This is a genomic window from Pseudomonas karstica (assembly GCF_009707515.1).
GTDB lineage: Bacteria > Pseudomonadota > Gammaproteobacteria > Pseudomonadales > Pseudomonadaceae > Aquipseudomonas > Aquipseudomonas karstica.
Genome location: NZ_WLYI01000008.1, coordinates 1 through 57,457 on the forward strand (window position 1 = coordinate 1; position 57,457 = coordinate 57,457).

52 protein-coding genes and 1 tRNA gene (1 of these 53 cut by a window edge) are annotated in these 57,457 nt (G+C 59.0%); 27 read left to right on the forward strand and 26 right to left on the reverse strand.

Annotated features, from left to right (window positions below):
• Positions 1-12 precede the first annotated feature (12 nt).
• A complete protein-coding gene (tyrS, locus tag GIR22_RS07595; protein WP_154742742.1) occupies positions 13-1,212 on the reverse strand; it encodes a tyrosine--tRNA ligase in 1,200 nt (399 codons plus the stop codon).
• Between the two features lie 211 nt (positions 1,213-1,423).
• On the opposite strand from tyrS, the gene GIR22_RS07605 reads away from it, so the two are divergent.
• On the forward strand, positions 1,424-2,836 hold the full coding sequence (locus tag GIR22_RS07605; RefSeq protein ID WP_154742743.1) for a peptidoglycan DD-metalloendopeptidase family protein: 1,413 nt from the start codon (positions 1,424-1,426) through the stop codon (positions 2,834-2,836).
• 2 nt (positions 2,837-2,838) lie between these two features.
• The gene (locus GIR22_RS07610; RefSeq protein WP_154742744.1) at positions 2,839-3,930 is read left to right on the forward strand and encodes an anhydro-N-acetylmuramic acid kinase; all 1,092 of its coding nucleotides are present in this window, start codon (positions 2,839-2,841) and stop codon (positions 3,928-3,930) included.
• Between the two features lie 67 nt (positions 3,931-3,997).
• Here the strand turns inward: GIR22_RS07610 and erpA are convergent, their stop codons facing one another.
• Positions 3,998-4,348, reverse strand: coding sequence for an iron-sulfur cluster insertion protein ErpA (gene erpA, locus GIR22_RS07615; protein WP_003176443.1), 351 nt, complete (start codon positions 4,346-4,348; stop codon positions 3,998-4,000).
• 154 nt (positions 4,349-4,502) lie between these two features.
• Positions 4,503-5,537 (reverse strand): N-acetyl-gamma-glutamyl-phosphate reductase, encoded by a 1,035-nt coding sequence (gene argC / locus GIR22_RS07620; RefSeq protein ID WP_154742745.1) that lies wholly within the window; start codon positions 5,535-5,537, stop codon positions 4,503-4,505.
• Between the two features lie 136 nt (positions 5,538-5,673).
• Between argC and hemJ the strand changes: the two genes are divergently transcribed.
• From hemJ to coq7, 6 genes are all read left to right on the forward strand, one after another.
• Positions 5,674-6,102: a protoporphyrinogen oxidase HemJ gene (hemJ, locus tag GIR22_RS07625; RefSeq protein WP_154742746.1), complete on the forward strand. Its 429-nt coding sequence runs from the start codon at positions 5,674-5,676 to the stop codon at positions 6,100-6,102.
• A gap of 24 nt (positions 6,103-6,126) precedes the next feature.
• Positions 6,127-7,095 carry an NAD(P)H-dependent flavin oxidoreductase gene (locus GIR22_RS07630; protein WP_154742747.1) on the forward strand — a complete coding sequence of 323 codons (969 nt, stop codon included), beginning with the start codon at positions 6,127-6,129 and terminating at the stop codon, positions 7,093-7,095.
• Positions 7,096-7,181: 86 nt separating this feature from the next.
• Positions 7,182-8,147 carry a DUF805 domain-containing protein gene (locus tag GIR22_RS07635; RefSeq protein ID WP_154742748.1) on the forward strand — a complete coding sequence of 322 codons (966 nt, stop codon included), beginning with the start codon at positions 7,182-7,184 and terminating at the stop codon, positions 8,145-8,147.
• Positions 8,148-8,210: 63 nt separating this feature from the next.
• Positions 8,211-8,999, forward strand: a complete 789-nt coding sequence (locus GIR22_RS07640) for an SDR family NAD(P)-dependent oxidoreductase (protein ID WP_154742749.1) — start codon at positions 8,211-8,213, stop codon at positions 8,997-8,999.
• A gap of 84 nt (positions 9,000-9,083) precedes the next feature.
• The gene (locus GIR22_RS07645) at positions 9,084-9,422 is read left to right on the forward strand and encodes a histidine triad nucleotide-binding protein (RefSeq protein ID WP_003210943.1); all 339 of its coding nucleotides are present in this window, start codon (positions 9,084-9,086) and stop codon (positions 9,420-9,422) included.
• Between the two features lie 117 nt (positions 9,423-9,539).
• The gene (coq7, locus tag GIR22_RS07650; protein WP_154742751.1) at positions 9,540-10,187 is read left to right on the forward strand and encodes a 2-polyprenyl-3-methyl-6-methoxy-1,4-benzoquinone monooxygenase; all 648 of its coding nucleotides are present in this window, start codon (positions 9,540-9,542) and stop codon (positions 10,185-10,187) included.
• A gap of 64 nt (positions 10,188-10,251) precedes the next feature.
• Here coq7 and GIR22_RS07655 read toward each other — a convergent pair whose 3' ends face one another.
• Complete coding sequence (locus tag GIR22_RS07655) at positions 10,252-10,674, reverse strand: OsmC family protein (RefSeq protein WP_003176451.1); 423 nt, start codon at positions 10,672-10,674, stop codon at positions 10,252-10,254.
• A 253-nt stretch (positions 10,675-10,927) separates the two neighbouring features.
• Between GIR22_RS07655 and crp the strand changes: the two genes are divergently transcribed.
• Positions 10,928-11,572: a cAMP-activated global transcriptional regulator CRP gene (gene crp / locus GIR22_RS07660; RefSeq protein WP_154742752.1), complete on the forward strand. Its 645-nt coding sequence runs from the start codon at positions 10,928-10,930 to the stop codon at positions 11,570-11,572.
• Here crp and GIR22_RS07665 read toward each other — a convergent pair.
• The 4 genes from GIR22_RS07665 to GIR22_RS07680 are packed head-to-tail and all read right to left on the reverse strand — an operon-like array spanning position 11,569 to position 14,752.
• Positions 11,569-12,264 (reverse strand): lipoate--protein ligase family protein, encoded by a 696-nt coding sequence (locus GIR22_RS07665; RefSeq protein ID WP_154742753.1) that lies wholly within the window; start codon positions 12,262-12,264, stop codon positions 11,569-11,571. The genes crp and GIR22_RS07665 overlap by 4 nt on opposite strands.
• 2 nt (positions 12,265-12,266) lie before the next feature.
• Positions 12,267-13,103 carry an indole-3-glycerol phosphate synthase TrpC gene (gene trpC / locus GIR22_RS07670; RefSeq protein ID WP_154742754.1) on the reverse strand — a complete coding sequence of 279 codons (837 nt, stop codon included), beginning with the start codon at positions 13,101-13,103 and terminating at the stop codon, positions 12,267-12,269.
• A complete protein-coding gene (gene trpD / locus GIR22_RS07675; protein WP_154742755.1) occupies positions 13,100-14,149 on the reverse strand; it encodes an anthranilate phosphoribosyltransferase in 1,050 nt (349 codons plus the stop codon). Before trpD ends, trpC begins: the two co-directional genes overlap by 4 nt.
• Before the next feature lie 9 nt (positions 14,150-14,158).
• Positions 14,159-14,752: an aminodeoxychorismate/anthranilate synthase component II gene (locus tag GIR22_RS07680; RefSeq protein WP_154742756.1), complete on the reverse strand. Its 594-nt coding sequence runs from the start codon at positions 14,750-14,752 to the stop codon at positions 14,159-14,161.
• 422 nt (positions 14,753-15,174) lie between these two features.
• Between GIR22_RS07680 and estP the strand changes: the two genes are divergently transcribed.
• Positions 15,175-17,115, forward strand: a complete 1,941-nt coding sequence (estP, locus tag GIR22_RS07685) for an esterase EstP (protein ID WP_154742757.1) — start codon at positions 15,175-15,177, stop codon at positions 17,113-17,115.
• 123 nt (positions 17,116-17,238) lie between these two features.
• Here estP and trpE read toward each other — a convergent pair whose 3' ends face one another.
• From trpE to GIR22_RS07735, 10 genes are all read right to left on the reverse strand, one after another.
• Positions 17,239-18,720: an anthranilate synthase component I gene (gene trpE, locus GIR22_RS07690; protein WP_154742758.1), complete on the reverse strand. Its 1,482-nt coding sequence runs from the start codon at positions 18,718-18,720 to the stop codon at positions 17,239-17,241.
• Between the two features lie 68 nt (positions 18,721-18,788).
• Entirely contained in the window at positions 18,789-19,607 is an 819-nt protein-coding gene (locus GIR22_RS07695; RefSeq protein WP_154742759.1) for a phosphoglycolate phosphatase, read from the reverse strand.
• Entirely contained in the window at positions 19,604-20,278 is a 675-nt protein-coding gene (gene rpe, locus GIR22_RS07700; RefSeq protein WP_154742760.1) for a ribulose-phosphate 3-epimerase, read from the reverse strand. The genes GIR22_RS07695 and rpe overlap by 4 nt, the downstream gene beginning before the upstream one ends.
• Positions 20,279-20,361: 83 nt before the next feature.
• Complete coding sequence (locus GIR22_RS07705) at positions 20,362-21,510, reverse strand: iron-containing alcohol dehydrogenase (RefSeq protein ID WP_154742761.1); 1,149 nt, start codon at positions 21,508-21,510, stop codon at positions 20,362-20,364.
• Between the two features lie 696 nt (positions 21,511-22,206).
• Positions 22,207-23,031 (reverse strand): ABC transporter permease, encoded by an 825-nt coding sequence (locus tag GIR22_RS07710; protein ID WP_154742762.1) that lies wholly within the window; start codon positions 23,029-23,031, stop codon positions 22,207-22,209.
• A 13-nt stretch (positions 23,032-23,044) separates the two neighbouring features.
• Positions 23,045-24,292 carry an ABC transporter permease gene (locus GIR22_RS07715; protein ID WP_154742763.1) on the reverse strand — a complete coding sequence of 416 codons (1,248 nt, stop codon included), beginning with the start codon at positions 24,290-24,292 and terminating at the stop codon, positions 23,045-23,047.
• A gap of 154 nt (positions 24,293-24,446) precedes the next feature.
• Positions 24,447-25,487 (reverse strand): ABC transporter substrate-binding protein, encoded by a 1,041-nt coding sequence (locus GIR22_RS07720; protein WP_154742764.1) that lies wholly within the window; start codon positions 25,485-25,487, stop codon positions 24,447-24,449.
• A 43-nt stretch (positions 25,488-25,530) separates the two neighbouring features.
• On the reverse strand, positions 25,531-26,643 hold the full coding sequence (locus GIR22_RS07725) for an ABC transporter ATP-binding protein (protein WP_154742765.1): 1,113 nt from the start codon (positions 26,641-26,643) through the stop codon (positions 25,531-25,533).
• 227 nt (positions 26,644-26,870) lie between these two features.
• Complete coding sequence (locus tag GIR22_RS07730; protein ID WP_178122151.1) at positions 26,871-27,500, reverse strand: response regulator; 630 nt, start codon at positions 27,498-27,500, stop codon at positions 26,871-26,873.
• Between the two features lie 24 nt (positions 27,501-27,524).
• The gene (locus tag GIR22_RS07735) at positions 27,525-29,912 is read right to left on the reverse strand and encodes a PAS domain-containing sensor histidine kinase (RefSeq protein WP_154742766.1); all 2,388 of its coding nucleotides are present in this window, start codon (positions 29,910-29,912) and stop codon (positions 27,525-27,527) included.
• Positions 29,913-29,989: 77 nt separating this feature from the next.
• Between GIR22_RS07735 and GIR22_RS07740 the strand changes: the two genes are divergently transcribed.
• Positions 29,990-30,979 carry an alpha/beta hydrolase family protein gene (locus tag GIR22_RS07740; RefSeq protein ID WP_154742767.1) on the forward strand — a complete coding sequence of 330 codons (990 nt, stop codon included), beginning with the start codon at positions 29,990-29,992 and terminating at the stop codon, positions 30,977-30,979.
• Positions 30,980-30,983: 4 nt separating this feature from the next.
• Here GIR22_RS07740 and GIR22_RS07745 read toward each other — a convergent pair whose 3' ends face one another.
• Genes GIR22_RS07745 through GIR22_RS07755 form a run of 3 tightly spaced genes read right to left on the reverse strand, consistent with a single transcriptional unit; the run spans position 30,984 to position 33,449 of the window.
• Positions 30,984-31,751, reverse strand: a complete 768-nt coding sequence (locus tag GIR22_RS07745; protein ID WP_154742768.1) for a TerB family tellurite resistance protein — start codon at positions 31,749-31,751, stop codon at positions 30,984-30,986.
• 1 nt (position 31,752) lies between these two features.
• Complete coding sequence (gene murU, locus GIR22_RS07750) at positions 31,753-32,427, reverse strand: N-acetylmuramate alpha-1-phosphate uridylyltransferase MurU (protein WP_154742769.1); 675 nt, start codon at positions 32,425-32,427, stop codon at positions 31,753-31,755.
• Entirely contained in the window at positions 32,424-33,449 is a 1,026-nt protein-coding gene (locus GIR22_RS07755; RefSeq protein WP_154742770.1) for an aminoglycoside phosphotransferase family protein, read from the reverse strand. Before GIR22_RS07755 ends, murU begins: the two co-directional genes overlap by 4 nt.
• A gap of 130 nt (positions 33,450-33,579) precedes the next feature.
• Between GIR22_RS07755 and GIR22_RS07760 the strand changes: the two genes are divergently transcribed.
• The 11 genes from GIR22_RS07760 (at position 33,580) to GIR22_RS07810 (ending at position 47,633) form a co-directional block, all read left to right on the forward strand.
• The gene (locus tag GIR22_RS07760) at positions 33,580-36,351 is read left to right on the forward strand and encodes an LPS-assembly protein LptD (RefSeq protein WP_154742771.1); all 2,772 of its coding nucleotides are present in this window, start codon (positions 33,580-33,582) and stop codon (positions 36,349-36,351) included.
• Positions 36,332-37,666 (forward strand): peptidylprolyl isomerase, encoded by a 1,335-nt coding sequence (locus GIR22_RS07765; protein ID WP_377663177.1) that lies wholly within the window; start codon positions 36,332-36,334, stop codon positions 37,664-37,666. The genes GIR22_RS07760 and GIR22_RS07765 overlap by 20 nt, the downstream gene beginning before the upstream one ends.
• Entirely contained in the window at positions 37,663-38,652 is a 990-nt protein-coding gene (gene pdxA, locus GIR22_RS07770; protein ID WP_178122153.1) for a 4-hydroxythreonine-4-phosphate dehydrogenase PdxA, read from the forward strand. The genes GIR22_RS07765 and pdxA overlap by 4 nt, the downstream gene beginning before the upstream one ends.
• A complete protein-coding gene (rsmA, locus tag GIR22_RS07775) occupies positions 38,649-39,461 on the forward strand; it encodes a 16S rRNA (adenine(1518)-N(6)/adenine(1519)-N(6))-dimethyltransferase RsmA (protein ID WP_154742773.1) in 813 nt (270 codons plus the stop codon). The genes pdxA and rsmA overlap by 4 nt, the downstream gene beginning before the upstream one ends.
• A gap of 120 nt (positions 39,462-39,581) precedes the next feature.
• Complete coding sequence (gene apaG, locus GIR22_RS07780) at positions 39,582-39,962, forward strand: Co2+/Mg2+ efflux protein ApaG (RefSeq protein WP_154742774.1); 381 nt, start codon at positions 39,582-39,584, stop codon at positions 39,960-39,962.
• A complete protein-coding gene (locus tag GIR22_RS07785; RefSeq protein WP_154742775.1) occupies positions 39,962-40,813 on the forward strand; it encodes a symmetrical bis(5'-nucleosyl)-tetraphosphatase in 852 nt (283 codons plus the stop codon). Before apaG ends, GIR22_RS07785 begins: the two co-directional genes overlap by 1 nt.
• 33 nt (positions 40,814-40,846) lie before the next feature.
• The gene (gene glpE / locus GIR22_RS07790; protein WP_154742776.1) at positions 40,847-41,176 is read left to right on the forward strand and encodes a thiosulfate sulfurtransferase GlpE; all 330 of its coding nucleotides are present in this window, start codon (positions 40,847-40,849) and stop codon (positions 41,174-41,176) included.
• 285 nt (positions 41,177-41,461) lie between these two features.
• Positions 41,462-43,384, forward strand: coding sequence for a PrkA family serine protein kinase (locus GIR22_RS07795; protein ID WP_154742777.1), 1,923 nt, complete (start codon positions 41,462-41,464; stop codon positions 43,382-43,384).
• Between the two features lie 125 nt (positions 43,385-43,509).
• Positions 43,510-44,781, forward strand: coding sequence for a YeaH/YhbH family protein (locus GIR22_RS07800; RefSeq protein WP_154742778.1), 1,272 nt, complete (start codon positions 43,510-43,512; stop codon positions 44,779-44,781).
• Positions 44,778-46,340, forward strand: a complete 1,563-nt coding sequence (locus GIR22_RS07805; protein ID WP_154742779.1) for a SpoVR family protein — start codon at positions 44,778-44,780, stop codon at positions 46,338-46,340. The genes GIR22_RS07800 and GIR22_RS07805 overlap by 4 nt, the downstream gene beginning before the upstream one ends.
• A gap of 63 nt (positions 46,341-46,403) precedes the next feature.
• Positions 46,404-47,633: a multifunctional CCA addition/repair protein gene (locus tag GIR22_RS07810; protein ID WP_154742780.1), complete on the forward strand. Its 1,230-nt coding sequence runs from the start codon at positions 46,404-46,406 to the stop codon at positions 47,631-47,633.
• Between the two features lie 21 nt (positions 47,634-47,654).
• Here GIR22_RS07810 and folK read toward each other — a convergent pair whose 3' ends face one another.
• Together folK and folB are read right to left on the reverse strand one after the other, a co-directional pair.
• Positions 47,655-48,173 carry a 2-amino-4-hydroxy-6-hydroxymethyldihydropteridine diphosphokinase gene (gene folK / locus GIR22_RS07815; RefSeq protein WP_154742781.1) on the reverse strand — a complete coding sequence of 173 codons (519 nt, stop codon included), beginning with the start codon at positions 48,171-48,173 and terminating at the stop codon, positions 47,655-47,657.
• On the reverse strand, positions 48,164-48,517 hold the full coding sequence (gene folB, locus GIR22_RS07820; protein WP_154742782.1) for a dihydroneopterin aldolase: 354 nt from the start codon (positions 48,515-48,517) through the stop codon (positions 48,164-48,166). Before folB ends, folK begins: the two co-directional genes overlap by 10 nt.
• A gap of 74 nt (positions 48,518-48,591) precedes the next feature.
• Between folB and plsY the strand changes: the two genes are divergently transcribed.
• Entirely contained in the window at positions 48,592-49,161 is a 570-nt protein-coding gene (plsY, locus tag GIR22_RS07825; RefSeq protein WP_154742783.1) for a glycerol-3-phosphate 1-O-acyltransferase PlsY, read from the forward strand.
• A 35-nt stretch (positions 49,162-49,196) separates the two neighbouring features.
• On the opposite strand, the gene tsaD is transcribed toward plsY, so the two are convergent.
• Complete coding sequence (gene tsaD / locus GIR22_RS07830; protein WP_154742784.1) at positions 49,197-50,222, reverse strand: tRNA (adenosine(37)-N6)-threonylcarbamoyltransferase complex transferase subunit TsaD; 1,026 nt, start codon at positions 50,220-50,222, stop codon at positions 49,197-49,199.
• A 202-nt stretch (positions 50,223-50,424) separates the two neighbouring features.
• On the opposite strand from tsaD, the gene rpsU reads away from it, so the two are divergent.
• From rpsU to GIR22_RS07850, 4 genes are all read left to right on the forward strand, one after another.
• Positions 50,425-50,640, forward strand: a complete 216-nt coding sequence (gene rpsU / locus GIR22_RS07835) for a 30S ribosomal protein S21 (protein WP_002551877.1) — start codon at positions 50,425-50,427, stop codon at positions 50,638-50,640.
• Positions 50,641-51,099: 459 nt separating this feature from the next.
• On the forward strand, positions 51,100-53,070 hold the full coding sequence (gene dnaG, locus GIR22_RS07840; protein ID WP_154742785.1) for a DNA primase: 1,971 nt from the start codon (positions 51,100-51,102) through the stop codon (positions 53,068-53,070).
• A gap of 67 nt (positions 53,071-53,137) precedes the next feature.
• Positions 53,138-54,988 (forward strand): RNA polymerase sigma factor RpoD, encoded by a 1,851-nt coding sequence (gene rpoD / locus GIR22_RS07845; protein ID WP_154742786.1) that lies wholly within the window; start codon positions 53,138-53,140, stop codon positions 54,986-54,988.
• A 185-nt stretch (positions 54,989-55,173) separates the two neighbouring features.
• Positions 55,174-55,250 (forward strand) — tRNA-Ile (locus GIR22_RS07850).
• A gap of 173 nt (positions 55,251-55,423) precedes the next feature.
• Here GIR22_RS07850 and GIR22_RS07855 read toward each other — a convergent pair.
• Both GIR22_RS07855 and GIR22_RS07860 read right to left on the reverse strand, forming a co-directional pair.
• Positions 55,424-56,101, reverse strand: a complete 678-nt coding sequence (locus tag GIR22_RS07855) for a hypothetical protein (protein WP_343039639.1) — start codon at positions 56,099-56,101, stop codon at positions 55,424-55,426.
• A gap of 191 nt (positions 56,102-56,292) precedes the next feature.
• Positions 56,293-57,457 carry the 3' portion of an amidase gene (locus GIR22_RS07860; RefSeq protein WP_154742787.1) on the reverse strand. It continues 89 nt past the right edge of the window, so only the last 1,165 of its 1,254 coding nucleotides appear in the window; the start codon falls outside the window, past its right edge; the stop codon is at positions 56,293-56,295.

Below are 57,457 nucleotides of genomic sequence, written 5' to 3' on the forward strand. Positions count from 1 at the left end.
TTAATTTCAGGTTTATTCAGATTTAAGCGTAATGCGCGCAAAAGCCTTCTTTCCTGCCTGACAAACGTGGGTAGCGCCCAGTTGGTATATAAAGGTGCGATCTACCACCTCACCATCTATACGCACACCACCGGAACCCAGGAGGTCGCGCGCCACTGCCGAGTTCTTCACCAGGCCTGCCTTATTAAGGACGGCGGCTATCGGCATTGCCTCTATAGCGCTTAATTCAATCTCTGGCAGATCATCTGGCAGCTCACCTTCTTTCATCCGGTTCCCGGCAGCACGGTGAGCATTGGCCGCGGCCTCCTCACCATGGAAGCGTGCAACAATCTCTTCAGCCAACTTGATCTTGACGTCCCGCGGATTAGCGCCCGCCGCCACATCGGCGCGCAACGCATTGATCTCATCCATCGAACGAAAGCTCAACAGCTCGAAGTAGCGCCACATCAATGCATCAGGAATGGAAACCAGCTTGCCATACATCACGCCCGGCGCTTCCTGGATACCCACATAGTTACCCAGAGACTTGGACATTTTCTTGACGCCATCCAACCCTTCCAGCAACGGCATCGTCAGAATGCACTGAGCCTCTTGCCCGTACGCGCGCTGCAGTTCGCGCCCCATCAGCAGATTGAACTTCTGGTCAGTACCACCCAGCTCAACGTCAGCACGCAAAGCCACGGAGTCATACCCTTGAACCAATGGGTAAAGGAACTCGTGAATAGCGATTGGTTGATTAGTGGAGTAGCGCTTATCGAAGTCATCGCGCTCGAGCATGCGAGCAACGGTGTACTGGGACGTCAGACGAATGAAATCCGCCGGCCCCATCTGATCCATCCAGGTAGAGTTGAAAGCCACCTCGGTCCTGGCTGGATCAAGAATCTTGAAGACTTGGTTTTTGTAGGTCTCTGCGTTGTCGAGAACCTGCTCCCGCGTCAGCGGTGGACGAGTAGCACTCTTACCGCTCGGATCACCGATCATCCCGGTGAAATCACCTATAAGGAAGATCACCTGATGCCCCAGCTCCTGGAACTGGCGCAGCTTATTAATAAGCACCGTATGCCCCAGGTGTAGATCAGGCGCCGTAGGATCGAAGCCGGCCTTAATACGCAGGGGCTGGCCGCGCTTGAGCTTCTCGATCAGCTCAGCTTCGACCAACAATTCTTCCGCACCACGCTTGATCAGCGCTAGCTGCTCTTCAACCGACTTCATAACAGACCCGTAAGGCTCAGATTCAAAAGGGAACCAACCATACAAGATCAGGGACTAATTACAAGTTTTGCCCTACATACGGACACCGTTCAGCCCGCCTAGCATTCGCAAGCTTGCACCACAGATGATTTGGTTATATTTTATACAGTTATTTCATCTTCATCATGTCATTCATCTTTTCCATTTCATTTTTTCAAAGCCAAAATTACTTATGACTACTGAACCGCCTAAAGCGCCACCGCTTTACCCGAAGACTCACTTGCTCGCCGCAAGTGGTATCGCCGCCCTTCTCAGCCTGGCACTGCTGGTATTCCCTTCCAGCGACGTAGAAGCCAAACGAACAACCCTAAGCCTTGACCTGGACAGCTCATCTGAACAACTGACACAAGATCAAGACGCTTCCGACACACCCCAAGCCACAAATGACGTAACCGAATCACCGTTCGCACAAATAGAAAACAGTGTCGACGACTCCAGGAAGGCCGCCCAGGCTGCCTCCTCAGCAGAAACCGCCAAGGACCCTCAGCACCGGGAAGTGGTTGTTGCCAAGGGTGACACCCTTTCAACTTTGTTCGAGAAGGTCGGCTTACCGGCGTCCACTGTTAATGAAGTGCTGTCCAGCGACAAGCAAGCCAAACAATTTACTCAACTCAAGCGCGACCAGAAGCTTGAGTTCGAACTGACGCCCGATGGCCAGCTAAACAAACTGCACAGCAACATCAGCGACATGGAAAGCATTGCGCTGACCAAAGGCGCCAAGGGCTTTACCTTTAAGCGCATTACCACCAAGCCTGTCATTCGCTCGGCCTATGTTCACGGCGTCATCAATAGCTCGTTGTCGCAGTCCGCCGCCCGTGCCGGCCTGCCCCACAGCATGACCATGGACATGGCCAGCGTGTTTGGCTACGACATCGACTTCGCCCAGGATATTCGCCAGGGTGACGAGTTCGATGTGATCTACGAACAAAAAGTCGCCAACGGCAAAGTCGTAGCTACTGGCAACATTCTCTCGGCGCGCTTCACCAACCGCGGCAAAACCTACACCGCCGTGCGCTACACCAACAAGCAAGGCAACAGCAGCTACTACACCGCCGACGGCAACAGTATGCGCAAGGCCTTCATCCGCACCCCCGTTGACTTCGCCCGTATTAGCTCGCGTTTTTCGATGGGTCGCAAGCATCCAATTCTGAACAAAATTCGCGCCCACAAAGGCGTGGACTATGCAGCCCCGCGTGGTACGCCGATCAAAGCAGCGGGTGACGGCAAGGTATTGCTGGCCGGTCGCCGTGGAGGATACGGCAATACGGTGATCATCCAGCACGGTAATACCTACCGCACGCTTTACGGTCACATGCAGGGCTTTGCCAAAGGCGTCAGGACCGGCGGCAACGTCAAGCAGGGTCAGATAATCGGTTATATCGGTACCACCGGCCTGTCTACCGGTCCACATTTGCATTATGAGTTCCAGGTCAATGGTGTACACGTCGACCCGCTGGGGCGAAAGCTGCCAATGGCCGATCCCATCGCCAAGGCAGAGCGCACACGCTTCCTGCAACAGAGCCAACCACTCATGGCACGCATGGATCAGGAACGAGCCACCATGCTGGCTTCGGCGAAGCGCTAAGTATGTCGCTCTATATAGGTGTGATGTCCGGGACCAGTCTGGATGGATTGGACATTGCGCTGATCGAACTGGATCCAGCGATCAAGCTGATCGCCACCCATTACATCCCCATGCCTGACGCCCTGCGCATCGAGCTTTTGGGCCTTTGCGCCAGCGGGCCGGACGAAATAGCCCGCTCAGCCATTGCCCAGCAGCAGTGGGTAACGCTCGCGGCCCAAGGCATTCACGTATTACTCGATCAGCAGAAGCTCAAGCCCCAAGATATCCGAGCGATTGGCAGCCATGGGCAAACCATTCGCCATGAGCCCGCACGGGGGTTCACGGTACAGATCGGCAATCCGGCGATGCTCACGGAACTGACCGGAATAAGCGTCGTCAGCGACTTTCGCAGCCGTGATGTAGCGGCGGGAGGCCAAGGCGCACCGCTGGTTCCGGCCTTTCATGAAGCCCTGTTCGGCGAACACATTGGTAACCGCGCGGTATTGAATGTCGGAGGGTTCAGCAACCTCAGTCTGATTGAGTCCGATAAACCTGTTGCTGGATTCGACTGCGGCCCGGGTAACGTGCTGCTGGATGCCTGGATTCACCAACAGCGCGGTGAGAGCTTTGATCGAAATGGCCAGTGGGCCGCCAGCGGACAGGTTGAGCCAACATTGCTCAACGCCTTACTCGGCGATCCGTTCTTCCTGACCCAAGGTCCAAAAAGCACCGGCCGCGAAGTCTTCAACCTGGGTTGGCTGGAGCATCACCTGAGCCGGTTGCCAGGATTCCTCGCCCAGAACGTGCAAGCCACGCTGCTGGAGCTGACCGTACACACCATCGTCGAAGCCCTGAAAGCCTCTCAGCCCCGGACCGAAACCCTGCTGGTCTGCGGTGGAGGCGCCCACAACGCCGCCTTGATGAGTCGTCTGAGCGCCCTATTGCCGACTACCCAAGTCAGTACCACCACCCGCCACGGAGTAGACCCGGACTGGGTCGAAGCCATGGCCTTCGCCTGGCTGGCCCACTGCTGCCTTGAAGGTATCGCTGCCAATCGCCCCAGTGTCACAGGCGCCCGCGGGCTTCGAGTACTCGGAGCAATCTACCCCGCGTAAACCTCAGACAGCAAAACGCCGCTTGGCCCTATCAAGGTCAAGCGGCGCTTTGCAAACCTGCCGACAATCAGATCGAGAATGAAGACCCGCAACCACAGGTTGTGGTCGCATTCGGGTTCTTGATCACGAAGCGCGAACCTTCCAGACCTTCCTGGTAATCCACCTCGGCTCCTGCCAGGTACTGGAAACTCATCGGATCCACGACCAAGCTTACGCCCTCGCGCTCCACGATAGTGTCGTCATCGGCCACATCTTCATCGAAGGTGAAACCGTACTGAAACCCTGAACAACCGCCGCCCGTAACAAATACGCGCAGCTTCAAGCGATCATTACCCTCTTCATCGACCAGGCTCTTCACCTTGTGCGCAGCACCATGGGTGAATTGCAAAGCCGTGGGGGTGAAGGATTCAACGCTCATGCTGATAATCTCCCGGCGTAGCGCCGCCATATTGCGTAATGGTCGGCATTATCCGCTTCTCCTAGAAAAGCGGTCAACTATTAAGGGCGCAGCGGCAAGTTTCAAGCTGTCAGCTCCAGGATTGCGGCTGACAACTTGAAGCTCATAGCTACGTTCAGGGCAGCATGCCCGCATGGGACAAGCCCAGTTTTTCATCCAGGCCAAAGAGGATGTTCAGGTTCTGTACCGCTTGGCCAGATGCACCTTTGACCAGGTTATCGATCACCGACAGTACCACCACCAGATCACCATCCTGCGGACGATGCACAGCAATCCGGCACACGTTGGCACCACGCACGCTACGGGTTTCCGGGTGGCTGCCCGCTGGCATCACATCGACAAAGGGCTCGTTGGCATAGCGCTTTTCGAACAGCGCCTGCAGATCCACCGAGCGATCTGCAACGGTGGCGTACAACGTGGAGTGGATCCCGCGGATCATTGGCGTGAGGTGCGGTACGAAGGTCAGCCCAACGTCCTTGCCAGCGGCGCGACGCAGCCCTTGGCGAATTTCTGGCAAATGACGATGCCCCTTGACTGCATAGGCCTTCATGCTTTCCGATGTCTCGGAGTACAAGGAACCAACCGCCGCACCACGACCCGCACCACTGACGCCCGACTTGCAGTCAGCGATCAGACGCGAAGTATCCGCCAGCCCTGCCTCCAGCAGCGGCAGGAAGCCCAACTGCGTCGCCGTCGGATAGCAGCCAGGTACTGCGATCAGGCGCGCTTGCCTGATATGCTCACGATTGACTTCCGGCAAGCCATAAACCGCTTCCTCCAGCAACTCTGGAGCACCGTGAGGTTGCCCGTACCACTTGGCCCACTCATCGGCGTCCTGCAGACGAAAGTCTGCCGACAGGTCGATCACCTTGGTACCGGCGTCCAGCAACTCACCCGCCAAGGCATGGGCAACACCATGAGGCGTGGCGAAGAACACCACGTCGCAAGCGCCCAAGGCCTTGATGTCCGGAACAGAGAAGGCCAGGCCATCGTAGTGGCCGCGCAGGTTCGGGTACATATCGGCAACAGCCAGGCCAGCCTCGGATCGAGAGGTGATGACCACCACCTCAGTTTGCGGATGCTGAGCCAACAGACGCAACAATTCGACACCGGTGTAACCCGTGCCGCCGACGATACCGACCTTGACCATAAACCTGCCCTCAACGAACCCACTGGAAAGCCGTCGATAATAGGGGCCGCGCCGCCCTGCGACAACCATCAAGGTGACGTGCGGGCACCCTGGGCACTACTATCTTCAACTACCGTGAACCTGGGAATAACTAAAAATGCTTTATCTATGGGTCAAAGTCTTTCATATCGTCAGCATCGTCTGCTGGTTTGCCGGCTTGTTCTACCTGCCGCGCCTGTTCGTCTACCACGCACAAAGCGAGGACACCGTCAGCAAAGAACGCTTCAGCATCATGGAGCGCAAGCTGTATCGCGGCATCATGGGGCCGGCCATGATCGCCACGCTGGTCTTTGGGATCTGGCTGATCAGCCTCAACCCCGGCGTGTTCAGTCAGGGAGCCTGGATGCATGCGAAGCTGACCCTCGTGGTCATTCTGATCGGCTACCACCATATGTGCGGCGCTCAGGTGAAACGTTTTGCCCGTGGCGAAAACACCCGCAGCCATGTCTTTTATCGCTGGTTCAATGAAGTACCGGTTCTGATATTGCTGGCAATCGTAATTTTGGTTGTTGTCAAACCGTTCTAACACCTATTACTCGGGGTACTTCCAATGTCGCTGCCCGCTCTGCTTGAACAACGTCTGCGCCTGCCCGTGGTGGCTGCGCCGATGTTTCTGATTTCCAACCCGCAACTGGTCCTGGCGTGCTGCGGCAATGGAATAGTCGGCAGTTTCCCCGCCCTCAACCAGCGGGAAAGCAGCGGTTTCAAAGCCTGGCTGGAAGAAATCGAAGCGGGCCTGGCGCTGCTGGACAACCCCGCGCCCTACGCGGTCAACCTGATCGTGCACAACAGCAACCCACGCCTGGAGGCGGATCTGGCGATTTGCGTCGAGCATAAGGTACCGATTGTCATCACCAGCCTGGGGGCAGTGAAAGAACTGGTCGATGCCGTGCACAGCTACGGCGGCCTGGTCTTTCACGACGTCACCACGAGGCGCCATGCCGAGAAAGCCGCAGAGGCCGGTGTCGATGGATTGATCGCTGTAGCCGCTGGCGCTGGTGGCCATGCCGGCACCTGGAGCCCGTTTTCATTGATTGCCGAAATTCGTCAGTTTTTCGACAAGACCCTGTTGCTGGCCGGTTGCCTGAACCACGGTCACGAAATCCTCGCCGCGCAACTGCTCGGTGCAGACTTGGCGTATTTCGGTACCCGTTTTATCGGCACCACGGAAAGTCACGCCCCCGACGCCTATAAAGAGATGCTGCTCACATCGCGCGCCGCCGACATCGTGCACACTCCCGCCGTTTCGGGCGTACCCGCAAGCTTCATGCGCCAGAGCCTGGAAAATGCCGGTTTCGACCTCCCCACCCTGCAAGGCAAAGGTGAAGTCAATTTCGGCTCCAAGCTCAAGCCCTTGAGTGATGAAGCCAAAGCCTGGAAAACCGTATGGTCGGCCGGCCAAGGCGTCGGTGAGATTAATGATTTACCCAGTGTCGAGGAGCTTGTTGCCCGCCTGGATGCCGAATACCGCAAGGCGCTGGCGCACGCAGCGCAATTGCCCAAACACTGGCCTCGCTGAATAAGCAGTGACGTGTGGCCTGCCAATCAAGGCAGGCCTTACACTCCCTGCAATACCTACCCAATTCAAGTGACAAGGATGCCCGCATGAGCGACAACCGTTTCAAGATTGTATTTGAAGGCGCCTTGCTGCCGGGTGTCGAAGCCTCCACGGCGAAACTAAACCTCGCCGACCTGTTCAAAAGCGACGTCGAGGCGATCGAGAAGCTGTTTACCGGACGCCCCGTTGCCCTCAAGCGTGACCTGACCCACTCCAGCGCCCAAACCTACCTTGAAGCGCTGACCAAGACAGGCATAGATGCCCGTATCGAAGCCGAACAGCCAGTAGCCTTCAGCCTGGCCGAGACACACGAAGCCCCATCCGCCAGCGCCACAGACTACACCCGCCCGACGGCCTCCCCTTACGCGCCACCCCGTGCTGGCGTCGGTGAAAACCTGCCCGAATTTTCCACCCTGAAGGTTTTCACCGTTAATGGGCGAATTGGCCGACTGCGTTTCCTGGCCTGGATGCTGGTACTGACCATGGCAATGCTCGCCGTCACCAGCGTGGTTTTTACCGTCGGGCTGGGCATCGCTGCCGTGTCGCCAACGATTGCAACCATCATTGGAGCTCTGGTCGGTATCGCGGTATTCGTGGCTTTTATCTGGGTCAGCATACTGATCACGGTACAGCGCCTGCATGACCTGGGTTGGTCCGGCTGGCTGTGGTTCCTCAACCTGGTACCGTTCGTGGGCAGCGTTTTCCCGATTCTATTAATGGTGCTGCCGGGCAACACCGGCGCTAACCAGTACGGCCCGCCGCCGCCGTCCAACAGCACATCAGTCAAAGTGCTATCCGTGCTGTGGCTGGCACTGATTCCATTACTACTCAGCGTTTTTTTGGTCTCCGGCCTGACCGGCATGCTGGATAACCTTGAAAGCAACGTGGATAGCAGCTATGAAAGCAGCTCCATGACCTACGATGAGAACGCCGGCCAGGGCGTTATCGCTGGCGAAGAAGAGGTTCAAAGTGCTAGCGATGCGGCCGAACCTGTAGACTCTCCGGAAGAATGAAGAAACGCCGAACGCCTGTGATGCCTCTGTCGCAGGCTCGGTGGTGTTGCGATGGAGAAACGCATGACCCGTTACGCTCTGATCACCGGTGCCTCCAGCGGCATCGGCCTGGCCCTGGCTGAAGCATTGGCCCGTCGCGGCCGCAGCTTGATTCTGGTGGCTCGCCAGCGTGATCAGTTGGAAAGCATTGCCATCGAATTGACCCAGCGCTTTGGCGTCGAGGTACTGTTTCGCGCCTGTGATCTCGGCGAGCCTCTTCGGCTTTCCGGGTTTCTGCTGGAGCTGGAAGAGGGAGAGCGGCACATCGACCTGCTGATCAACTGCGCAGGCATCGGCACCAGCGGCCCTTTTCTCGCACAAGACTGGATGACCGAACAGGACCTGATGGAAGTAAACATCCTGGCACTCACCCGCCTGTGCCATGCCGTTGGCAACTCAATGGCACTGCAGGGCGGCGGGCAGATTCTCAACGTTGCCTCGGTCGCCGCTTTCCAGCCCGGCCCATGGATGAGCACCTACTACGCCAGCAAGGCCTATGTGTTGCATTTCTCCGAAGGGTTGCGCGAAGAACTGAAGAGCTGCGCAATAAAAGTCTCGGTACTCTGTCCTGGCCCGACCCGCACTGCTTTCTTCGGCACCGCACAAATGGACACCGCCAAGCTGGACCGCAGCCAACAGCTGATGAGCCCGCAAGAAGTCGCCCTCTACGCCGTACGCGCCCTGGAAAAGAACAAAGCCATCATCATTCCAGGCCGCCGTAATCGCTGGCTGGCGTTCAGTCCGCGATTGAGCCCACGCTGGTTGACCCGCAAGATCGCTGGCGCCATCAACAAGGCCTACTCCTCGCGCTGACCCCTACAGACATACGCAAAGGGCTAGGCGCACACAGATCGCCTGAGTACACTCAGCCTGCACTTTCACTACGGAGAAACAGCTGTGGATACTCTGTTCACCAAGATCATCAACAGAGAAATACCCGCGAAGATCATCTACGAGGATGACCAGGTCCTGGCATTCCACGATATCGCGCCAATGGCACCCGTGCACTTTCTCGTGATCCCGAAAAAGCCGATCCGCACCCTCAACGACCTCACCGAGGAAGACAAGGCGCTGGCTGGACATATACTGTTCACCGCCCAGCGCCTGGCGGTGGAACAAGGCTGTGAAAAGGGCTTTCGCGTGGTGATGAACTGCAATGAAGATGGCGGCCAGACCGTTTACCACATTCATATGCATGTACTGGGTCAGCGCCAGATGAACTGGCCACCGGGCTGAATGAAGCACCGCACGAGGTCGTAGCCACAAGCTGCGACCTTATGAGCATGCCCCAACGCAAACCTTCCTCCACCGATTGCGGTAAACTGGCCGCTGAGATTCTTCCCGGAGGTCAGCATGACTACCCAACGTCACTACTCGCCAATTGACCGTCTATTGCTGCAAGCCGATACGGCCATACGCACGTTGTTGCCGTTCAGCGGCCAGCCGTATCGCCCATCGCCCGCTATCACGCAACCCGACGTACAGATGAGCGAGACCGACACCCGCCACGTCGCCGGCCTGATGCGCATCAACCATACCGGCGAAGTCTGTGCCCAGGCGCTGTACCAAGGCCAGGCCCTGACGGCCAAGCTGCCGCAAGTACGTGCCGCCATGGAGCACGCCGCCGAGGAAGAAATCGACCACCTTGCCTGGTGTGAGCAACGCATACGCCAGTTGGGCAGCCACCCCAGCGTACTGAATCCGTTATTTTATGGTATGTCGTTTGGCATTGGCGCCGTGGCCGGGTTGGTCAGCGACAAAGTCAGCCTTGGGTTTGTGGCGGCCACCGAACATCAAGTATGTAAACACCTGAATGAGCATTTGGAACAATTGCCGGCCGAAGACGAAAAATCCCGGGCAATTCTTGAGCAGATGCGTATTGATGAAGAACTTCATGCACAAAGCGCGCTGGATGCGGGCGGCTTCCGTTTCCCCGCGCCAGTGAAGCTTGGTATGAGCCTGTTGGCCAAGGTCATGACCAAGAGCACTTACCGCATCTGATCGAGCCTACAGAAAGCCAAAAGGGCGCTATCTAAGCGCCCTTTCTTTTTGCCTGATCTATCGATCAACCCAACTCAATGATCTCGTAATCATGAGTAATGGCTACACCCGCCGCCCCCAACATGATCGAGGCCGAGCAGTACTTCTCTGCCGACAACTCGATGGCACGCTTGACCTGAGCCTCTTTCAGCCCACGCCCCTTGACCACAAAATGCATATGGATCTTGGTAAAAACCTTGGGATCTTCGGTGGCGCGCTCAGCTTCCAGGAAGGCTTCGCAGCTTTCCACCGCCTGGCGGGACTTTTTCAGGATGCTGACCACATCGAAATTGCTGCAACCCCCTACACCAAGCAGAAGCATTTCCATAGGCCGTACACCCAGGTTGCGACCACCGGCTTCGGGCGGTCCGTCCATGACCACAACATGGCCACTGCCCGACTCACCGAGGAACATGGCTTCGCCCGCCCATTGGATGCGTGCCTTCATCGCCCAGACTCCACTGCTAAAAAAGGGTCGCCAGCTTAGCACATGGCCTTGGAGCCCCAGCGCCCCTGCGTGAAAGCGCCCAACCTTAGGGCTTGATAGATAAATTCTCTGATCGAGGCAGAATGTGTCTGTTAAGCTGGCGCCAAATCACTGGCGCTTTTTTTCCATCCATTTGATGACGTCGCGCAGCCGTTGATAGTGCTGCTCACAAAACAAGCTCAACCACACCGTGCAGTCTTTTCGGGATACAACCATGGTTGCTATTACTCCCACATCCAAGATCAAGAACCTCGACAAACTATTGATGCATTGTCAGCGTCGGCGCTACCCGGTCAAACACAACATCATTTGCGCCGGCGAGCGCTCCGAAACCCTGTTTTTCATTATCAAAGGCTCCGTCACCATCTTGATCGAGGATGAAGATGGCCGCGAAATGATCATCGCCTACCTTAATACTGGCGATTTCTTCGGTGAGCTGGGGCTATTTGAGCAATCGGGGAAAGAACAGGAACGCAGCGCTTGGGTACGCGCCAAGATCGAGTGTGAAGTCGCCGAGATCAGCTATACGAAATTTCGTGAACTGGCCCAGGAAGACCCTGACATTCTGTACTCCTTGAGCGGCCAGATCGCCCAGCGTCTGAGAGACACCACTCGCAAGGTGGGGGACCTGGCGTTCTTCGATGTCACCGGACGGGTGGCTCGTTGCTTGCTGGAACTGTGCAAGCAACCGGACGCCATGACCCATCCAGACGGTATGCAAATCAAGGTCACTCGCCAGGAAATCGGGCGCATCGTTGGCTGTTCACGGGAGATGGTCGGTCGGGTCCTCAAGGACCTGGAAGAGCGTAGCCTGGTTCATGTCAAAGGCAAGACCATGGTGGTCTTCGGTACCCGTTAAACCGCAAGGAAGCCAGCAAGCATCTGGCGATACAACACATCAAGCCGGCCTATCGCGTCCGGCGCAGGGAAAGCTTCATGCAGGGCGATATGGCTTTCAGCGCGAACCCGCTGTTCAAGGCCACAGGCCTCATTGAAGCGATTGACCGCCGCGATCAACTCGACCCGTTCGTCATCCAGCAACAATGCGCCATGCACCAACCCTACCGGGCGCCCACCACTCTGGCGCCAACGCTGGGCGGTGCCGACCATTTTTCGGCCATTGAGGTTGACGTTGTAGCGACCGTCGCAGAACGCGCCGTCGATCTCTCCCACGGACGCATCGCCGCCCAATTCCGTGAGCAGGTCACAGATGGGTTGGCACAGACGCCGATAGCCAGTTTCAATCCGCCCCTGATCGCCTTCACTGCGCGGCGGTGCGTAGACCAGCGCAATATTGACGGTGGCCGCGGATTGCGGCACTGGCTCACCGCCGGTTTCCCGCAGTAGCACCGGCCAACCCTGATCAGCCGAAACCTGGCTGGCCACGTCAAAAGCCGGGAGCCGGCTCAGACGACGAGGCATGACCAGCGCTCGATCACTGGGTTGCCAGAACAGCAGGCCGAAAGGTTGCTCGCCCGCGCAAACGGCGGCGAGCAAATCCTGCTCGGCCGAAAGGCCAGCTTCGACCGTCAAGGAAACGGGCTGGGCCATCATCAATCCAGTGTCGATCCAGTCACCGGCACACCACGTTCCGGGAAGAACAGACGCTGCAGTTCAGCCCCTGGGTTCTCCGCACGCATGAACGTTTCGCCCACCAGGAACGAATACACGCCGCTGATTTCCATCAGTTCCACATCAGCCCGGTTAACGATGCCACTTTCAGTGATCACCAGACGGTCGCGGGGAATACGCGGCAACAGGTCGAGGGTGTTTTCCAGGCTGACTTCAAAGGTATGCAGGTTACGGTTGTTAACCCCCACCAATGGTGTGTCGAGGATTTTCAGTGCGCGCTCCAGCTCATCACCGTCATGCACTTCCACCAACACATCAAGACCGACGCTTTTGGCGACGGCGGCCAACTCGGCCATTTTCACGTCATCCAGGGCGGAGACGATCAGCAGCACGCAATCGGCACCCAAGGCACGCGCTTCAACGATCTGGTACGGATCGACCATGAAGTCCTTGCGGATCACCGGCAGTTGGCACGCGGAGCGGGCCTGTTGCAGGTAAAGGTCGGAGCCCTGGAAGTAGTCGATGTCGGTCAGTACCGAAAGGCAGGTCGCTCCGCCCTTCTCATAGCTGACGGCAATCTCTGCCGGCACGAAGTTCTCGCGGATCACACCTTTGCTCGGCGAAGCCTTTTTGACTTCCGCGATGACTGCGGGTTGCTTGAGCTTGGCTTGGGCAATCAAGGCATTGGCAAAGCCGCGTGGTGCATCTGCGTTTTTCGCCAGGCCTTCCAGCTCGCCCAGGCTGATACGGCCACGGCGCTCGGCCACTTCCTCGGCTTTGCGGGCCAGGATTTTTTCCAGAACGGTAGGCACACTCATCCTTCATTCTCCATCTTGAATACAGCGGTGAATGCTCCCAGCTCTTCGAGCTTCTCGCGAGCCAGCCCCGTGTGCAAAGCATCGTGGGCCAAGGCGACACCCTCCTTAAGGCTAGAGGCGTGATCGGCAGCGTAAAGTGCCGCGCCAGCATTCAGAACGATCATCTCTGCAGCCTTTTGGCCGTTCTCGGTTTTACGTCGCCCCAGGGCATCGCGAATCAACTCAAGAGAAGCCGCCGGGCTTTCCACCGCCAAGCCGTGCAAGCTCTGGCTCTTCATTCCCAGGTCTTCCGGCTCGACCCAGTACTCGGTGACCTGATCATTCTTCAACTCCGCCACGAAGGTCGGCGCCGCCAGGCTGAACTCGTCCAGGCCGTCTTTGGAATGCACCACCAATACATGCTTGCTGCCCATGCGCTGTAGGACTTCGACCAATGGCCGGCACAAAGCCTGGCTGAACACACCCACTACCTGATGCTTCACACCGGCCGGATTCGTAAGCGGGCCGAGCATGTTGAACAGGGTACGCAGGCCCAGGTCCTTGCGCGGGCCCGCGGCGTACTTCATTGCACCATGATGGGATTGGGCAAACATGAAACCGATGCCGACGTTATCGATACAGCGGGCCACCTGCACTGGAGTCAGGTTCAGGTAGATACCCGCCGCCTCCAGCAAGTCGGCACTGCCGCTGTTGCCAGACACCGCGCGGTTGCCATGCTTGGCCACCGTGCAGCCAGCAGCGGCCACAACAAACGATGAAGCCGTCGACACGTTGAAAATATTCGCCCCATCGCCGCCAGTACCGACCACATCGACCACACCGTCGAGGGTCTTGAGTTCAACCTTGTCCGCCAACTCGCGCATCACCGAGACTGCGCCGACGATTTCGTCGATGCTCTCACTTTTCATACGCATGGCCATCATGAACGCACCAATCTGCGCATCCGTGCATTGACCGGTCATGATTTCGCGCATCACATCGCTCATCTCATCGGTGCTCAGGTCGAGATGGCCGACGATACGGCTCAGGGCAGTCTTGATATCCATGGAGAGTCCTTAGCGCGTGCCGCCGCTCTGTTTAAGAAAGTTGGCGAACAGCTCGTAACCCTGCTCGGTCAGAATCGATTCAGGGTGGAACTGCACCCCTTCGACATTCAATGTCTTGTGTCGCAAGCCCATGATTTCGTCAACGGAGCCGTCTTCGAACTGGGTCCAGGCCGTCAGCTCCAGGCATTCGGGCAGGGTTTCACGCTTGACCACCAGCGAGTGATAACGGGTGACCGTCACCGGCAGGTTCAAGCCATGGAACACGCCTTGATCATTATGGAACACCGGGCTGGTCTTGCCGTGCATCACCTGGCGGGCGCGAACCACGTCGCCGCCAAACGCTTGGCCGATGGACTGATGGCCCAGGCACACGCCGAGAATCGGCAGTTTGCCGGCAAAGTACTGGATGGCTTCCAGCGACACGCCCGCTTCGGTCGGAGTGCAGGGCCCCGGGGAGACGACGATGCGTTCCGGGTTCAACGCGGCGATTTGCGCCACGGTCAATTCGTCGTTGCGCACGACCTTGACCTCGGCACCGAGTTCGCCCAGGTATTGCACAACGTTGTAGGTAAAGGAGTCATAGTTATCGATCATCAGCAACATGCGGATTACAACCTCTTGAATTCACTGACTTCAAATGACGGCCTTCCAAGGGATTACCCGCTGCCAGACGCACGTTCCGGTTGCCGGAGTGAACCGGCAAGGGGCGTCAAACAGAAGGTGAAGAAGGCAAATCGGTACAAGTCCGGCCAGGCCGGCAAAGAAAAGTTAGGCGCGCCAACGCCAACGGGCGTGTGCCTTGACTACTCGCATCAAGAGTTTGCTGATGATCAACACAGGGAGGGTCTCATTTATACGTTTAGGCACAGTAACGTAGCCTCGCCAGCGGTGCAATATGGAGCAGCAAATACGGGAAAACGCCCCACAGGGTATTTGCCGTCAAAAGCTATTTCCTTTGAAGAAAACCAGAAATACTTTGCTAAGGTTTTCCTGCCAATACAAAAAATAATTAAATGGACAACCTTATGCCCAGACCACCGCTTCTTGCACCGCTTGCCGGCTGTCTATTGTCACTGGCGTGCAGCCAGGCCTTTGCGGCGCCGTCACCCTATTCAACCATGGTGGTTTTCGGCGACAGCCTGGCCGATGCCGGCCAATTCCCTGACCCCGGTGGTCCCGCCGGCGCCTCGTTGCGTTTTACCAACCGCAGCGGGCCAACTTACCTGGGCAACGGGACAGAAAATTTCGCCCTGGTCTCATCCACATTATTGGGGTCAAAACTGGGTGTTGCCGCCAACGACTTGAACGCCTCCACGTCTCCTGTCCGTGCCGCCCAAGGCTTGCCGGACGGCAACAACTGGGCAGTGGGTGGCTACCGCACCGATAACATCCTCGACTCCATCACCTCGGTCTCCAACACCGCTATCCCGCCCGGCAACCCCGGCGGTGGCACCGTGCTGCGCAGTCGCCAGGGTTATCTGCCCGCGAACGCCGGACGGGCCGATCCTAATGCGCTGTACTTCCTTTCCGGTGGCGGCAATGACTTCCTCCAGGGCGTCGTCCAAAGCCCGGCCCAAGCCGTCGCTGCCGGCGGGCGCCTGGCCGATAGCGCCCAAGTCCTGCAACAAGCCGGCGCACGCTACATCATGGTCTGGATGCTGCCCGACCTGGGGCTGACCCCGGCCATCAATGGCACCCCGGCGCAAGCGGCGAGCAGCGCCCTGAGCAACATCTTCAATCAAGCTCTGGTGCAACGCTTATCGCAGATCGACGCTCAGGTGATCCCGCTAAACATACCGTTGCTGCTCAACGAAACCTTCGCCGACCCTGGCCGCTTTGGCCTGGCCACCGGACAGAACCTCACCGGGACGTGTTTCAGCGGCAACGGCTGCACCGCAAACCCCATCTACGGCATCGGCGGCACCCAGCCCGACCCCACCAAGCTGATCTACAACGATTCAGTCCACCCCACCGAAGCCGGGCAACGGTTGATTGCCGACTATGCCTATTCGCTGTTGGCCGCTCCCTGGGAAGTGACCCTGCTACCAGAAATGGCCCAGGGCACCTTGCGCGCCCATCAGGATGAACTGCGCAACCAATGGCAAGCCGACGCGGGTAACTGGCAGGCCGTGGGTCAATGGCGGGCGATTGTCGCCGGAGGCGGTCAGCGTCTGGATTTTGACGATCAAAGCAGCTCAGCCAAGGGCGATGGCAACGGCTACAACTTGAACATCGGTGGCAGCTATCGACTGAACGAAGCGTGGCGCGTCGGCGTCGCGGTGGGCTTCTACCGTCAAACCCTTGAAGCAGGCGCCAGCGATTCGGACTACAAGCTCAACAACTATATGGGCACCGCATTCACCCAATATCAGCAAAACCACTGGTGGGCCGACGCAGCGTTGACCGGCGGTAAGCTGGACTTCGACAACCTCAAGCGCAAGTTCGCCCTGGGCGTCAGCGAAGGCTCGGAAAAAGGCGATACCGATGGCTGGCTGTGGGCCTTGAGCGGCCGCGTGGGGTACGACATTGCTCAGCCAGGCAGCGAGTGGCACTTGTCGCCATTCATCAGTGCCGATTACTCGCGGATTGAGGTCAATGGTTACTCAGAGAAAAACAGCCGCTCCACCTCGCTGACGTTTGACGACCAGCAGCGCGACTCCAAGCGTCTTGGCCTGGGCCTCCAAGGCAGCTACCGCGTGGCTCCACACACCCAGGTGTTTGGCGAAGTGGCCCACGAACATGAATTTGAAAACGATACGCAGCGGGTGAACATCGCCCTCAACAGCGTACCCGGGATTGATTTCAAACTGGATGGGTACACCCCGCGCAGTAACTCAGACCGCCTGAGCCTGGGGGTCAGCCACAAGTTGACGAAGGAGTTGGCGCTGAACGCCGCCTACAACATAAGGAAGGATGACAGCTTGACCCAACAAGGGGTCAGTGTAGGCGTGAGCCTGGACTTCTAAGTCAAACCTGTAGGAGCGAGCTTGCTCGCGAAGAACATCAACGATAACGCGCTCATTCAGGATGAGCGCATCGTCCATGAGTTTTTCGCGAGCAAACTCGCTCCTACAGGTGGGTAATGGTTTTTAGTCCTGGGGCGTTTGCTCGGCCAGTGCAACAGCGCGGAACATGGCGCGGCGCTTGTTCAGGGTTTCCTCCCACTCCAGGACCGGCACCGAGTCAGCCACAATCCCGCCACCCGCCTGCACGTGCAACTCGCCGTCCTTGATCACTGCGGTGCGGATCGCAATCGCCGTGTCCATATTGCCGTTCCAGGCGAAATAACCCACGGCGCCGCCGTAGACACCGCGCTTGACCGGCTCCAGTTCGTCGATGATTTCCATCGCACGAATCTTCGGCGCCCCCGACAACGTGCCCGCCGGCAAGATGGCCCGCAACGCATCCATTGATGTCAGCCCAGCCTTCAGTTCACCGGTGACGTTGGAGACGATATGCATCACGTTGGAATAACGCTCGATGACCATCTTCTCGGTGAGTTTCACCGAACCGATTTCCGATACACGCCCGGTGTCATTACGCCCCAGGTCGATCAGCATCAAGTGCTCGGCGATTTCCTTGTCATCGGACAGCAGGTCTTGCTCCAGCGCCAGGTCGGCCTCTTCGGTCGCGCCACGAGGCCGGGTACCGGCAATCGGGCGCACGGTGATCAGGTTGTCTTCGACCCGCACCAGCACTTCCGGCGAACTGCCCACGACGTGGAAGTCGCCAAAGTTGAAGAAGTACATGTACGGCGTCGGGTTGAAGCAACGCAGCGCCCGGTACAGGTCGATGGGTGCAGCCTTGAAGTCGATGGACATGCGTTGCGACGGCACCACCTGCATACAGTCACCGGCGAGGATGTATTCCTTGATGCTGTCCACGGCGCGCTCGTAGTCATCCTGGGTAAAGCTGGAACGGAACACCGGGTCGGCGGCCGGCGGCCGGCTGAGATCCAGGCCACGGCGCGGGGTGATCGGCTGGCGCAGTTTTTCCAGCAAGGCTTCCAGGCTGGCCTGGCCTTGCTCGAACGCGCCTTCCTGGGAAGGATCGGCCAGGACAATCGCGTGCATCTTGCCCGCGAGGTTGTCGAACACCACCACCGCGTCGGAAACCATCAGCAGAATATCCGGCACGCCCAGTGGGTCCGGGTTCGGGCATTTACCCAGGCGTTTTTCCACATAACGCACGCAGTCGTAACCGAAGTAACCCACCAGGCCGCCGTTGAAGCGCGGCAAACCAGTGATGGTTGGCACGTTGTAGCGCGCCTTGAATGCCTCGACGAACGCCAGCGGGTCTTCCACATCGTGGCTTTCGATCTCGACGCCGTCACAGGTGATACTGATGTGATGGTCGTGAACACGCAGTACCGTACGGCACGGCAGGCCGATGATCGAGTAGCGGCCCCACTTCTCACCGCCCTGCACCGACTCCAGCAGATAGGAGTTGGGCTCGTCGGCCAGTTTCAGGTAGATCGACAGCGGCGTGTCGAAGTCGGCCAGGGTTTCGCAGGCCATGGGGATACGGTTGTAGCCGGCAGCGGCCAAACGCAGGAATTCTTCGCGGATCATGAGGTGCCTCGTGGTGTGAGGGTCTAACGGTCAGGTGTGCAAACGTGCCGCAGCGCGGCCAGGATCAGTCAGGCGCGCCAACGCCAGCGGGCCAGGGCCTTGATGACTTTCATCCAGAGTTTGCGAGTGACTACCACGATGGAGTTTCCAGAAGGGGGAGGAACAGCGTCGGCCAACGTTATCTCAGCGCCCGCTCCCAAGCAACCGGGGATTAGCCGGCGCAGGTCATCAATCACCAGCTCCGGGGACTCCTCGGCAATCGGCCGGCCATGGTTGTAGCCGTAACTCAGGGCCACGCACTTGACCCCCGCCGCTTTAGCCGCCAGTACATCACTGCGCGAGTCGCCGACAAACAGCGACTGGGAAGCCGGGATATTGGCCATTTTCATCACAAAAAACAGAGCGGCCGGGTCGGGCTTCTTCTGCGGCAAAGTATCGCCACCAATGATCCAGCGAAAATAACGACCCATTTTCATTTGATCCAGCAGTGGCGCGACGAAACGCTCCGGCTTGTTAGTGATCAAGGCCATTTCCACGCCCTGCTTGTGCAGCCACTTCAGGGTATCGCGCACGCCGGGGTAGACCACCGTCAGCTCGTGGCCATGCTCATAGGCGGCATTGAACAACGCCAGCCCATGCTCGGCCTCGACCTCATCCACGCCTTCAGCGTCGATATGGTTGGCCAAGGCCCGGCGCACCAACATTTGCACACCGTTGCCGACCCACTCGCGCACCGACTCGATACCCGCCGGCGGGCGCCCGAGCTTGAGCAGCATCTGGTCCACAGCAGCGGCCAGGTCCGGGACAGAATCGATCAAGGTACCGTCCAGATCGAACATCACCAACCGTGGCAATTTGCCGGGGAACAACTGCTCAAAACCGCTCATGGCCGCGCCAGCGCCAGTTCTGCATGCATCCTGGCGATCACTTCCCGGTAGTCCGGCGCATTGAAAATCGCCGAACCGGCAACGAATGTGTCAGCCCCGGCGGCAGCGATTTCACGGATGTTGTTGACGTTGACGCCGCCGTCGATCTCCAGGCGAATATCACGACCCGAAGCATCAATCAGCGCACGGGCCTCACGCAGCTTGTCGAGAGTACCTGGAATGAACTTCTGCCCGCCAAAACCCGGGTTGACGCTCATCAACAGGATCATGTCGACCTTGTCCATCACGTACTTGAGCACATCCAGCGGAGTGGCCGGGTTGAACACCAGGCCGGCCTTGCAGCCGCCTTCGCGGATCAGTTGCAGGGAACGATCGACGTGCAGCGTGGCTTCCGGGTGGAAGGTGATGTAGGTCGCACCGGCTTCGATAAAGTCGCCAACGATGCGGTCCACCGGGCTGACCATCAGGTGCGCGTCGATGGGTGCGGTCACGCCGTACTTGCGCAACGCGGCACAGACCATCGGACCAATGGTCAGGTTCGGCACGTAGTGATTGTCCATGACATCGAAGTGAACAAAGTCGGCACCGGCGGCCAGCACGTTGTCCACTTCCTCGCCCAGGCGGGCGAAGTCGGCGGAGAGAATCGATGGAGCAATGACGAAGGGCTGCATGACGCACCTTTTTGAGCTAAATCACGATGGCGCGCATTGTATACCTCATGCTTTGTCGCGCGCACCGTGACCTCGCTCAATGGTTAGTAGGCGGCTCGGTAGATTTTCTCGATATCCATGGCACTGAGCGCACGCGGGTTGTTGCGCATCAGACGCTCGATCCCCGCAGCTTCTATGGCCATGGCCGCAATGGCGTCTTCGGGAACCCCGAAACTGCGCAGGCCTGACGGGATCTCCACCGCGGCACACAGTCGCGTCATGGCCTCGACCGCCTGGTCGGCAGCATCCACGGCGCTCAGCCCCGTGATATTGACGCCCATGGCCTGGGCAATATCCTGCATACGCTCGACACAGGCCAGCTTGTTCCAGTGCATCACATAAGGCAGCAGCAAGGCATTGCTGACCCCATGGGCAATCCCGAACCGCCCGCCCAGCGGATACGCCAGGGCATGCACCGCCCCCACGCCGGCATTCCCAAAAGCCATGCCGGCCATCAGGCTGGCGGTGGCCATGTCATCACGGGCCTGCAAGTTGGCCGGGTTGGCATAGGCCTTGGGCAGCGCCTTGGCAATCAACTTGATGGCGCCGATGGCCAGGGCGTCGGTGATCGGTGAGGCATTGAGGGATAGGTAGGATTCGATGGCGTGCACCAGGGCATCGACGCCACTGGCGGCAGTGACGCCGCGGGGGCAGGTCAAGGTCATCTGTGGACTGATCAATGCCACGTCCGGCAGCAGGTAATCGCTGACGATGCCTTTTTTCAATTGCGCGGTCTTATCCGAAAGGATCGCCACATTGGTTACCTCCGAACCAGTGCCGGCGGTGGTGGGGATGGCAATCAGCGGCGGCCCTTTGCGCGGCACCTGGTCGACGCCGAACAGGTCCGCCAGGGCGCCATGGTAGCCGGCGTAGGCGGCAACGCTTTTGGCGATGTCGATGGCACTGCCGCCGCCCACGCCGATCAAGCCGTCATGCCCACCTTCGCGGTAAACCCGCATGCAATCTTCGACGATCGAGATTTCCGGGTCGGGCAGCACGCGATCGAAGATCTCGTAGGGCCGCTCGCCCAACTGCGCCAGCGCCAGCGCCACCGTGCCGGACTTGACCAGTGCCGCGTCGGTAACAATCAGCGGGTTGTCGACATCCAGCCGCGTCAGCTCGGCAGCCAATTGCTCGATGGCACCAAAGCCTGTGAGCAGTTTGTGGGCGATCTTGAATGAGGAAGTACTCATGTGCGCGGCCTCTTATGGGGGTTGTGGGCTGGCACAAGAATAGCTGGAGATTGAGGGTTGCCTGCCATTCAGGAACTGAATGGTAGGGCGGTGCAATAACCGCTGGCGCAGCCTGCGATCGGCTGCGCAGCAGTCGCCTGGGCCTTGAAATGGCTGAAGGTCCTTCGGCCCTTATCGCAGCCTCGTGCCTCGACAGCGGCTACAAAGACCGCGCCGACCTCCTGTAGCCGCTGGCGCAGCCTGCGATCGGCTGCGCAGCAGTCGTTTGGGCCTTGAAATTGTTGAAGGTCCTTCGGCCCTTATCGCAGCCTCGTGCCTCGACAGCGGCTACAAAGACCGCGCCGATCTCCTGTAGCCGCTGGCGCAGCCTGCGATCGGCTGCGCAGCAGTCGCCTGGGCCTTGAAATGGCTGAAGGTCCTTCGGCCCTTATCGCAGCCTCGTACCTCGACAGCGGCTACAAAGACCGCGCCGATCTCCTGTAGCCGCTAGCGCAGCCTGCGATCGGCTGCGCAGCAGTCGTTTGGGCCTTGAAATGGCTGAAGGTCCTTCGGCCCTTATCGCAGCCTCGTGCCTCGACAGCGGCTACAAAGACCACGCCGATCTCCTGTAGCCGCTGGCGCAGCCTGCGATCGGCTGCGCAGCAGTCGTCTGGGCCTTGAAATGGCTAACCTCCATGGTTGACTGGGTCACCGTCGTTAGACTTGAGCGGTGCGCAACTTCTCGCTGCGCCCGCGTAACCACTCCAGGGTCAACAACAGCACCACCGAGAATGCAATCAACAAGGTCGCCGCCGCCGCAATCGTCGGGCTGAGGTTCTCGCGGATGCCGCTGAACATCTGCCGGGGCAAGGTCGCCTGTTCGGGACCTGCAAGAAACAGCGTTACCACCACCTCATCGAACGAAGTGGCGAAGGCAAACAACGCGCCAGAGATCACTCCCGGCGCAATCAACGGCAAGGTCACCCGCCGAAACGCCGTCAATGGCGATGCCCCGAGGCTGGCCGCCGCCCGCACCAGGTTATGGTTGAAGCCCTGTAGCGTGGCCGACACGGTAATGATTACGAAGGGCACGCCCAGCACCGCGTGTACCACGATCAACGAGAAGAAACTGTTGCCCAGGCCCAGCGGTGCGAAAAACAGGTAGCTGGCCACGCCGATAATCACCACCGGTACCACCATCGGCGAAATCACCAGGGCCATCACCAGCGCCTTGCCGGGGAAATGCCCGCGGGTCAGGCCGATCGCCGCCAGCGTGCCGAAGATCATGGCGAGCACGGTTGCTGCCGGGGCGACGATGATGCTGTTACGCAGTGCTCGCATCCACTCCGCCGAAGCGAAGAAGTCCTGATACCAGTGCAACGAGAACCCTTGCAAGGGGTACACCAGGAAGCTGCCGGAGTTGAACGACAGCGGAATGATCACCAGCACCGGCAGGATCAGGAACAACAGGACCAAGCCGCAGAAAATCCGCAGGCTGTAGAACCAGATCCGCTCAATGGGGGACATGTAAGGGCTCAGCATCGCAAAGTGCTCCTCAGCTCAAACGCAGGCGGCTGGCGCCCACCAGCCAGTTGTAGATCAGGTACAGCACCACGGTCGCCAGCAGCAGCAAGCCGCCCAATGCCGTGGCCATTCCCCAGTTGATGCTGGTGTTGGTATAGAACGCGACGAAGTAGCTGACCATCTGATCGCTCGGGCTGCCCAGCAACGCTGGCGTGATGTAGTAACCAATTGCCAGAATGAACACCAGCAGGCAGCCGGCGCCTACGCCCGCATAGGTTTGCGGGAAGTACACTCGCCAGAAACTGGCAAACGGGTGACACCCCAGGGAAATCGCCGCCCGCATGTAGGTCGGTGAAATGCCTTTCATCACGCTGTAGATCGGCAGAATCATGAATGGCAGCAGGATATGCACCATGGAGATGTAGACCCCAAGCCGGTTGAACACCAACTCCACGGGTTTATCGATCAAACCCATGCCCATCAGCGCACTGTTGATCAGCCCTCCGGACTGCAGCAACACAATCCACGCCGCAACGCGCACCAGCACCGACGTCCAGAACGGCAATAACACCAAGATCATCAACAGGTTGCTTTGCCGGGCCGGCAAGTTCGCCAGCAGGTAGGCCAAGGGATAGGCCAGCAGCAAGCAACACACGGTGATCACCAGGCCCATCCAGAATGTGCGAGCAAAGATATCCAGGTAGATCGCCTGGTCTGGGGTCGTCGGTGCCAGTTCGCCGAGGTCGTCGATACGGTGGTCGACGGCCGCCAGCAAGTAATAAGACGTCAGGCTGCTGGTATTGCGGCGAATCACCTGCCAGTACGCCGGGTCGCCCCAACGCTCGTCGAGGTTTTCCAGCGCTTCTTTATAAGAGGCGGGCGTTTCATTGAACGGTAGCGCCCGCGCGGTTTTGGTCAGCAGGCTGCGATAGCCGGCCAGTTCCATGTTCAAGCGTTTGGACAAATCACCCAGGGTCTGGTTTTTTCGCGCTTCACCCAGGTCCTCGCTGAGTGCCTGATAGACAGGCTCACCGGGCAACCCGCGCCCGTCCCAGGCGGTCACCGCCACTACCGTGCGCGGCAGGCCACCCACCACTTCCGGATTACCGACGCTCTTGTAAAGCAGCGCGACGATGGGCACCACAAACACCAGCACCAAGAACAGCACCAGCGGCGCGATCAAGGCCTGGGCCTTCCAGCGATTGAGCCGCTCGGCACGGGCCAGGCGCTGTTTCAAGGTGAGGCTGGTGACCTCGTTCGAGGGAACGGCGATGGCCATGGTTAACTCCGCAGTTAAAAGGTAACACCTCCCCTGTAGGAGCGAGCTTGCTCGCGAAAAACCTGAGAGCGCCGCGTCAAACCAGACAAGCTGCGTTTTCGTTAACGCTCTTCGCGAGCAAGCTCGCTCCTACAAGGGCAAGCGGCGTGACGGCTTACTTGGCCGCCCAGGAATTGAAGCGCTGCTCCAGTTGCTCGCCGTTATCCGCCCAGAAGCTGACATTGATCTGCACCTGGTTGGCGATATTTTCCGGCGTGGTGGGCATGTCCTTGAGCACATCCTTGGCCAGTAACGGCACGGCGTGGGTATTGGCCGGGCCATAGGCGATGTTTTCCGAATAGATCTTCTGCTGCTGCGGTGCGACCGAGAAGGCGATGAACTTCTTCGCCGCTTCAGCACGACCCTTGGCCAGGCCTTTCGGAATCGCCCAGGCGTCAAAATCGTAGATGCCGCCGTTCCACACTACTTTCAGGTTGCTCTCTTTCTGCACCGCAGCAATCCGGCCGTTATAGGCAGAGCTCATGACCACATCGCCAGAGGCCAGGTATTGCGGCGGTTGGGCTCCAGCTTCCCACCACTGAATCGATGGCTTGAGCTCATCGAGTTTTTTGAAGGCGCGGTCCTGGCCGTCTTTGCTCGCCAGCACCTTGTACACATCCTTGGGCGCAACACCGTCCGCCATCAAGGCGAACTCCAGGGTGTACTTCGCGCCTTTGCGCAAACCGCGCTTGCCCGGGAATTTTTTGGTGTCCCAGAAATCCGTCCAACTGGTGGGTGCGGTTTTCAGCTTGTCGGCGTTGTACGCCAGAACGGTCGACCAGACGAAAAAGCCTACACCGCAAGGCTGGATTGCGCCCTCCACATAGTCGTCAGTCTTGCCGAACAGTGTCGGGTCCAGGGGCTCGAACATGCCTTCGTCACAACCACGGGACAGTTCCGGCGACTCCACTTCCACCAAGTCCCAGGACACGCTCTTGGTGTCGACCATGGCTTTGACCTTGGCCATCTCACCGTTGTATTCACCCGCGATGATCTTGCCGTTGCCCGCGCTTTCCCACGGAGCGTAGAAGGCCTTGGTCTGCGCCGCCTTGTTCGCGCCGCCAAAGGACACGACCGTCAGGTCCGGGCCTGCCATGGCCTGCGAGGCGCCCATCAAGCCAATGGCCAGGACGGAATACTTCAGGGATTTCAACATTATTGTTCTCTCCACGTGCAGGGTTGGTGAAGCCAGGGGGCGATCAATTCGCCTCTAGAAGTGGGTCGAGCGCGCGAACGTGCTCGACTTGCCAGCCAATCGGTACCACGTCGCCGACCGTCAATGCCGGGTCCAGTTCGGCGATCGGTTGTTTCACGAAAAAATCGGGTTTGCCGCAGACTTCCAAGCGCACACGAACGTGGTCGCCCAGGTAGATAAATTCCGCAACCCGTCCGGAGAAGCGGTTGACGCAGCGTTCGCTGGAGCCATTGAGACTGACCCGCTCCGGGCGCACCGACAGGGTCACCGGGCCACCGACCTGGCCGACATTCACCGCCAGCGCCTCGACCTTCTCGCCTCGCGCCAGCTCCACCACACAACGCTCGCCGGTGTGGCTGTGCAGTCGGCCGTTGAGGCGATTGTTCTCGCCGATGAAATTGGCGACGAAGGTGTTTTTCGGCTCTTCATACAAAGTGCGCGGGGAGGCAATCTGCTGGATTTCACCCTGGTGAAATACCGCCACCCGGTCGGACATGGTCAGCGCTTCACCCTGGTCATGGGTCACGTAGACCACGGTCACGCCCAGGCGCTGGTGCAGGTGCTTGATCTCCATCTGCATGTGTTCGCGCAACTGTTTGTCCAGGGCGCCAAGGGGCTCGTCCATCAGCACCAGTTGCGGCTCGAACACCAAAGCCCGGGACAGGGCTACGCGCTGTTGCTGGCCGCCAGAGAGTTGCGCCGGATAGCGCTGGGCGAAGGCGTCGAGCTGGACCATGCTCAGCACGCGCTTGACCCGTTCGCTGATATCGGTCTTGCTCAACCCGCGTACCGACAGCGGAAATGCCAGGTTCTCGGCCACGGTCATGTGGGGGAACAAAGCGTAGTTCTGGAACACCATGCCAATGTCCCGCTTGTGGGGCGGCACGTTGTTGATGGAGCGACCGGCCAGTTGGATTTCGCCAGCAGTCGGGTTTTCGAAGCCTGCAAGCATCATCAGGCTGGTGGTCTTGCCGGAACCGGATGGCCCGAGCAGGGTGAGGAACTCGCCTTTGCGGATCTCCAGGTTGAGGTCTTTGACGATCAGGTTCTCGCCGTCGTAGCTCTTCTGCACGCCACGAAAGCTGACCAGCACATCATTTGAATCCACCTCGCTCATACCCGCACCTTTTTGTTTTTGGACTGCTGTGGAGCAAGCGTAGTCCAGGTACAAGGCCCCGGAAATCGGGGCCGGGGAGAGATTGGCATCAGCGTAATGGAAGGTTCGGGGTAGGGATTGCCCTACACGGATGGCGGGCACTGGACAGTGCAGTTGCAAGCAGCACGCTACAAGCGGCAAGAACGGGCATCGCGGCGCTCAGGCGGTAGTCGCAAACAGGTATGAGGCTATAGGAGCTTGTGCTCCATCGCGTATTTCACCAGTTCCGCCAGAGAGGTGATATTGAGCTTCTGCATCAACCGCGCCTTGTGGGTGCTGATGGTCTTGCTGCTCAGGGCCAGTTGCTGGGCGATGTCATTGACGTTGGCGCCCTGGGCCAGGCGCTCGAACACCGAAAACTCCCGCTCCGACAGCAGCGCGTGTAACGGCCGGCTATCGGTAAGGCCGACTTCGAAGACCATGCGGTCGGCCAGGTCCGGGTCGATGTAACGCCCACCCGCCGCCACCTTGCGGATCGCCGTCAACAGCAGTGCCGGGTCGCTATCTTTGGTGGCGTAGCCGGCCGCGCCGACTTTCAAGGCACGGGCAGCCATTTGTGCTTCGTCGTGCATCGACAGCACCAGGATCGCCGGAGGGTTGTTCAGTGCGCGAATGCGCGGGATGGCCTCCAGGCCGTTGACACCCGGCATGGAGATATCCAGCAGCACCACCTCGCACGGTACCTGGCGCAGTGTTTCCAACAACTGTTCACCATTGCTCGCCTCCCCAACAACCACCAGGTCTTTGGCCAAGCCGATCAACTGCTTGATGCCTTCACGAACGATGGTGTGGTCTTCAGCTACCAGTACGCGAATCACGGGGGTTTCCTCTTCTTGTGGTTATCAGTCCAACGGCACCGTCACACTCAAGGTGGTGCCCTCCCCCAGCGTGCTGTCCAGGCTCAACTGCCCGCCCATGATCAGCACCCGCTCGCGCATGCCCACCAGGCCGAATGACACCGGACGTCCTTGCGCCGGCACAAACCCTGCGCCGTCATCGCTGATGGTCAGCCGCAGGTTCGAGCCTTCCACCGCCAAGGTCAATTCGACAGTATGCGCCTGGGCATGGCGCATCACATTGGTCAGCGCCTCCTGCAGTATCCGAAACAACCCGATCGCCTTGACATCGCTGATTGCCGGCAGGTTGTCAGGTACCTGTACCAGGCAGGGAATCTGCGTGCGCGCCTCGAAGCGCCGGGCCTGCCATTCGATGGCCGAGGCAATTCCCGCGTCGAGAATCGGCGGGCGTAGCGCAGTGGCCACGTCGCGCACCAGTTGGAACAATTGGGCGATCAACCGCTTCATGCTATTCAACCGGTCATGCAAGCCTGGGTCCAACTGCGCATAGGCCAGCTCGCACATGGAGGTCTCCAGCTTGAGCACCGTGAGCATCTGTCCCAGCTCATCGTGCACTTCCCGGGCGATTCGCGCTTTCTCTTCCTCGCGCACGTTTTCCAGGTGAGCCGACAACTCGCGCAGTTGTGCGCGAGAAGCATCCAGCTCCAGCTCGACTCGCTTGCTCTCGGTGATGTCCCAGACAATCCCGTCCCATACCACTACGCCGTCTTCCAGGCGCCGGGTAACCGCCTTGATCTCGGCCCAGCGTTGCTCGCCCTGGCGCGTAAGGATTCGACCTTGCCACGACCAGTTGCTTTCGGTGTCGATGGCCTGGTCCTGGGTGCGGTGATAGCTGGCCCGGTCGTCCGGGTACACCAGGCTGCGAATACCCACATCCCGATGACTGAGCACCGCCGGGGAATACCCCACCAGGCGTTCGCTGCCTTCGCTGATATAGGCAAAATCGAGCTCGTCGCTCAGCGGCAAGCGCTCCAGGCGAAACACCAGCCCCGGGACGTTGGCGGCAATGCCCTGCAGGCGTGCTTCACTTTCCTGCAACGCGGCCAGGGCCCGACGTCGCTCGGTGACGTCATTGAGATAGACCACCAGGTATTCGCCGCCGGCAAAACGCAAGAAACTCAGGGAGACATCCGCGGGCAACACGCTGCCGTCCGCCCGCACACACTCGGTGGCGAAGCTTTGCGGCCCGTCCTCGCTGGCCCGGGCGCGTTTCCACAGGTTAAGCCAACGGTCCATGGTCAAGGTTGGATCGAAGGTGATCAGCGGTCGCTCGATCAGCGCGCCCTCGGTGTAACCGAGCAGGGTGTGCGCCGCCACATTGGCGTAACGCACATGGCTGTCCCAATTGACCCAAAGGATGCCGACGGTACTTTGGTCGATGGAAAATTGCGTCAGCCGCAACGCTTGCGCACCTGCGGCGCGGACGGCGCTCTCTTCCCGGTCGGCCAGTAACGCCTGCTCCAACCCGCGATGCTGGCGCCGCTGCCAAAACACCATGGCGAGGCTGGCCAGCAGCAAAACCCCCAGCAGCACACTCAGGTTCTGCCAGAAGCCAAGGGATGTTGCACGCTGTGGGTATTTGGGTTGCAGCCAGCGCGCATGCAACTGGTCCAGATCTCGAGCCGGTATCGCCCGCAAAGCACTTTCCATGATGTCGGCCAACAACGGCCAGTCACGCCGGGTGGCCACTCGCAACAGCTGCGGCAGCCCAATATCCCCCACCACCGCTAACCCGGCGAATTCCGCTTCCCCCGACAAACGGCTCAACTGCGCCTCGCCAATGACCGCATAACGGGCCTGTTGGCTCACCAGCAGTTGCAAAGCCTGACGCTCCAGAGGCACACCTTGCAGGTTGAGGTTGGGATAGTTGCTGTGCAGGTAGTCGGCCACTACGCCGGGCATGCGCACGGCTACCCGGGATTTCTCGTCGATTTTTTCCAGGTCCACCGTCCCGCTGCCATCGGGAATGCCAACGATGAGCTGCGGCACCCGCATATAAGGGTCGGAGTACAGCCACAGGCGCAATCCGGCCGGAGTTTGTACCAAGCCAGGTGCAAGGTCGACTTCACCGTCGCGCACAGCGGCGTCCAGTTGCTCCTGATTGGGAAAGTTGCGCCAGGTCAGCTCAATGCCCAGCGCCTTGGCCAGCCATTGCATCAACTCGACATTGGCCCCGGACAAGCGCTGCAAGCGTCGGTCGTATTGCGCATAAGGCGCCTGCAACACCAGGCCGACGCGCAAGTCCGGGTGCCTGGCCAACCACTCACGCTGCTCTGCATTGAGCTGCGCCAGGGGCGTAACCGGCGCGGGCGCAGCACCCGCCGCCAAGGGAATGCACAAACAGCCGATTACCAGCAGATAGCGAAAACCCATGATCCACGTCTCACGTCACTGACAAATACTGATCAACCCATTACGCTGCCAGAACCACTTCTGGCCGGAAATAAACGATGCCCCTTCCCCACCGCTCAACACTGCCAGCATTGTGCCTGTCGCTGCTGTTTACCAGCACCTTTTGCGTCGAGGCCGCCGATACCGCACCTGCGGCCCAACCACCTGCCGAGGCAAAACCGCTCGAGCGTCAGCCCTTGCCCGAGCGCAGCCAGGAAGAATCCCGCGCCCTTGAGCGGCAAATCCCGCCACAGGAACAGCAACAACTGCAGGCCGGTAGCGATACATTCCTGGCCTTGTGGAAACAGGCCAACAGCGCCGAGCCCGAAGGTGTGGTGATTATCGTCCCCGGCATAGGAGAAACCGCTGACTGGCCTCAAGCAATCGGTCCTTTGCGCCAGAAATTGCCGGACGCGGCATGGGCCAGCCTGAGCCTGACGCTGCCGGACCAGACCCTCGACACCCCCCCTCCGCGCCTGATCGAAGCCCCCACGTCTGTCGTGGACACCAGCAGTAAAGATGCGAGCACTGTCGCCCCCGCGCCGATCGAGCAGGCCGCCAGCGCCGAAGCCGAAGGCACCGACCCGGCCGTGGCACCCGCCGCCGATGAGCGAGACCAGACTGACGCTGCACGGATCTTTGCCCGCATTGATGCCGCCGTCGCGTTTGCCCAGAGCCAAAATGCCCGCAGCGTCGTGTTGCTCGGCCACGGCACCGGTGCCTGGTGGGCAGCGCGCTACCTGAATGAAAAACAACCGTCCCAGGTACAAAAACTCATCCTGGTAGCGGGCCAAACACCGCCCGGCAGCCAACCGGACCTGCAACAGCTGGCTCCCACGTTGAAACTGGCGACCGCCGACATCGTCTATCAGGATACCCCTCAGGCACGCAAAACTGCCCTGGAGCGTGCCCAGGCAGCCAAACGCCTGAAGAATGACAACTACCAACAGATTTCACTGAAAGCCTTGCCCGGCAGTAGCCCAGCCGGACAAGAGCAGCTGTATCGACGGATTCGTGGCTGGTTGAGTCCGCAGAACGTCGGGAACTGATGGCCTAGCGCAAATCCTGACGCTCACGAATCAATGCGTATGCGTTATGCAGTTCTCGCGTCCTTTCAGTCGCCTCACGCACCTGGGTGGGGTCGGCACCACTGCCGGCAATCTTGTCCGGGTGATGGCGACTGAGCAGCCGTCGGTAGGCTCGCTTGATCGCCGTCGGGTCAGTGGTGGCCGTTACCCCGAGGATTCGTAGCGCCTCCTGATAGGCACCGCTGCGGTTGGCCAGCGGCTTGCGTTCCTGCGTGTAGTCCGCCGCCAGCGCGCGGACTTGCTGCGGCGTCCACCCCAACCACTTGCCCCACAACTCAATCAGCTCCCGCTCGGCCATGCTGGCTTTGCCATCGGCCCAGACCATCCGCCAGCAGGCACGCAGCACGCCTTCCGCCGCATGCGGCTGGGCCTTGAGTACCCGCAGGTAGCTACGCACCCGGTCCGAGCCCGATTTACCCCGATTAAAGGCGGTAATCGCCCGGCGCCGGGCCGACTCGGTCATGTCCAGCGAACGCATCTCCTGGCGCGCCTGCTGGATATGCCCATCCACCACCTGGCCATTACTTTTAGCCAGGCGGCCGAGCAAGACGAACAGCAACTCGTCATTGCGCAGTGCCGACCGACCACCCAGGCGCTCACGCACCTGCGCCCAACTGTGCAATTGCAGGTGCCGATCCAGCGCCTGGCCCAACAGCGCGCCCAACATGGCCCCCGGAATGCTGGCAATGGCAAAGCCCGCCCCGGCTCCAATCAGAGTCCCTGGCCACAACATCTTACTGCCCCGCTGTCAGCAGGTTTTCGACCTGCGCCAAGCGCTCCAGCGTACCGACATCAATCCAGCGCCCGTGCATGTGCTCCCCCGTTACCAACCTTTTGGCCATCGCCGTGCGTAGCAGCGGCGCCAGCTTGAAGGCACCGGCACTGCACCCCTCGAACAACATGGGGTGCAGCACTGAAATGCCACTGAAGGTCAGGTTATCGGCATCGGGAGCGGCATCATGAAGCACGCCGCCTTTAATATAGAAGTCGCCACCTGAAGGGTGATGAGGCGGATTATCGACCATCACCAGATGGGCCAGGCCGTTCAGCGGCTGCTTGAGACTGGCGAAGTCATAGTCGGTCCAGATATCACCGTTGACCACCAGGAACGGCTCATCCCCCAGCAGCGGCAAAGCCTGGAAAATCCCGCCGCCGGTTTCCAATGGCTCACCTTCGGCCGAATATTGGATACGTACGCCGTACTGCGAACCGTTCCCCAGATAGCCCTCGATCTGCTGGCCAAGCCAGGCGTGGTTGATGACGATATCGGTGAAGCCCGCCTTGGCAAGCGCCTCCAGGTGATATTCGATCAAGCGCTTGCCTCCCGCCGGGATCAGCGGCTTGGGCGTGTGCAAGGTCAGCGGGCGCATCCGCTCGCCTTTGCCGGCGGCCAGGATCATCGCCTTCATACGACGCCCCCAGCCGCTGGGCGCAGGCTGGCCAGCAACTCACCCAGTTCGGCCAACTCCGAACGTTCGGCGAGCACCGCCTCTATATAGGCAAAGAAGCGCGGCACATCGGCGAGGTAGCGTGGCTTGCCGTCGCGGTGGCAGATACGGGCGAAGATGCCGATCACCTTGAGGTGACGCTGCACGCCCATCAGGTCGCTGGCCCGCAGGAAGTCGTCAAAGTCTGCCTGCACCGGTATGCCCAACTGGCCAGCACGCTCCCAATAGCCGCGCTGCCATTCCCGCACCCGGGCCTGGGGCCAACTGAGGAAGGCGTCCTTGAACAGGCAGGTGATGTCATAGGTCACTGGGCCGTAGACCGCGTCCTGAAAGTCCAGCACACCGGGGTTCGGCTTGCTGATCATCAGGTTGCGCGGCATGTAGTCGCGGTGCACCAGCACTTTGGGCTGGGCCAGGGCACTGTCGATCAAGCGTTCGCTGACGCATTGCCACAAGGCCGCCTGTCGGGCATCGAACTCAATCCCCAGGTGCCGACGCACGTACCACTCGGGAAACAGCTCCAGTTCACGACGTAACAACGCCACGTCATAGCTGGGCAAACCCGCATCCATCGGCAATTGTTGGAAGGCCAGCAGCGCGTCGATGGCATCGGCGAACAATTGATCGGCATTTTCGTCGTCAATCACGTCCAGGTAGGTTTTTTGGCCCAGGTCATTGAGCAAAAGAAAGCCCCGAGGAAGATCTTCGGCATAAATTTGTGGAACATTGATGCCTGATTTTGCCAATAAATGCGCGATATCGACGAAAGGTTTGCAGTTTTCCTGGGGGGGAGGCGCGTCCATGACGACAAAACTGCGACCCTCGCCTTCCCAGCGAAAGTAACGCCTGAAACTCGCGTCACTGCTGGCTGCGGTCAATGTGGCCGGGGGCACGGCACCCCAGCCCTGGGCATTGAAAAGGATCGGTAACTGCTCATCGAGCCAGACTTTCAGGTGTTGCAAGCGTAGATCTTGGTGGGGCATTACAAGGGTCTCCGACGGCGCTAGCCGTCAAGCGGGTCATGCTTTATTATCACGCATCTTTTTCAGACCATCGAGAGGCGTGCGGCCCACACCGCGGGCAGATGGCACGCAGGAAGCCCGGACTAATAAGATGGCATTGAAATCCCCCGCGTTTCGTAGAAAATTTCCGTTGCTGGTAACCGGCAGTCTGCTGGCCATGCAACCCTTCGCCACCTCATTCGTGGTCGCCGCGGAACAGTATGACTGCTCAGTCTCTGCTTCGGGTGCCTGGGATTGCGCGCCGAAAACCGCCGCGGCCCCATTACCACCGCGCCCGGTGCATGATGGCAGTGCCATCGTCTCGGCCAACGGCACGCCGCAAGGCGAGGCTGCCGGCACCGAGGCCGTGCCTCAGACCAAGCTGGTCACCGAAGCCAAGGGCCGCGGCCTGCGTTCGCGCAGCGCCGACTACAGCCACCTGGACTGGGTCCCTCGCGACAAGCTCACCGCCGCGCAACTGGCCGAAACCGGTCCGTATTGCTCCGGCGGTTATGTCGAGCCGATTCGTCCGGGCATGAACGACAAGACAAACAAGAGCGACGCACCGACCTTCATCGGCGCCAAGGCCTCTCGTTACGAGCAGGAACAACAGATTGCATCCCTGGCCGGTGACGTGGTCATGCGCCAGGGCAGCATGCAGGTCGAGGCCGACGAGGCCAACCTGTACCAGGCCGAGAACCGTGGCGAGCTGAGCGGCAACGTTCGCCTGCGCGACAACGGTGCACTGTTGGTCGGCGATCACGCGGATGTCCAACTGGACACCGGCGCGGCCAAAGTCGACAACGTCGAATATGTGATGCACAAGTCGCGCATTCGCGGCAACGCGCTGTACGCCAAGCGTGCCGAGAACGCGATCATCCGTCTCAAGGACGGTACGTACACCACCTGCGAGCCAAACAGCAACGCCTGGCAGCTCAAGGGCAACAACATCACGCTCAACCCGGCTACCGGTTTCGGTACGGCGACCAACGTGACGTTGCGGGTCAAGGACATTCCGATCCTTTACACCCCGTATATCTATTTCCCGATCGATGATCGTCGTCAGTCCGGCTTCCTGCCACCGAGCTTCAGCTCGGGTGGCGAGAGCGGCTTTACCCTGACCACCCCGTACTACTTCAACCTGGCACCCAACTACGATGCCACGTTGTACCCGCAATACATGACCAAGCGTGGCATGTTGGTGGAAGGCGAATTCCGTTACCTCACCAAGTCCAGCGAAGGTCAGTTCGGCGGTGCATACCTGAACGACGACAACGACGAGCGCAGCAAGCAGAGCGATTACGACAAAACCCGCTACATGCTTAACTGGCAGCACAAAGGTGGGCTGGATTCGCGGGTACTGACCGAAGTCGATTACACCGACATCAGCGACCCGTACTACTTCCAGGACCTGAAAAGCAACCAGATCGGTGTTGAGTCCCGGGACTTCATCAACCAGCAAGGTGTTGTCAGCTATCGTGGCGACAGCTATACCGCGCGGTTGAACGTACAAGCCTATAAATTGGCGACGGTCTCCCAGATCACCCCGTACAACCGCCTGCCGCAGATCACCTTTAACGGTGCGCTGCCGTATCACCCGGGCGGACTGGACTTTGCCTATGAGACGGAAGCAGTAAGGTTTGAGCGTGATCTTAGGACCGGCGACTACGTTGACGAGGATGGTGTAAGCGAACTTCGCCTGGATGAACGGGTTCGAGGGCTGACCCGTGCCAACGGCACACGCCTGAACGTCGCACCTAGCGTTTCCCTGCCGATGAACTGGACTTATGGCTTCATCACTCCGAAGCTCAAGTATGTCTACACCAAGTACGACCTAGACCTGGACAACAAGGGCATGACGTCGCTCGCTGAAGGAGACGAGTTCAAAAGCTCCCAGGATCGTGCGGTTCCAATTGCCAGCGTAGACAGCGGCCTCTACTTCGACCGCGACACTCAATGGTTCGGCGACAACTACCGTCAAACCCTGGAACCACGCCTGTTCTATCTCTATGTGCCCGAGAAGGACCAGTCTGACATCCCAGTGTTCGACACCAGCGAAAGCACCTTCAACTATGCGTCGCTGTTTCGCGATAACCGCTTTACCGGTAAAGACCGTATCGGCGACGAAAACAAACTGTCCCTGGGCGTAACCAGCCGCTGGATCCAGGAAAACGGTTTCGAACGCCAGCGCGTCAGCATCGGCCAGGCCTTGTACTTCAAGGACCGCGAAGTCCAGTTGCCAGGCATCCTGGCGGCCGACCGCGCAGACGCGCAATCGAATGTTTCACCCATCGCCCTGGACTACGAGTTCCGCTTCAACCGCGACTGGCGTGCCACGGCCGACTACAACTGGGACACCGACAGCCACAGCGCACGCTCCGGCAGCGCGATGTTCCACTACCAGCCGGAAGACGACAAAAACAAGGTTATCAACGTTGGTTATCGCTATCGCAATGACCAGGTTGTCTACAACCAGTTGACCGGCAAATGGCAGTTTGGTGGTAACTACGGCCAGGAAGGCGACCCGAACTTCGTGAAGGATTACTACAAAATCCAGCAGCACGACTTCTCGATGATGTGGCCGATCATTCCACAGTGGAACCTGATCACCCGCTGGCAGTATGACTACGCACGCAACCGTACCCTGGAAGCCTTCGGTGGTTTCGAGTACGACAACTGCTGCTGGAAACTGCGCGTGATCAACCGTTATTGGGTTTCCAACGACGAATATACCCAGATCGCCCCGTTGAACGAAAAGGGTGACCATGGGCTCTTCTTCCAGATAGTCCTCAAAGGACTCGGCGGCCTGACCGGCGCCAAGGTAGAGAGCTTCCTCGACAAAGGCATTGAAGGTTATCGTGAACGTGAAGACCAAGCTTTCTGATTGTCTGCGCCCGCTAGTGCTGGGCGCGCTGTTCCTGGGTGCCGCAACGGCACACGCTGCGGTTCAACCGCTGGACAAGGTAGTGGCCATCGTCGATAACGACGTGATCATGCAGAGCCAACTGGACCAACGGGTCAAGGAAGTTCAGCAAACCATCGCCAAGCGTGGCGGCGGTGTACCGCCTACCAGCGTCCTGGACCAGCAGGTCCTCGAACGCCTGATCGTCGAAAACCTGCAACTGCAGATCGGCGACCGTTCCGGCATCCGCATCTCCGACGAAGAGCTGAACCAGGCCGTCGGCACCATCGCTCAGCGCAACAACATGAGCATTGATCAGTTCCGCGCCGCCCTGGCCCATGACGGTCTTTCGTATGAAGACGCCCGTGACCAGATCCGCCGTGAAATGATCATCAGCCGTGTGCGTCAGCGTCGTGTCGCCGAGCGGGTCCAGGTGTCCGAGCAGGAAGTGAAAAACTTCCTGGCCTCGGACCTGGGCAAGATGCAGCTGTCCGAAGAGCTGCACCTGGCCAACATCCTGATCCCGACGCCAGACAGCGCCAACGCTGAACAGCTCAATGCAGCCGCGGCGAAAACCCAGGCTGTGTATGACCGACTCAAGCAAGGTGCTGACTTTGCCCAGATGGCGATTGCCCAGTCCGGCAGCGACAACGCTCTCGAAGGCGGTGACATGGGCTGGCGTAAAGCGGCTCAACTGCCACCACCGTTCGATCGCGAGCTGAGCGCCATGGAAGTCGGTGGCATCACCCAGCCAGCCCGCACCCCTGGCGGCTTCATCATCCTCAAGTTGCTGGAAAAACGCGGCGGCGAAACCCAGATGCGCGACGAAGTTCACGTTCGTCACATCCTGATCAAGCCAAGTGAAATCCGCACCGAGGCGCAAACCCAGGAACTGGCACAGAAGATCTACGACCGCATCGAAGCCGGTGAAGACTTCGCCACCTTGGCCAAAAGCTTTTCGGAAGACCCAGGCTCCGCCCTCAACGGTGGCGACCTGAACTGGATCGACCCCAAGGCACTGGTGCCCGAGTTCCAGCAAGTGATGGCCGATACGCCTCAAGGCGTACTGTCCAAGCCATTCAAGTCTCAATATGGCTGGCACGTCCTGGAAGTCCTCGGCCGCCGCGCCACCGACAGCACCAACCAGGCTCGCGAGCAACAAGCCCTGACCGTGCTGCGTAACCGCAAATACGACGAAGAGCTGCAAACCTGGCTGCGTCAGATTCGTGATGAAGCCTACGTTGAAAACAAACTTCCTGGCGCCGATCAAACAGGCACCGACCAGGCAGAGCAGTGAAACCCCAGCGTTTCGCGTTGACACCCGGCGAGCCGGCCGGCATTGGTCCTGACCTGTGCCTGCTGCTCGCCTCGCAACCTCAGCCACACCCCCTGATTGCCATTACCAGCCGCGACCTGCTCCTTGAGCGGGCCGCGCAACTGGGCGTGGCTGTCAACCTGCTGCCTGTGGCGCCTGGCTGCTGGCCAGACCTTCCCGCCCCGGCCAACAGCCTGTATGTGTGGGACACCCCGCTGCACGCCAAGGTCGTGGCCGGAACACTGGATAAAGCCAACGCGGCTTTTGTCCTGGAAACCCTGACCCGCGCCGGGCAAGGCTGTATCGACGGTGACTTCGCCGGCATGATCACCGCCCCGGTGCACAAAGGCGTGATCAACGAATCAGGTATCGCCTTTTCCGGCCATACTGAGTTTCTCGCCGAACTGACCCGCACCTCACAAGTGGTCATGATGCTGGCAACCCGCGGCCTGCGTGTGGCCCTGGTGACCACTCACCTGCCCCTGCGCGAGATTGCCGACGCGATCACCCCCGAGCGCCTGGAGCGCGTCACCCGCATCCTGCACGCCGATCTGCAACAGAAGTTCGGCATCGCCCACCCGCGCATCCTCGTTTGTGGCCTCAACCCCCACGCAGGTGAAGGCGGCCACCTGGGCCATGAAGAAATCGACATCATCGAACCGACACTGGAGCGTCTGCGCCAAGAAGGCATGGACCTACGCGGCCCACTGCCTGCCGACACTCTGTTTACCCCCAAATATCTGGAGCACTGCGATGCAGTGCTGGCGATGTACCATGACCAAGGGCTGCCCGTGCTGAAATACAAAGGCTTCGGCGCCGCAGTCAACGTGACCCTGGGCCTGCCGATCATCCGCACCTCCGTCGACCATGGCACCGCCCTGGACTTGGCAGGCAGCGGCAAAATCGATACCGGCAGCCTGCACGTAGCCTTGGAAACCGCCTATCAGATGGCCGAGACCCGTATATGACCGAGCATTACCAACACCGGGCGCGTAAGCGCTTCGGGCAAAACTTCCTGCACGATGCCGGCGTAATCGACCGCATCCTGCGCTCCATCCACGCCAAGCCTGAAGACCGCCTGCTGGAAATCGGCCCGGGCCAGGGTGCGCTGACCCAAGGCCTGCTCAACAGCGGCGGCCAACTGGATGTGGTTGAGCTGGACAAGGACCTGATCCCGATCCTCAACCAGCAGTTCGCCGGCAAGCCCAATTTCAACCTGCACCAGGGCGATGCGCTGAAGTTCGACTTCACCAGCCTGAATGCCGCGCCCAACAGCCTGCGAGTGGTTGGCAACCTGCCGTACAACATCTCGACGCCGCTGATTTTCCATCTGCTGAACAACTCGGGCCTGATCCGCGACATGCACTTCATGCTGCAAAAAGAAGTGGTCGAGCGTCTGGCGGCTGGTCCTGGCGGCGGTGACTGGGGGCGCCTGTCGATCATGGTTCAGTACCATTGCCGGGTTGAGCACCTGTTCAACGTAGGTCCTGGCGCCTTCAATCCAGCGCCGAAAGTCGACTCGGCCATCGTGCGCCTGGTACCTCACGCCGTGCTGCCGCACCCAGCCAAAGATCACCGCCTGCTGGAGCGGGTGGTGCGTGAAGCGTTCAACCAGCGCCGCAAAACCTTGCGCAATACCCTCAAGGCCTTGCTCAGCAACGCTGAAATCGAAGCCGCTGGCGTCGATGGCAGCCTGAGACCCGAGCAACTTGACCTGGCAGCGTTCGTGCGCCTGGCCGATCAGCTCGCCATCCAGCCTGCGCCTGCCGCCGACTGAACCCGCGCCGGGCACAGCCAGACAGCATGTCTGGCCTAGTGCCCGCCACTTGGCCTAGACTGACCGGCATCCGTTATCCCCGCGTTGGGTATCTCCGCTTTTGCTTTTAAGGCCTCTTGTATGTCCGATCCTCGCTACCAGATCGACGTCAGCGTCGTCACTCGCTTCCTGGCGGAACAATCGCAACCCGAACAAAATCGCTTTGCCTTTGCCTACACGGTAACCGTGAAAAATAGCGGCTCGGTGCCGGCCAAATTGCTATCACGCCATTGGGTCATCACCGACGGTGATGGCCATGTGGAAGAAGTGCGCGGCGCAGGAGTCGTTGGCCAACAGCCACTGATCGATAGCGGCGCAAGCCACACCTACAGCAGCGGCACGGTGATGTCGTCCAAGGTCGGCATCATGCAAGGCTCTTATCAAATGAAAGCCACCGACGGCGAACTCTTCGATGCCATCATCGCCCCGTTCCGCCTCGCGGTGCCCGGAGCCCTGCACTGATGGCGACTTATGCTGTCGGCGACCTGCAAGGTTGCCTGGAGCCGCTCAAACGTGTGCTTGAGCGGGCAGCCTTCGATCCGGCCAAGGATCGCCTGTGGCTGGTGGGAGACCTGGTCAACCGTGGCCCGCAATCCCTCGAAACCCTGCGCTTCCTTTATAGCCTGCGCGATTCCCTGGTATGCGTGCTGGGTAATCATGACCTGCACTTGCTGGCGGCCGGTCATAACATCGAGCGTCTGAAAAAAGGCGATACCCTGCGGGAAATCCTCGAGGCGCCGGACCGCGCCGAGCTGCTGGAGTGGCTGCGCCGGCAAAAAATCATGCATTACGACGAAGCCCGCAACACCGCGCTGGTGCATGCCGGCATTGCGCCCCAATGGACACTGAAGAAAGCCCTCAAGTGCGCCGCCGAAGTTGAAAGCGCCTTGGCCGATGACAACCTGTTCACCACCTACCTCGACGGCATGTATGGCAATGAGCCGGTGAAGTGGGACAACGACCTTACCGGCATCGCCCGCCTGCGAGTGATCACCAACTACTTCACCCGCATGCGTTTTTGCACCGCCGAAGGCAAGCTTGACCTCAAGAGCAAGGAAGGCGCTGACACCGCGCTGCCCGGCTACAAGCCCTGGTTCGCGCATAAAGAACGCAAGACCCGTGATACGAAGATCATCTTCGGCCACTGGGCAGCCCTTGAAGGCAAATGCGAGGAGCCCGGCGTGTTCGCCCTCGACACCGGCTGCGTCTGGGGCGGCACCATGACCCTGATGAACATCGACACCGGCGAGCGCCTGAGCTGCCAGTGCGACTCCCCCGATTCCGAACAACTGCAGGCCACCGCAAAGCGCTAAACGGCGCTTTCATCCAGGCCAAAGGAGCCCGTCATGAGCGAATTCAAACGCATCCCACCCGAACAAGCCCAAGCCCTGCGCGAGCAAGGCGCTGTCGTTGTCGACATCCGCGACCAGCCCACCTATGCCGCCAGCCACATCAAGGGCGCCCAACACCTGGACAACCACAACATTGCCGATTTCATCCGCGCCGCAGACCTCGACGCGCCGGTGATCGTGGCCTGCTACCACGGCAACTCCAGCCAGAGTGCGGCAGCCTATCTGGTCAGCCAGGGCTTCTGCGACGTCTATAGCCTGGATGGCGGCTTCGAGCTGTGGCGTGCGACTTATCCTGGGGAAATTGCCCAAGGCGATTCGCAATAATTTTTTTCAAACCCCGCGACCCCGCGTGACGCTTGGGCTCGCGCCGTTTCTGACAAACGGCGCAGCTAAACTAATTGCGTATCGCGCCTTGACCTCCCAAATTCCGAACTATCCTTAAGCGCAGGCCATCCAAAACAGGGGAGAGCCGGTACACCGGCGTGCGGGTCATCGGTAGCATTTCAAGGTGTTCTGGGGGGAAAACGGCCATTGGTGATCACCAATGACCACCAGCATCGACTGATCGACCCAGCGTCGGCTCCACGTATCGAGCGAGGTGACGACGTCATGAGTATTTTTAGCCACTTCCAACAACGTTTCGAGTCCACACGCCAGGAAGAACTCACGCTTCAAGAGTACCTCGACCTTTGCAAGGAGGATCGTGGCGCCTACGCCTCGGCCGCCGAAAGGTTGCTATTGGCGATTGGTGAACCCGAGCTCTTGGACACCTCCACCACGTCGAGGCTGTCGCGAATCTTCTCCAACAAAGTGATCCGCCGTTATCCGGCCTTTGAAGACTTCCATGGCATGGAAGAATGCATCGATCAGATCGTCTCTTACTTCCGCCACGCCGCGCAGGGCCTGGAAGAGAAGAAACAGATCCTTTACCTGCTCGGCCCCGTCGGCGGCGGTAAATCGTCCCTGGCCGAAAAGCTCAAGCAACTGATCGAAAAGGTGCCCTTCTACGCCATCAAGGGCTCACCGGTCTTCGAATCGCCTTTGGGACTGTTCAACGCCACCGAAGATGGCGCGATCCTCGAAGAGGATTTCGGCATCCCCAGGCGTTACCTCAACACCATCATGTCGCCTTGGGCCACCAAGCGCCTGGCCGAGTTTGGCGGGGACATCAGCCAGTTCCGCGTAGTAAAGCTCTACCCATCGATCCTCAATCAGATTGCGGTGGCCAAGACCGAGCCTGGCGACGAGAACAACCAGGACATCTCGGCGCTGGTGGGCAAGGTCGATATTCGCAAGCTGGAAGAGTTCCCGCAGAACGACGCCGACGCCTACAGCTATTCGGGCGCGCTGTGCCGGGCCAACCAGGGCCTGATGGAGTTCGTGGAGATGTTCAAGGCACCGATCAAGGTGCTGCACCCGTTGCTGACAGCCACCCAGGAAGGCAACTACAACAGCACCGAAGGTCTTGGTGCGATTCCCTACACTGGGATTCTGCTGGCTCACTCCAACGAATCGGAATGGCACACCTTCCGTAACAACAAGAACAACGAAGCCTTCATCGATCGGATCTACATCGTCAAAGTGCCGTACTGCCTGCGGGTCAGTGATGAAATCAAAATCTATGACAAGTTGCTGTTCAACAGCTCCCTGGCCAAGGCCCATTGCGCGCCCGACACCCTGAAGATGCTCGCGCAGTTCACCGTGCTGTCGCGGCTCAAGGAGCCGGAAAACTCCAACATCTATTCAAAAATGCGTGTGTATGACGGGGAGAACCTCAAGGACACAGATCCCAAGGCCAAGTCGATCCAGGAATATCGCGACACGGCGGGTGTCGATGAGGGCATGAATGGCCTGTCGACCCGCTTTGCGTTCAAGATCCTTTCCAAAGTCTTCAACTTCGACCCGCACGAGATCGCCGCCAACCCGGTGCATTTGCTCTACGTATTGGAACAGCAGATCGAACAAGAACAGTTCCAGGCCGAAATCCGCGAGCGCTACCTACGCTTCCTCAAGGAATACCTGGCGCCGCGCTACATCGAGTTCATCGGCAAGGAAATCCAGACCGCCTACCTGGAGTCCTACAGCGAATACGGCCAGAACATCTTCGACCGCTACGTGCTGTACGCAGACTTCTGGATCCAGGACCAGGAATACCGCGATCCGGAAACCGGCGAAATACTCAACCGCGTAGCCCTCAATGAGGAACTGGAGAAAATCGAAAAACCGGCTGGCATCAGCAATCCGAAGGATTTCCGCAACGAAATCGTCAACTTCGTACTGCGCGCCCGGGCCAACAACAACGGCAAAAACCCTACCTGGCTCAGCTACGAGAAGCTGCGGGTGGTCATTGAGAAGAAAATGTTCTCCAACACCGAGGATCTGCTGCCGGTCATCAGCTTCAACGCCAAGGCCAGCAAGGAGGATCAGCAAAAACATAACGACTTCGTCACACGAATGGTCGAGCGTGGCTACACCGACAAACAGGTACGACTTCTTTCGGAATGGTACCTGCGGGTCCGGAAATCGCAGTGAGAGAAGCAGCTGCAAGCTTCTAGCTACAAGCTGCAAGGGAAAAGCCGCTGAACCGGTCGTTTCAGAGTTAGGGGCTTTTACTTGCTGCTTGCAGCTTACGACTTGAAGCTCCCCGGAGGGGCCCCATGAGCTATGTGATCGACCGACGTCTCAATGGCAAGAACAAGAGCACGGTAAACCGCCAGCGTTTCCTGCGGCGTTACCGTGACCACATCAAAAAGGCTGTCGAAGAGGCTGTCAGCCGCCGTTCCATTACTGACATGGAACACGGCGAACAGATCAGCATTCCCGGACGGGACATCGATGAGCCGGTGCTGCACCATGGCCAGGGCGGCAAACAGACTGTCGTTCACCCAGGAAACAAGGAATTCACCAGCGGCGAACATATCCAGCGCCCCCAGGGCGGTGCTGGCGGCAAAGGGCCTGGCAAGGCCGGCAACTCCGGCGAAGGCATGGACGAGTTCGTCTTCCAGATCACGCAGGAAGAATTCCTCGAGTTCATGTTCGAGGACCTGGAACTGCCCAACCTGGTCAAACGCAACCTGACCGGCACCGATACCTTCAAGACTGTACGCGCCGGGATCAGCAACGAGGGCAATCCGTCACGGATCAACATCATCCGCACCTTGCGCTCGGCCCATGCCCGGCGCATCGCCTTGTCCGGCAGCAGCCGTGCCAAATTGAGGGAAGCCAAGGCTGAACTGGAGCGCCTTAAGCGTGAAGAACCGGATAATTTCGGCGATATTCAAGAACTCGAGGCGCAAATAACCAAGCTCAGTGCGAGGATTCATCGGGTGCCGTTCCTCGATACCTTCGATTTGAAGTACAACCTGCTGGTCAAGCAACCCAATCCCAGCTCCAAAGCGGTGATGTTCTGCCTGATGGATGTGTCCGGCTCAATGACCCAGGCCACCAAGGACATCGCCAAGCGCTTCTTCATCCTGCTGTACCTGTTTCTCAAGCGTAACTACGACAAGATTGACGTGGTATTTATTCGCCACCACACCAGCGCCCGGGAAGTCGACGAAGAAGAGTTCTTCTACTCACGGGAGACCGGCGGCACCATTGTTTCCAGCGCCTTGAAACTGATGCAGGAGATCATGGCCGAACGCTATCCAGCCAACGAATGGAATATCTACGCCGCCCAGGCCTCCGACGGTGACAACTGGAACGACGACTCACCGATCTGCCGCGACATCCTGATCAACCAGATCATGCCATTCGTGCAGTACTACACTTATGTGGAAATCACCCCCCGCGAGCACCAAGCCCTGTGGTTCGAATACGAGCAGATCGGCGAAACCTTCGCTGACACCTTCGCCCAGCAGCAACTGGTCTCGGCCGGCGATATTTACCCGGTCTTCCGTGAACTCTTCCAGCGCAGGTTAGTGACATGACCGCCAAAGAGCATAAGCGCCAACCCATTTCCACGGGGTCCGAATGGACCTTCGAATTGATCCAGGCCTATGACCGGGAAATAAGCCGCATCGCGGCCGGATATGCCCTGGATACCTACCCCAACCAGATCGAGGTGATCACCGCCGAACAAATGATGGACGCCTACGCCTCGGTAGGTATGCCCCTGGGTTACCACCACTGGTCCTACGGCAAACATTTCCTGAGCACTGAAAAGTCCTATAGCCGGGGCCAGATGGGCCTGGCCTACGAAATCGTCATCAATTCCGACCCGTGCATTGCCTACCTGATGGAGGAAAACACCATCTGCATGCAGGCGCTGGTGGTGGCTCATGCCTGCTACGGACATAACAGTTTTTTCAAGGGCAACTACCTGTTCCGCACCTGGACCGACGCCAGTTCAATCATCGACTACCTGGTGTTTGCCAAGCAGTACATCATGCAATGCGAGGAACGCCATGGCATCGATGCAGTGGAAGACCTGCTGGACTCCTGCCATGCCCTGATGAATTACGGGGTCGACCGTTACAAGCGTCCTTATCCGATTTCGGCTGAAGAAGAACGGCTGCGCCAGACAGAGCGTGAAGAACATCTGCAAAAGCAGATCAACGACCTGTGGCGCACGATCCCCAAACGCGCCGATAAAAACAGCGACAAGGACAATGCACGCTTCCCCGTCGAACCCCAGGAAAACATCCTGTACTTCATCGAAAAACACGCGCCGTTGCTAGAGCCGTGGCAGCGGGAAATCGTGCGGATCGTGCGCAAGATCGCCCAGTACTTTTATCCACAACGCCAGACCCAGGTGATGAACGAAGGTTGGGCGACGTTCTGGCACTACACGCTGATGAACGACCTTTACGACGAAGGGCTGGTCACCGACGGCTTCATGATGGAGTTCCTCACCTCCCATACCAGCGTGGTCTTTCAACCCGGTTTCGACAGCCCCTATTACAACGGCATCAACCCCTACGCCCTGGGATTTGCCATGTACAGGGACATTCGCCGCATGTGCGAACACCCCACCGATGAGGACCGCCGCTGGTTTCCGGACATCGCCGGCAGCGACTGGCTGTCGACCATCAAGTTCGCCATGAGCAGCTTCAAGGACGAGAGTTTCATCCTGCAGTACCTGTCACCCCAGGTGATTCGCGACCTCAAGCTGTTCAGCATCATGGATGACGACCTCAAGGACGACCTGCTGGTGCCGGCCATTCATGATGAACCTGGCTACCGCACCATCCGCGAAACCCTCGCCGCGCAGTACAACCTGGGTAATCGCGAGCCCAACGTGCAGATCTATAGCATTGATGTACGCGGGGATCGCTCGCTGACCTTGCGCCACCAGCAACACGACCGCAAACCCCTGGGAGACTCCACGGACGAGGTCCTCAAACACTTGCACAGGCTGTGGGGCTTCGACATCCACCTGGAAACGCTGCAAGGCGACCAGATCATGAAAACCCAGCATGTGCCGCCCCGTGGCGAACACAACGACAACGATTACGGCCGCCTGGACCTGTCCGTGGTTCATCTCTGAAACGGCAAAGCCTCCATTGGCGAGGCGCAGGCGTTATCCTGTGCCGCTATTGGAGGCTTTTTCATGCAAATCTATAAAGTCGGCGGCGCGGTGCGTGACCGCCTGCTGGGTATTCCCGTTACCGATATCGATCGCGTCGTCGTCGGCGCGACCACCGAAGAAATGCTCGCCCAGGGCTTTCGCCCGGTAGGTGCTGACTTTCCGGTATTCCTGCATCCCAAGACAGGCGAGGAATACGCCCTCGCCCGTACCGAGCGCAAAAGCGGTCGTGGTTATGGTGGCTTTGTCTTTCATGCCAGCCCGGATGTCACGCTCGAAGAAGACCTGATCCGCCGCGACCTGACCATCAACGCCATGGCCGAGGATGACGATGGCAACTTGACCGACCCCTATCACGGCCAGCGCGACCTGGAAGCCCGCCTTCTGCGTCATGTTTCCCTCGCATTCGCCGAAGATCCCCTCCGAGTTTTGCGTGTTGCCCGCTTCGCCGCCCGTTACGCGAGCCTTGGCTTTAGCGTGGCGCCCGAGACACTGGAATTGATGCGCCAACTCAGTGAATCCGGCGAGCTGGAAGCTTTGACGCCGGAACGCAGTTGGAAGGAAATTTCCCGAGCATTAATGGAAGATCAGCCTCAGGTATTTATCCAGGTGCTGCGAGACTGTGGCGCACTGAACACCCTGATGCCAGAAGTTGATGCCCTGTTTGGTGTGCCGCAACCCGCAGCCCATCACCCCGAGATCGATACCGGCGTGCACACCTTGAGCGTATTGGAGCAGGCCGCTCGGCACGCCCAACCCTTGACGGTACGCTGGGCCTGCCTGCTGCACGATCTGGGCAAAGGCCTGACACCTGTGGATAAGTTACCGCAGCATATTGCCCACGAACACAGAGGTTTACGGCTGATCAAGGCGGTCAATGAGCGCTTCAAGGTGCCAAGGGATTGCCAGGAACTGGCACTGCTGGTGGGTGAATATCATACCCATGGCCACCGGGCCCTGGAGCTGAAACCCTCGACTTTGCTGGAGTTGCTGCAAAGTTTTGACATCTACCGGCGCCCGCAACGTTTTGAAGAATTTGTGGTGGCCTGCGAAATGGACGCCCGGGGCCGCAAAGGGCTTGAGCAAAGAAGTTATCCACAAGCAGATTATTTACGCGGGGCGGCACTGGCGGCACGAGGCGTGGCGGTCGCGCCGTTGCTGGAGCAGGGATTCAAGGGCCCCGAGCTGGGAGAGGCACTCAAGCGCGAGCGGCTCAAGGCGCTGAAAGCCTACAAGGAACAACACGCCCTGTAGGAGCCAAGGGCCGCCTCGCCCTTACGAGAGCATATCCGGTGTCAATTGTTGGTCACGCCATTCAAACGCGACTGGGGCCAATACCTGGTCGATTTGCGCGTCCCGCCACAACGCGGCGAACGTCTTGCCCGCTTCAGGGTGTGTCCGATCCGGTGCCATCAACGACAACGGCCAGAGCACAAAGGCATTTTTCAGGATCTCGGCCCGAGGCAATACCAGGCCATCGAAGTTACCCACCAGTTCGCCATACAACAGCACGTCGATATCCAGCGGCAAACCCTTGCGATCCGGTGCATAACGGCCATTGTCGGCCTCGATGAATTTAAGCCGGCGGTCCAACTCCATCAGCGGCAAATCGGTATACGCCGACACAACCAGGTTGAAGAACGGTCCGCTCTTGATCCCCACCGGCTGGCTCTCGAACACCGCCGAACAACGCACATCCGTCAAAAAGCCCGCCAGCGCATCAAGGCCGGCGCACAAATGGGTCTCGCGCTCGATGTTGCTGCCAAGACCGAGATAAACCTGAGTCAGCGACATCCGCGCTCAATCTCCACGCCCACGCCTTTGGCGGCCGGGACCGCACCAGGCTTGGTCAGCTTGAGGTGCAGCCAGGGAACCTGGAATTCACTCATCAGCACTTCGGCCAGGCGCTCGGCAAAGGTCTCCACCAGTTGGAACTGTGCCTGCTCGGCAAATGCCTGGATGCGCGCGCAAACACAGGCGTAGTCCAACGCCAGGGTCAGATCGTCACCGGCCGCGGCCGGACGGTTGTCCCAGGCGAAGCTCAGGTCCAGGCGCAGGCATTGCCGGATCCCGCGCTCCCAGTCGTAGGCCCCGATCACGGTGTCGACTTCCAGGCCTTCGATAAACACTCTGTCCAAGCACTCTTCTCCGCAGCACGACAAGGGCGCAATGCCCCGTTAGAATCAGGGCGTCCTCGCCCGGAATAGTTAGCATGTTTTGGTTACTGGCGACTCTCGCCTACCTGCTCGGCTCTCTGTCCTTCGCCATTTTGCTCAGCCGCCTGACGGGAAACCCCGATCCGCGAATGAGTGGCTCAGGCAATGCCGGTGCCACCAACATGTTGCGCCTGGCTGGCAAGAAGCTTGCCGTACTCACGCTGTTCGGCGATGCCTGCAAAGGCCTGTTGCCGGTACTGATCGCCAGTCTCGCGGGCCTTTCCCTGCAACAACAGGCCTGGATCGGTGTCTGCGCAGTCCTCGGCCATCTGTTTCCGCTTTACTTTCGTTTTCGCGGCGGCAAGGGCGTCGCCACGGCCGCTGGCATGCTGTTGGGAATCTACCCCCCCGCAGCACTGCTGGCCATCATCGCCTGGCTGCTGACGTTCTCCCTGACCCGCACCAGTTCCCTGGCCGCCTTGATCGCCACGCCACTGACCCTGCCATTACTGGCTTGGCAGGAACCGGCGGCGCTGGTGCCGATGAGCGTGCTGACACTGCTGATCGTCTGGCGACACCGCGGCAATTTACGCGACCTGTTTGCCGGGCGCGAACGACATTTTTAAATGCGCCCGCTGAAACCGGGGCATATTCACCCCCACTACAATGGCGGCAACTGCTCCATCGGCCAGCGTGCCTGCACACTGATTGCCAGGCCTTCCTGCTGCCCGGCCTGCAAACGCTGGCAACCGGCAAAGGCGATCATCGCGCCGTTATCGGTGCAGAACTCAGGGCGCGCATAAAATACATCGCCCTGCATATCACCCAGCATTTTCTCCAACGAAGTGCGCAACGCCTTGTTGGCGCTGACCCCCCCGGCAATTACCAGACGCTTCATGCCCGCCTGTTTCAGGGCTCGCTTGCATTTGATGGTCAAAGTCTCCACCACGGCCTGCTGGAACGCCAGCGAGATGTCGCAACGGGCTTGCTCACTGTCGTCCCCGGCATTGACGCTCTGCTGCCAGGTATTGAGGGCGAAGGTTTTCAAGCCACTGAAACTGAACATCAGGCCCGGCCGATCACACATAGGACGCGGGAACACGAAACGCCCTGCAACCCCTTTCTCCGCCAGGCGCGCGATTTCCGGACCTCCCGGATAATTGAGGCCCATCATCTTCGCGGTCTTGTCGAATGCTTCACCTGCGGCATCGTCCAGGGTTTCACCCAGAAGGGTGTACTGACCGATTCCGTCGACCTGAACCAACTGCGTATGCCCCCCCGACACCAACAAAGCGACGAACGGGAACCCTGGCGGGTTTTCTTCCAACATCGGCGCCAGTAAATGGCCCTCCATATGGTGCACACCCAGGGCCGGAATGCCCCAGGCAAAAGCCAGCGCCTGGGCGCAGGAAGCCCCAACCAGCAGGGCTCCGACCAACCCAGGGCCAGCGGTGTAGGCAATGGCGTCAATCTCGGTCGGCACACAGCCGGCCTCGTCCAATACCTGGCGAATCAATGGCAACATCCGTTTGACGTGATCACGGCTGGCCAGCTCAGGCACCACGCCGCCATAGGCACGGTGCAGGTCGATCTGGCTGAACAGTGCATCGGCCAACAGCCCGCGTTCACTGTCGTAAAGTGCGACACCGGTTTCGTCGCAAGAGGTTTCTAATCCCAGTACTAGCATGGGTTTGCGCCTTGTAGAGGCTGAATTCGAAGGCGCGCATAATAGTCGCCACTCCCGCCCCCTACCAGCGGTTTTCGATCAGAGGCTTTGCATTCCGGACGATGAGGGGTTAACATCCGCAACCCTTAAAAACCGACGACCTCAGCCGTGAATTGTTTGCGACGAGAACGTTGATCCCGGTAATGAAAGAAGGTAGCTCTGGATGCCAGCCGTCAAAGTAAAAGAGAACGAACCCTTCGACGTAGCTCTGCGTCGTTTCAAGCGCTCCTGCGAAAAAGCCGGTGTTCTGGCTGAAGTTCGTAGCCGCGAATTTTACGAGAAGCCAACTTCTGAGCGTAAGCGTAAAGCAGCAGCCGCTGTTAAGCGTCACGCCAAGAAAGTTCAGCGCGAGCAGCGCCGCGCCGTTCGTCTGTACTAATACACAGACGTTCGTAGCAAGCTTCTGCCAAGCCCGGCCCTCAGCCGGGCTGTTGGCATTTGCGGATATCGCTTGATGCTTCAACTGTCAAAGCCGCACACGCGACCCAGACAAACCGCTTCACACGTCAGACCTGGCTCTTTTGCCAGCGGTGCACGTCTCTTCTGACGAGCCTAACAAGGCTACTGACGAGCACACTTATTCTTTGAACAGGCGATCACAAGGTCGACTGTGCCCACAAATGAGCGTCCGAGGCCCGTATTGGCCGAAACCGGACGCCAGGGCGATACTTTCAAATACGTCGAAGACTGATTGGAACTAACGTCAGTGAATGCTCGACAGATACACTTCCCGACAGCCCAAGCAGACGATTGATGATCGAGCCGCCCGATAAGCGCGCCTTGCGCACTTCGACCGCCGCGCCGGGCCCAATTTACGCGCAGTGATGACGAGAACGCCATGGCCGGGCTAATTCCCCAGAGCTTTATTGACGACCTTCTGAACCGCACCGACATCGTCGATGTCGTCAGCTCGCGCCTGCAAATGAAAAAGGCCGGCAAGAACTACACCGCCTGCTGCCCGTTCCATAAAGAAAAGACTCCGTCGTTCAGTGTCAGCCCCGACAAGCAGTTCTATTACTGCTTCGGCTGCGGCGCTGGCGGCAATGCCCTCGGCTTCATCATGGACCACGACAACCTGGACTTCCCCCAGGCCATCGAGGAACTGGCGAAAGCCGCCGGCATGGAAATTCCTCGCGAAGAAAGTGGCCGACCGCACAAACCTCGGCAACCCACCGATTCGCCGCTGTACCCATTGCTTACCGCTGCCGCCGACTTCTATCGCCAGGCACTGAAAAGCCATCCGCAGCGCAAGGCGGCCGTCAATTACCTCAAGGGGCGCGGCCTGACCGGCGAAATCGCCCGCGACTTCGGCCTTGGGTTCGCGCCACCGGGCTGGGACAACCTCTACAAGCACCTGAGCAGCGACACCCTGCAGCAAAAAGCCATGATCGACGCCGGCCTGCTGGTGGAAAATGCCGAGACCGGCAAACGCTATGACCGCTTCCGTGATCGGGTAATGTTCCCAATCCGTGACAGTCGCGGCCGAATCATTGCCTTCGGCGGTCGAGTGCTGGGGGATGACAAACCCAAATACCTGAACTCACCGGAAACCCCGGTGTTTCATAAGGGCCAGGAACTCTACGGCTTATTTGAAGCGCGCAAAAACAATCGCAATCTCGATGAAATAATCGTGGTTGAAGGCTATATGGACGTTATCGCCCTCGCCCAGCAAGGTTTGCGCAACGCAGTAGCCACCCTCGGCACCGCTACCAGCGAAGAGCATTTGAAGCGGCTGTTTCGGGTTGTACCCAGCGTCTTGTTCTGTTTCGACGGCGACCAGGCTGGACGTAATGCCGCCTGGCGCGCCCTTGAGGCTACGCTGTCGAGCCTGCAGGATGGTCGTCGCGCACGCTTCCTGTTTCTGCCCGAAGGCGAGGACCCGGACACCTTGGTCCGCTCCGAAGGTACTGATGCATTTCGCGCGCGCATCCATCAGCACGCACAACCGCTGGCTGATTATTTTTTCCAGCAATTGACCGAGGAAGCCGATCCGCGCTCGCTGGAGGGCAAGGCCCACATGGCCACCCTGGCGGCACCGCTGATCGACAAGGTTCCAGGGGCCAACCTGCGTACCCTGATGCGCAAGCGTCTACTGGAAATCACCGGATTGAGTGGTGAAGCGGTCAGCCAGCTGGTGCACAGCTCTCCCCAGGAAGCGCCGCCGGCCTACGACCCAGGCATCGATTATGACGCCATGCCGGACTACTCCGACTACCACCAGCCCCAGGATGCGTACGCACCCCAGCAGGATTGGACGCCAAAGAAACCGGGCGCTGGCGGCAAGAAATGGGACAAGAAGCCGTGGAGCAAAAACGCCAAACGCGGTGATCGCGATGAAGCCTACGCCCCACGCACACCGGTTGCAGTAGAGGCTCCGACGCTTATTGCCCTGCGCACCCTCATCCACCACCCGCAATTGGCGGGCAAGGTTGAGAGCGCGGATCATTTTGCCAACGAAAGCAATACCTACGCACAGGTGCTAATCGCCCTGATTGGGGCCGTACAGAAAAATCCTAAGCTAAACTCTATCCAGCTGATGGCCCGCTGGCACGGAACGGAGCAAGGACGCCTTTTGAAAGCACTGGCAGAAAAGGAGTGGCTAATTGACGGTGATAACCTTGAACAACAGTTTTTAGACACCATTACTAGGTTATCTGCGGGTCAACATACGCAGACCCTCGACGAACTTATCAAGAAAGCAAAGCAGCCAGGATTGACGGCTGAAGAGCAAATTCAGATAGCAAAACAGATGCGCGACCTCTTAAAACAGAATGTTTCCGCATCAAACCCGACCTCAGCTGGCGCGTGAGGTCATAGCTCGGGTATAATCCTCGGCTTGTTTTTTGCCCGCCAAGACCTTCAGTGGATAGGGTGTTATGTCCGGAAAAGCGCAACAGCAGTCTCGTATCAAAGAGTTGATCACCCTTGGTCGTGAGCAGAAGTATCTGACTTACGCAGAGGTCAACGATCACCTGCCTGAGGATATTTCAGATCCAGAGCAGGTGGAAGACATCATCCGCATGATTAATGACATGGGGATCCCCGTACACGAGAGTGCTCCGGATGCGGACGCCCTTATGTTGGCCGACGCCGATACCGACGAGGCAGCCGCTGAAGAAGCCGCTGCCGCGTTGGCAGCGGTGGAAACCGACATCGGCCGCACAACTGACCCTGTGCGCATGTATATGCGCGAAATGGGTACGGTAGAGCTGCTGACACGGGAAGGCGAAATCGAAATCGCCAAACGTATCGAAGAAGGCATCCGTGAAGTGATGGGCGCAATTGCGCACTTCCCAGGCACGGTTGACCATATTCTGTCCGAGTACACTCGCGTCACCACCGAAGGTGGTCGCCTGTCCGACGTCCTGAGCGGTTATATCGACCCGGACGACGGTATTGCGCCGCCTGCCGCTGAAGTTCCGCCACCTGTCGATCCGAAAGCCGCAAAAGCGGACGACGATACCGACGATGACGATGCTGAAGCCAGCAGCGATGACGAAGATGAAGTCGAAAGCGGTCCAGATCCAGTCATCGCGGCACAGCGTTTTGGCGCTGTTTCCGATCAGATGGAAGTGGCTCGCAAGATCCTGAAGAAGCATGGTCGCGGCAGCAAGCAGGCAATCGCCGAACTGCTGGCCCTGGCTGAACTCTTCATGCCGATCAAGCTGGTGCCGAAGCAATTCGAAGGCCTGGTTGAGCGGGTTCGTAGCGCTCTTGAGCGTCTGCGTGCACAAGAGCGTGCCATCATGCAGCTCTGTGTTCGTGATGCGCGCATGCCGCGTACCGATTTCCTGCGCCAGTTCCCAGGCAATGAAGTTGATGAAAGCTGGACCGATGCACTGGCCAAAGGCAAAAGCAAATATGCTGAAGCCATTGGTCGCCTGCAGCCGGATATCATTCGTTGCCAGCAGAAGCTGACTGCACTGCAGGCCGAAACCGGTCTGACGATTGCCGAAATCAAGGACATCAACCGTCGCATGTCGATCGGTGAGGCCAAGGCCCGCCGCGCGAAGAAAGAGATGGTTGAAGCGAACTTGCGTCTGGTGATCTCCATCGCCAAGAAGTACACCAACCGTGGCCTGCAATTCCTCGATCTGATCCAGGAAGGCAACATCGGCTTGATGAAAGCGGTGGACAAGTTCGAATACCGTCGCGGCTACAAGTTCTCGACTTATGCCACCTGGTGGATTCGTCAGGCGATTACCCGCTCGATCGCCGACCAGGCCCGCACCATCCGTATTCCGGTGCACATGATCGAGACGATCAACAAGCTCAACCGTATTTCCCGGCAGATGTTGCAGGAAATGGGTCGCGAACCGACCCCGGAAGAGCTGGGCGAACGCATGGAAATGCCTGAGGATAAAATCCGCAAGGTATTGAAGATCGCTAAAGAGCCGATCTCCATGGAAACCCCGATCGGTGATGACGAAGACTCCCACTTGGGTGACTTCATCGAAGACTCGACCATGCAGTCGCCAATCGATGTCGCTACCGTTGAGAGCCTGAAAGAAGCGACTCGCGACGTACTCTCCGGCCTCACTGCACGTGAAGCCAAGGTACTGCGCATGCGCTTCGGCATCGACATGAATACCGACCACACCCTTGAGGAAGTCGGTAAACAGTTTGACGTGACCCGTGAGCGGATCCGCCAGATCGAAGCCAAGGCGCTACGCAAGCTGCGCCACCCGACGAGAAGCGAGCATTTGCGCTCCTTCCTCGACGAGTAATCACAAAACCCCCAGGCCAAGGCCTGGGGGTTTTGCTTTGTGCAGATTAAAACCGCCCCGCCTCACCGCCCTCGAAATACCTCTACCCTCCTGACCTCTGCGCCGCCACCGTTCTTCACATGGCCCTTTCGGATTTTTCGGATAGCACAGCGGAGCAACCATCGCTATAATCCGCGACCTACTGAGGGCCTATAGCTCAGTTGGTTAGAGCAGGGGACTCATAATCCCTTGGTCGTAGGTTCGAGTCCTACTGGGCCCACCATACTCAAAGCCGCGCACTGCGCGGCTTTCGTGTATCTGGCGGTTAAGTTTTTGAGGGCCCTGACTCTTTCAAAACCTCAGAAGTGTCCAGCCCGCATTACCAGAGGGTTCAAATTGATACCTCGGCCAGGTGTTCAGGGCTGAAGATGAAGCTGATCACTCCCTGACAAAGTGTTAGAAATTCAGCCTGAACAACGTCCGCCAGAAGTTTTTGATCGGCGAAATACGGTGCTTATCCCAGTTCCGCTGCCACCAGTCATCCTCATTCTTCACCACTGTTTCGATATCGCTGCCGGTTTCCGAGGCGGCGTGTTGTCGGAACATCATGGGGAAAACACAGTGCTGGCGTATCTTCTTTTTGAACACCACATCCACCGGCGTGCTGTCGTAAGGGGTTTCGATCAGTCGCCGGCAACCTTCCTGGGAAAGAATGTAGGCATGCAGTGCCACAACTCGTCCTCGGGCAATATGAGGGAACCATGTAAGCCAGGTCCGGCCCATGCTGTATCCCAGGTGCAACACCTCAAACTTGTGGGTACGGATAAACCGATTGATGAACCATACCCGCGAAGTTCTCAGTTCATAGGGCTTTACATCATCTTCAAAGATCAAGACGCGGTTAGCGCCACTCTCCAATGCTCGTCGGGCCAGCGCTTGATGAGATTCGTAACACCCACGTACCGGGTCCGTGTGCCGTTCTACGATATGAAAAATTACAGGGTTTTCAATTAGGCATTGCACGGTATTTCGGAACAATGCGCGCCTATCTGAGCGCTCCTTTAGCGATATGCAATAAACAACGTCCACATCGAATCTGACTTTGCTTTTATCGTCGACGATCTTTTTTGACACCAACCCACTCCCTTGGAGGATTCCTGGATATGGCGTTGTGCCACGTCCTTGGATTGGCGAATTATGAACAAGTCGAAGGGGGGAGTTTGCATCGTACTTGATACAAAATAATTCTCTGTGCAACATGCATGTTGCATGACGATTCTACCGAAACAGCGAGGGACGGTTTATGCGTTAAGGCTTTTCGCCCGTCAGTTCTCCAGTGAGTCAGCCAGCTCTTGGGCGACGCTCAATAACCCAGCATCCCCCCTGAATACTCCAACCAACTGCAGCCCCACCGGCAATTCTCCCTCTTCGCGCCGCAACGGGATATTCATCTGTGGCCAGCCAAACGCGCCCCAGAATTTGATGAAGTCCGAAGGTCCGGTCGATGCCAGACCTGTCGGTGCAACCATGCCGCAGCTGACACTCAACATGCCATCAAACGGCTGAACTATCTGCGTCAGCAGTGGCGCCAGCTTTGTCAGGCGAGCCTTGGCCGCTGACTCCTGTTCCCAAGTGGTGGCACCAGCGCGCTCAATCATTGCTAACGTCGACGCACTGAGCCGTTCGGGATGAGCCTGGAACTCCTTGGTCAACGAACGGGCGCCCTCGCAATCGTTGATCAGTTGGTGATCGTCAAACACAACGGCGAAGGCCTCGGGCAGGGTCACTTCGCTGAGGTGATGCCCCCTGGCGATCAGTTGGGCGATGGCCTGTTCAATGGTTTGCGCCACGCTGGGGTCGACATCATCCCAACGGGATGTTCGACAAAACCCGAGGTTCAATGGGCGCCCCAACGGCCCCACCACGGGTAAGCCTGGGATCAGCACCCTGGCCAATAGCCCAAGGTCGCGTATCGAGCGTCCGTACCAACCCACAGTGTCGAAACTCGGAGCCAGGGGTTTAACGCCTTCCAGGGAGACCAGCCCCAGCGACGGTTTAAAGGCATACAAGCCGCAATAGGCGGCAGGTTTTAGCAGTGAGCCCGCCGTCTGGGTACCCAGCGCCAACGGGAAGAAACCAGACGCCATGCCCGCCGCAGAGCCAGCGCTGGAGCTGCCGGGGGTGCAGGACAGGTCGTGTGGGTTGCGGGTCGGCCCGGTGTGCATGTAGGCAAACTCGGTGGTGTGGGTCTTGCCCATGATTACCGCCCCGGCCTGGCGCAGCAGCGCCACCACATGAGCATCGCGGGACGGACGATTACCCTGGTAAATCGGCGAATAGAATTCGGTCGGATGGTCGACCGTATCGAAGATGTCCTTGATGCCCACGGGGACACCTGCCAACGCCCCATCAATGCGGCTGATTTGCTGGCGTACCGCCTGGGGATCAAAGGATACAAATGCCTGGATGTCTCGCTCGTGGCGCTTGATC

What these genes read in the sequence shown, in the direction of transcription:
- tyrS (WP_154742742.1), bottom strand. Translation starts at nt 1,212, where the DNA reads ATGAAGTCGGTTGAAGAGCAGCTAGCGCTGATCAAGCGTGGTGCGGAA.
- GIR22_RS07605 (WP_154742743.1), top strand. Translation starts at nt 1,424, where the DNA reads ATGACTACTGAACCGCCTAAAGCGCCACCGCTTTACCCGAAGACTCAC.
- GIR22_RS07610 (WP_154742744.1), top strand. Translation starts at nt 2,839, where the DNA reads ATGTCGCTCTATATAGGTGTGATGTCCGGGACCAGTCTGGATGGATTG.
- erpA (WP_003176443.1), bottom strand. Translation starts at nt 4,348, where the DNA reads ATGAGCGTTGAATCCTTCACCCCCACGGCTTTGCAATTCACCCATGGT.
- argC (WP_154742745.1), bottom strand. Translation starts at nt 5,537, where the DNA reads ATGGTCAAGGTCGGTATCGTCGGCGGCACGGGTTACACCGGTGTCGAA.
- hemJ (WP_154742746.1), top strand. Translation starts at nt 5,674, where the DNA reads ATGCTTTATCTATGGGTCAAAGTCTTTCATATCGTCAGCATCGTCTGC.
- GIR22_RS07630 (WP_154742747.1), top strand. Translation starts at nt 6,127, where the DNA reads ATGTCGCTGCCCGCTCTGCTTGAACAACGTCTGCGCCTGCCCGTGGTG.
- GIR22_RS07635 (WP_154742748.1), top strand. Translation starts at nt 7,182, where the DNA reads ATGAGCGACAACCGTTTCAAGATTGTATTTGAAGGCGCCTTGCTGCCG.
- GIR22_RS07640 (WP_154742749.1), top strand. Translation starts at nt 8,211, where the DNA reads ATGACCCGTTACGCTCTGATCACCGGTGCCTCCAGCGGCATCGGCCTG.
- coq7 (WP_154742751.1), top strand. Translation starts at nt 9,540, where the DNA reads ATGACTACCCAACGTCACTACTCGCCAATTGACCGTCTATTGCTGCAA.
- GIR22_RS07655 (WP_003176451.1), bottom strand. Translation starts at nt 10,674, where the DNA reads ATGAAGGCACGCATCCAATGGGCGGGCGAAGCCATGTTCCTCGGTGAG.
- crp (WP_154742752.1), top strand. Translation starts at nt 10,928, where the DNA reads ATGGTTGCTATTACTCCCACATCCAAGATCAAGAACCTCGACAAACTA.
- GIR22_RS07665 (WP_154742753.1), bottom strand. Translation starts at nt 12,264, where the DNA reads ATGGCCCAGCCCGTTTCCTTGACGGTCGAAGCTGGCCTTTCGGCCGAG.
- trpC (WP_154742754.1), bottom strand. Translation starts at nt 13,103, where the DNA reads ATGAGTGTGCCTACCGTTCTGGAAAAAATCCTGGCCCGCAAAGCCGAG.
- trpD (WP_154742755.1), bottom strand. Translation starts at nt 14,149, where the DNA reads ATGGATATCAAGACTGCCCTGAGCCGTATCGTCGGCCATCTCGACCTG.
- GIR22_RS07680 (WP_154742756.1), bottom strand. Translation starts at nt 14,752, where the DNA reads ATGTTGCTGATGATCGATAACTATGACTCCTTTACCTACAACGTTGTG.
- estP (WP_154742757.1), top strand. Translation starts at nt 15,175, where the DNA reads ATGCCCAGACCACCGCTTCTTGCACCGCTTGCCGGCTGTCTATTGTCA.
- trpE (WP_154742758.1), bottom strand. Translation starts at nt 18,720, where the DNA reads ATGATCCGCGAAGAATTCCTGCGTTTGGCCGCTGCCGGCTACAACCGT.
- GIR22_RS07695 (WP_154742759.1), bottom strand. Translation starts at nt 19,607, where the DNA reads ATGAGCGGTTTTGAGCAGTTGTTCCCCGGCAAATTGCCACGGTTGGTG.
- rpe (WP_154742760.1), bottom strand. Translation starts at nt 20,278, where the DNA reads ATGCAGCCCTTCGTCATTGCTCCATCGATTCTCTCCGCCGACTTCGCC.
- GIR22_RS07705 (WP_154742761.1), bottom strand. Translation starts at nt 21,510, where the DNA reads ATGAGTACTTCCTCATTCAAGATCGCCCACAAACTGCTCACAGGCTTT.
- GIR22_RS07710 (WP_154742762.1), bottom strand. Translation starts at nt 23,031, where the DNA reads ATGCTGAGCCCTTACATGTCCCCCATTGAGCGGATCTGGTTCTACAGC.
- GIR22_RS07715 (WP_154742763.1), bottom strand. Translation starts at nt 24,292, where the DNA reads ATGGCCATCGCCGTTCCCTCGAACGAGGTCACCAGCCTCACCTTGAAA.
- GIR22_RS07720 (WP_154742764.1), bottom strand. Translation starts at nt 25,487, where the DNA reads ATGTTGAAATCCCTGAAGTATTCCGTCCTGGCCATTGGCTTGATGGGC.
- GIR22_RS07725 (WP_154742765.1), bottom strand. Translation starts at nt 26,643, where the DNA reads ATGAGCGAGGTGGATTCAAATGATGTGCTGGTCAGCTTTCGTGGCGTG.
- GIR22_RS07735 (WP_154742766.1), bottom strand. Translation starts at nt 29,912, where the DNA reads ATGGGTTTTCGCTATCTGCTGGTAATCGGCTGTTTGTGCATTCCCTTG.
- GIR22_RS07740 (WP_154742767.1), top strand. Translation starts at nt 29,990, where the DNA reads ATGCCCCTTCCCCACCGCTCAACACTGCCAGCATTGTGCCTGTCGCTG.
- GIR22_RS07745 (WP_154742768.1), bottom strand. Translation starts at nt 31,751, where the DNA reads ATGTTGTGGCCAGGGACTCTGATTGGAGCCGGGGCGGGCTTTGCCATT.
- murU (WP_154742769.1), bottom strand. Translation starts at nt 32,427, where the DNA reads ATGAAGGCGATGATCCTGGCCGCCGGCAAAGGCGAGCGGATGCGCCCG.
- GIR22_RS07755 (WP_154742770.1), bottom strand. Translation starts at nt 33,449, where the DNA reads ATGCCCCACCAAGATCTACGCTTGCAACACCTGAAAGTCTGGCTCGAT.
- GIR22_RS07760 (WP_154742771.1), top strand. Translation starts at nt 33,580, where the DNA reads ATGGCATTGAAATCCCCCGCGTTTCGTAGAAAATTTCCGTTGCTGGTA.
- rsmA (WP_154742773.1), top strand. Translation starts at nt 38,649, where the DNA reads ATGACCGAGCATTACCAACACCGGGCGCGTAAGCGCTTCGGGCAAAAC.
- apaG (WP_154742774.1), top strand. Translation starts at nt 39,582, where the DNA reads ATGTCCGATCCTCGCTACCAGATCGACGTCAGCGTCGTCACTCGCTTC.
- GIR22_RS07785 (WP_154742775.1), top strand. Translation starts at nt 39,962, where the DNA reads ATGGCGACTTATGCTGTCGGCGACCTGCAAGGTTGCCTGGAGCCGCTC.
- glpE (WP_154742776.1), top strand. Translation starts at nt 40,847, where the DNA reads ATGAGCGAATTCAAACGCATCCCACCCGAACAAGCCCAAGCCCTGCGC.
- GIR22_RS07795 (WP_154742777.1), top strand. Translation starts at nt 41,462, where the DNA reads ATGAGTATTTTTAGCCACTTCCAACAACGTTTCGAGTCCACACGCCAG.
- GIR22_RS07800 (WP_154742778.1), top strand. Translation starts at nt 43,510, where the DNA reads ATGAGCTATGTGATCGACCGACGTCTCAATGGCAAGAACAAGAGCACG.
- GIR22_RS07805 (WP_154742779.1), top strand. Translation starts at nt 44,778, where the DNA reads ATGACCGCCAAAGAGCATAAGCGCCAACCCATTTCCACGGGGTCCGAA.
- GIR22_RS07810 (WP_154742780.1), top strand. Translation starts at nt 46,404, where the DNA reads ATGCAAATCTATAAAGTCGGCGGCGCGGTGCGTGACCGCCTGCTGGGT.
- folK (WP_154742781.1), bottom strand. Translation starts at nt 48,173, where the DNA reads ATGTCGCTGACTCAGGTTTATCTCGGTCTTGGCAGCAACATCGAGCGC.
- plsY (WP_154742783.1), top strand. Translation starts at nt 48,592, where the DNA reads ATGTTTTGGTTACTGGCGACTCTCGCCTACCTGCTCGGCTCTCTGTCC.
- tsaD (WP_154742784.1), bottom strand. Translation starts at nt 50,222, where the DNA reads ATGCTAGTACTGGGATTAGAAACCTCTTGCGACGAAACCGGTGTCGCA.
- rpsU (WP_002551877.1), top strand. Translation starts at nt 50,425, where the DNA reads ATGCCAGCCGTCAAAGTAAAAGAGAACGAACCCTTCGACGTAGCTCTG.
- dnaG (WP_154742785.1), top strand. Translation starts at nt 51,100, where the DNA reads ATGGCCGGGCTAATTCCCCAGAGCTTTATTGACGACCTTCTGAACCGC.
- rpoD (WP_154742786.1), top strand. Translation starts at nt 53,138, where the DNA reads ATGTCCGGAAAAGCGCAACAGCAGTCTCGTATCAAAGAGTTGATCACC.